Here is a 57,671-nt window from a genome sequence, read left to right as displayed (position 1 = left end):
GTAGTAGATCGTGGCGAGGAACGCGTGCAGCCTGGGGCCGCCGCGCGGCCGGCGCCACACCCACCCGAGCAATGCGGCTGCCTGCGTCGGATTGACGAGCGACCGTTTGTCGACGGCGAAGGACGTACGCGGCATCGCGCCTCTGCCCTTGGGCAGGGGGTTGGCCCGGAGTATCCGGCGCTTGACCGCGTACTCCATCGCCATGTTCAGAATTCTCCGGTTGCGTTTCGTGGTGGATGCGGCCGCGGCCGTGTCGTCCAGCTTCGTGGAGACGGCGTGCAGGACGTCCTCCACCCGCTGTGGGTCCTCCCATGCCGACATGGGCAGGGAGTTGCGCCGAACCCACTTGATGATTACGGCGAGCTCTGGCGGGGCCTCGCTGCGGCGCTTCGTGTTGAACGCCCACTCCCGCAGGGCCGTACGCACATCGACCGGGCGGAAGCCGTTCGGAGCCGAGCGCAGCATCGCAATCGTGGTCGGTGCGAGTGCCTTGGCGACGTTCTTTCGGTTGTTGCCGGAGGTGCGGCGCCACTGGGCGTCGCAGAACTGGACGGCGAAGTCGTACCACGTAATCGCGGCGGCACCGGAGGTCGGCGACACCGGACGTCCAGTTTCGAGGCTGAAGGCCTTGCCGTTACTCATCGCTGTGATCAGGTCCGACCGTTCAGCGTCCGCGAGCGCGGAAGTCGCATACGTCTCGTGGAACTCCTTGCCGGCCACGATCCAGCGGACGGAGTAGGTCGTGCGCCGCTTGCCGCGGTTCTCCTTGAGTTTCCAGACTCTGACGTCGTGTGAGGTCTCCATCAGTCCTGGTCCTCCCTGCCGTCCAGCCAGTTGTCGAGGTCCGTGCGCCGGATCCGGAGATCACCGTTCGGCAGCTTGATGCAGCGCGGAGCGCGGCCCTTTTGGCGCCAGTCGTAGAAGGTTGAGCGCGACACCTGGAGCTCAGCGCAGACCTCGGGGAGCGTGAGCATGGCTCGCTTCGGGGCGGCCGCAGTTGTCACTTCGTTGTCCTCCCGCTCTGCGGGGTCTCCGGTGTGCAGCAGGGGTGTACTTGGTCACCGTGGGTGATGAGAGCTGGGTCTACGGAAGTGCCGCAGACGGTGCACAGGGGTGCGGATTTAGAGATGTGCTGCATTCCAGCGCCCGGAGCACCCGCAGCACCCGGAGCGGTGTTCCGGTGCAGATCAGCCTGAGTGCTGTTTCCGGGTGCTGGCGTTGGCGCAGCGCCCGGTACAGCACCCGCAGCACCCGGGAATCCGGTGCTGCGGGTGCTGCCGGGTGCTGTGCGGGTGCTGGGGCTCGCGCCAGCACCCGGAGATTCGTACTGGTCAGGAGCTGGTTCGGGTGCTCCGGGTGCTCCGGGTGCTGGGATGCAGCTCCCCTCTACTCCGGTGAGCCGATACAGGCGGGAGCGATTGCCGTCGGGCTCACGCTGCGTGTCCTCGACATCGATGCCGATGGCGCGCAGCGCGGGGGCGAGACGCTTGAGGTGACCGCCGGCGCGGGTGGCGTCCTTCGGCCAACGGCGCGGCAGCTTCTCCGGAGTGGCGACCTTTCCAAGGATGTCGGCGGCGGTCATGCAGACCCCCGCGGGACCGGCGGCGCGCACCAAGTCGACGACGGCGCGGGCGAACGGCTCGCCTTCGAGGACGTCAGCGACGGCATCGGCGGCGGTGGCCTGATAGCTTCCCTGCGTGTCCCAGCCGGTGACGTCGTCGACGGCCGCCAGGACACGGGCGAAGTCGGCCATGCGCGGGTGCGCGGTCAACGTGACGTTGGGCAGCACACGCAGCACCTCGGAGAGAAGGTCGAACAGCGAAGCCAGGATGGCCGGGTGGGCGTCGCGGAAGGTCCGATCCAACTCCGCTTCTTCGCGTCGCTGGCGATCAGGAATGGTGTGCAGCTCGATGGTCAGCAGCCGTTCGGCGAGGTCGCCGGCGAGCGCTCCGGCATCAATGGTGGTCATCGAGAGAACTCGCCGGAATTCCAGAACCACCACGTCGTCATCGGTGTACAGGGCGCGGTCGACGATGCCGTCACCGGTCACCGCGCGGCAAAGCGCGTCGGAGAGCCAGTCGGGGATGTAGGAGACGTTGTCCAGGCACAGCGCCCAGGAGTTGAAGGCCTGGGTGGCCCAGGACTTCACATCCCGCGGCGCGGTGCGCTTCGGGGCGCCGGACGGGTCCACGATGCCGATGACCATCGACGCGCCCTTGGACTTACCGGTGCCCTGCTCGCCGCGGAAGGTGAGGATCGGGTGCGGCAGATCGGGGATGAACGCGGCGACCAGCCAGGCCGTAAGCAGCCGGAATCCGGCATCGCTGGTGTTCATCAGCGAGCGCAGCACGGCCAATCCATCACCGTCGCGGATGGGTTCCGGCAGGGCCTTCATGGCGCCGGAGCGGCGAAAGAGCACCGGGGAGCGCGGGCTGCGCGTCCAGCCGTCCGGGCCGATCTGCACACAGCGGCCGTCGGTGGTGGCGAGGTCGACGATGATGCGCTCGCCGTGCCGGGCGGCACGCAGCTGCGGGGTGCGAGGTTCGGCGATGGAGGCGATGCCCTCGAGGACGGTCATGGCGTCGGCCAACGCGGCCTGAGAGGGCACATTGCCGCCGCTGGTCTCGGTGTAAATGCGCGCCAGCTGCGAGCGCAGGCCGGCCTTTCCGCGCAACGGCAATGCGATGTTCGGCCCGCCCTTGGTGACCGCGTACGGGCGGCCGTCCTCGGACATGAAGACCTCGAAGCGCTCGCGGGCGAGGGCGACCAGCTGCGAGGCCTGCGATGGCCCTTTGCCGTCGCTCTCCACGCCGTGCTTGTCCAATAGCGCCTTCGCCTTGGCGCGCACGGCCGCGCGCTTGTCCTCCGGCTTGTCCGTCTCCTTGGCGCTCATCGCTGCCCTCCCGCGCGGCGAGCCGCGGAAGCGACGGTGGCGCGGGCCTCACGCTCCGACAGCCCCACGTGCAGCGCCGCGTCCAGCAGCGCCGCCGTCACAGCCGGCACCTGGTGACCGTTCTCATGCACCCGAAGCGCCGCCCAGTAGAGCCGGTTGTTGCGTTCTCCTGCTCCTGCCTCCAGTACGAAGCGAAGTAGCCCTTGGGCGCGACGGCCCAACGGCGCGCCCGGTGCCGACAGCGGGCGGGAAGGTTCGGCGGGAACCGGGCGCGCCGCGAGCAGCTGCGCGAGCCAGTCCGGCAACGGCGCGGCCGGAGCGTCGACTACTAACTCATACGGACGGCCCTCAACGACGCTGCCCGCCCCGAGTACGTAGCCGCCGCGGGCGCGGGTGTCGACCTTCCAGCCGTGCTTCTCGACCGTGTTCGGGATGCGTCGGCCTGGCGGAGCGGTGAAGTACAGGTGCATGCCACCAGCTCGCGTACGCACGGAGTACGTGGAGTCCGGGAACGGCTGCCCATGCCGCTCACACAGAGCCGCGAAGGTATCCATGCCGTCGCGTACGCCCCGCTGCCTCCACTCCTGGGGCGGCACGTCAGCAGGGTCCTTCGGTACGTCGAGGTCGACGACGACCAAACCGGAAGGGCCGGCCGCGATGCCGATGTTGTAGAGGCGGCTGTGCCAGGTCTCGTGAATGCGCTGCCGGTCGGTGGTGGCGTGAGCCTCCCACGCCGCGATCGCCGGGGGCTTGTCGCCAGCGGCCACGGGAAAGACGTGCCAGCCGCGTCGCGCGGCGTCAAGCGCCGCCCTGAGCTGCCGCTCGACTTCAGGATGGGGCATTCTGGGGTCTCCCTGTGTTCTGTGATGGGACCGGGAGCCGCGGGCGGGTGGTGATCCTTGGCCGGAGTCACCCGCCCGCGGGCGTCCCTACTTCCTGGTTGGAATCACGGGCCAGCGGCCGTCGACCTGCGCGGTCGGGTCGCTGCGGCGGAGGTAACGACGCAGGCCGTCGGCCTGCTCGTCCGCCCACCTGATCTGCAGTGCGTGCAGCTCCTGCAGCTCGCGGGCACCGATGTCGGGGTAGGTATGCGCGAGCCGCCAGGCGAGCCGGGCCGCGGCGAGGGCGTCAGCACTCGGTTCGTGCGCCTCACCCTGCTGCACCTGGTAGTGCCGGCACAGCGCCGCCAGGGTGCGCTTGCCCCTACGGAACGCGTCGACGTGCTTGTCCAGCACGGACGGATCGATGACCGGGTGCAGCCGCTGCGGGGGCTTGATCCCCTGCCGTGTGCACTCGCGCAGCAGCATCGTCAGCGTGTACGGGGCCTTGAACGTGACCAGGGCAGCGCCAGACTCCGTGAACTCATCGATCGCGTTGACGATGTCGCGCACCGCGGCATATGGGGTGCAGCCTTCGGCCTTGGCGCGCTCAGTGGTGATGCCGTGGATAGCCGCGGCCTCTGCGGGGATGTCGATGCCGGGGTCAACGGTCCAAGACCCGGCGACGGCCGGGTCTCCCCCGCCGACTGCGACGACGGCCGCGGCGACGATACGGGCCGTCTCCGGGTCGGTGCCGGTGCTCTCGAAGTCGACGGCCACCATGCGGTCGTCGGCCCACGTGTGGGCGGTCGGTGTCATCGGTTCGGTCTCCTTCACCAGGGTCGGGGGTTGGCGGGGTCATACGTGGGGGTGCAGGCGTTGACGCACTGGGCAGAGTGCGCACCGTCGGCGAGTACGAGGCTGAGCGCGTCGTCATCGGTGATGTCCAGGTGCTCGATGTAGTTGCCGCAGGCGCACGGCTGGATCAGCTCCATGACGTCGACGTAGCCGTCGAAGTAGCCGTCCGCGTGGCGGCTACGGCTGATGTAGCGCAGGAACAGCCCATCACCGAGGTAAGCCACCGCGCACTTGTCGGCCCGCTTCCCGTGCACGTCCACATGCAGTTGCGGATAGCCGACCCAGTCCTCGGCCGGAAGCACCCGCGCCAGCGTCTCGGGGAAGCAGTACTCGACGTACTCCGCTGCCCGCGCCGCGGCGCACTGCCGATCGGCGCTCTCCTGCGCGCGCTGGCTCCGCAGCTGCTCGCGCTCCTCCTCTTCCCGCTCCTTCTCCACGCGCGCGGTGTACGCGGCGGCCAGCTCTCGCAGCTGCGGCAGCCAGCCCTCTGTCGGGGCGGCAATCGGTACGGCCGATGTGGTGTCGAGATCAGTCATCGTGCGTTCTCCTTCGATCCGGTGGGTGTGCGGTGGTGTCCCGCCCGGCGCGGGCTCGATGACCGGCGCGTCGGGCGGGAGGACTTCAGCGCTGGGCGGCATGTTCGGCGATGAGATCGGCGAGCATGTCCCCGCGGTTGGCCTGTCCGACGTAGGAGCCGTCGGGTGCCCAGGCGTGCCACCAGAACCAGGTCCAGCCCTTCACGACCTCGCAGGTCAGCGCGATGGTGTAGCCCTCGTGGATGCCGACCTTGAGGGGGTGGCCCAGGGTGCGCATCAGGCCTCCCCGAGCAGCGCGGCGGCCATCGGGCCTGCGTCGCGGTTGACGCCGCGCGCAAGGGCAGCGACCGCGGCCTGTGCCTGAGCGGTCAGGCCGTCGCCGGTGGTGTGGGTCTGGTCCGGCAGCTGCCAGGTCTCGTCCACGGGGATGCGCAGGACTGCATGGGTGAGCAGGTTCGGGCGGCCGTCGAAGCGTGGCTCTTCGCGGTAGCGGTAGCGGTCGCCAGCAGCCGATTCGCCCTGCCAGTCCCGCCAGTTGTACGGGATGGCGGTGTCGGCCTTGAGCGCCTGCTGCGGCAGCGGCAGCTGCACATCGAGGTAGAGCCGGCCGTCGCCGAATCCGGGCCGAATGCCGAGCAGGTCGGGGCGGATGCGCACGTAGCCGGGAGACATGATCGGGCTTGTGGCGATGGTCCACGCGCCGGCGGCGAACTCCGCCGGGGGCAGTGGGGTTGCAGGCTGGCCAGGCTCGTGTAACTGGTAGCCGCGTACGCGCAGGTAGGCGCCGTAGCGGGAGCGGCCGTCGTCGGCAGCGTCGCGGTCGTGTTCGTGGTCGACCAGGGCCAGTGTGCGTGGGCCCCAGTCGCGGTCGGGGATGGTCATGGAGGTCACCTCGTGTCAGCCGTAGAACCGGTTGCTTTTGAAGATCGCCTTGCGGGCGTTGACCGTCGTCCCGCCGCCGCCGCCGAAGATCTGCAGAACGACGTACAGGCCGGCGACGACGGCAACGAGGATGATCAGGTTCATCACTAGGTTCGCGAGGGCGGTGATGAAGCTGGTGAGCAGGATCAGCCCGCCGCAGACGGCGGCGAAGCCGATGCCGGCCAGCGCGAGGTTTTTCGCTAGCGGGCTCACCGCCGCAGGCCGCGCGGGGCCGGTCGGCTGGGTGTGGGTGAGGGTGTAGCCGGTGACGATGCGGCCGTCGGGCAGCTGCACCTGGGTCACGTCGGGGATGCCGTCGGGGCGCGGGGCGAGCGGCGCGGCGTGCGGCTGCTCGGTGGTGAGGGGTATGGGGTGGTGGACCGTGGCTGGCGGGCGGCGGTCCGGGCTCAGGTGGGTCATCTTGGGTCTCCTGGAATCTAGTTGCCGATGTCGCGGACGGCGTTGGCGATCGAGGTGGTCAGTTCGCGGATGGTGGGGGCGGCGCCGGTGTCGGAGAGGTAGAAGCCGAAGAGCAGCACCACCACGGCGGCGCCGACGGCGACGGCCTTGAAGCGGATCAGCACGGCGACGGCGATGCCGAGCAGCAGTACGACGGAGACGGTGATGGTCATCGCGGACTCCTCTGCGCGGCGTTGCGGGCGGCGGTCTGGGCGGCGTCGGGGGTGCCGCGGCGGTGCAGGCGGCGGGCGAGGTTCCACCAGTGCCGGCCGCGGCGGATGCGGATGCCGTGGCCGTGGCAGCGGCGGCAGTCCTTGCCGCGCTTGAGCCGCTTCGTGATGCGGGTGGTCTTGGTCTTGAAGCCGAAGCCGCGGCACTTGCGGCAGTTGCGGTACGGGCTGACCGAGCACACAGCGGCGTAACCGAGCGTGACCAGCAGCGCGAGGGCGCTAGCGTTCAGGAAGAAGCTCATCGGGGGCCTCCGGGGCCTGTTTTGGGACGTGCGGGGCCACGGTCGCTAGTCGCTAGCGACCTGATCAGGTGTTCTTTTGGTTGCTAGCGAGGTTGCTAGCGCTAGCGAGGTCGATTGCTAGCGCTAGCAACCCGCGGGGGTCATCCGCCGGAGCGTTTCTTGTCACGCTCCGTTATTGCGGTGTGGATGTCGTCGCGGCGGATGCCGCGCTTGTTGACGGTCTTGCCGTCGATGCGGCGGCCGATCTGGACGGACTCGATGCCGTACGGCTTGAGCGCCGCGTTGAGCTGGTCGGCCTTGGCGCGGCCCTCCAGGTCCGCCCAGGCGCCGTAGGCCTCGGAGTTGGCGTTCGCGAGGCGGTCGACGATGGTCTCCGACCACAACTGCGTCTCGCGCTTGCCGGAGCCGAAGACGGATGCGACGTCGTCCAGGACCATCTCCCCTGCCGCCGGCGCCACGCTCTCCCCGGCGGCGTCGCCGGACAGCCAGCCCTCGTCCTCGCGCAGCTTGCGGGCGCGGGTCAGGATGGTGTTGGCGTCGCGGCCGTCGGCGAGGTAGGTGCGCACCAGGCCGGAGTCGTCGGACATGCCCTTGAGCAGGCCGACGCCCTTGTGGGACTTCAGCAGCCGGGAGGCGTCCAGGCCTTCGCCGTACGAGCCGGCGCCGAGCACGGCTTCGGAGACCTGGTAGGCGCCAACGCGCAGGCAGAAGCGGGCCTGGTGCTGGTCGCGGAACTCCGAGGGGCAGGCCTTGTCGTCCGGCTTCTGTGTCGAGGTCTCCACCGATACCCCGACCGCCGGGGCGACGCGGACCAGGAAGACCAGCAGTTCCAGGATCTCTTTGCCGTAGATCGGGTGGGAGATGTACTCCTGCACCTCATCGACGACGACCAGGGTCAGCGGCATGTTGTAGCGCTTGTCCCGGGCGATGTCCTCGGTGAGCTTGCCCTCCGGGCAGATGTGCGGCGGCAGCTCGGAGAGCCGGTGGTAGCGGTCCTCCACATCTGACTTGAGTTCCAGCAGCGAGGCGAGCAGGTGCGCTACCGGGTCGACGCCCTTCTTGGGCACCACGCCGAAGGCGATCCGGTGCGCGACCTTGGTGAACTTGCGCCAGTCCGGGGAGGCTTTGCCGTCGAAGATGTACAACCGCACGTGCGGATCCAGCGCCGCAGCGAGCGCGATGGTGCGGGCGGAGAACGTCTTGCCCTGCCGCGGCACCGCACCGACCAGCAGCGACGTCCACAGCATCGAGATCTCCACGAGGTTGCCGCGCTCGTCCACACCCCACGGGAAGGGCTCCCAGAAGTCCACCCTGGTGCGGCCCAGCAGCGGCGTCGGCCCGGCCGGCACCGCCAGCGGATCGCGGTCGGCGATCCACATCACTACGCGCCGCGCGGACGTCTCGTCCTTGTCCAAGAACAGCTGGGTGGGGGCGATGTCGATGCCCGACGCGATGCGCTTGTGGACCTTGACGGCGTCCTCGAAGGTCTTGCCGTACGGCAGGTCCACCACAACTCGCCAGCCCTCACCGTCCCGGCCGATCGGACGGGGGAAGGTGATGCCCTGGTCTGGCTTGGTCAGCCCGGCACCGGTGTAGGCCCGGGTGATGATGTCGGACGACAGCTTGCGCTTGCGGAAGGACACCTTGGCCGCGTCGATCAGCGGCCGGTCCTTCGGCGCTCCGGCGACGCCAGCCGCGGTGGTGGACGACGTCAGCAGCAGCGCGAGCAGCCAGGCCGGGGCCAGCACGTAGACCGCCAGCGCGGCCGGCAGGCCCACCACCGAGGCGAGAGCGGTGAGGATGCAGCGCAGCTTCACCCGGGCGTCGCGCTGCCGGGACAGCTTCAGGTAGTCGGCCGTCTCCTCCTGCGCCACGGCCGCGGCCCGCAGGGGGGCGCCTTCGGCGTCGAGCATCCAGCGACCCGCCGACCGCATCCAGCGCCAGGCGCCGCGCGGGGCATAGCCGAGGATCTTCGGGGTGTACACGATCGGCAGCCGCACCCCGTGATAGGTCGCGGTGGTGCCGTAGTGGCGCAGCGCCCAACGCCACACCATCTGCCGCTCCTTGGGCGTGCGCAACCAGGCGGGAAGGACCGGACGGCGCGCCTTGTCGTGCGCCTCCATCCACTCCTTCAGCGAGGTCGGGTAGGCCTCGCGCGGCGGGTCGACCGGGGCGCCCTCTGTGACACCGTCGGCGTCGTCGTCGGCCGCCTTCTCGTCCGGCAGGTCGGCGACCCACTCGCCCGGCCGGACCTCGCCGGGTGCCAAAGGGTCGGCTGACTGGGGCCCCGACCGGTCGGGGTGCGGGTCGGCTGCGGGGTCGGGCGACGCGTCGGGGAGGAGAAGAGGCGACTCAAGCGCCTCGGTCGTGTCGGCGGTCGGGGTCGGGTCGGGTGCCGTTTTGCGGAACGGCACCACGGTGGCCAGCTCCGCTTCCGGCGCGTCGGGCGCCTGCGGCTGGCGATGGATCGTCTTCTCGGACACGATGTCCACGCTCCTGAGATGAGGGAGTCGCCGGGGCCCGACCACTTGTCTTGGCGGGCAGGGTCGGGCCTGCAGGCGGAGTCAGAGGTGGTTGGGCTCCAGCGCGAAGTACAGGACCGAGAGCGGGTCGCCGTACTCCTCGCGGAGCTGGCTCATCAGATGGTGGAAGCAGTCCCGGCGGGTGTAGCCAGCGGGCACTGTGAGCAGTCCATCGCGGGTGTTCAGCACGCCCTTGCTGGTCTGCACGGTGGTGACGTAGTGGAATTCAGTCGTCGTCCCCGCTGCGGCCGGGGCCGTGTGCTTGCTCGTAGTGGTCATGGTCTGCGCTCCTTGAGTCGTTGGGTCAGCTGGCTTGGGCGTGTGGGGTGGCGCAGTCGTTGCAGGTGCCGCGGGCGGTTGGGATGCAGTACCAGCGCTCGATCCGGCAGCTGGGGCAGGTGCGGCGGGCGATCATTGCGGCGTCGAACGCGGCCCACTTCGCCAGCGTCATCGGCCGCACGGGCTTGGCCAGCTCGACCCGGTACAGGTAGGCGATCCGACGCTGTCCGGTGCGGCGGGTGAGCCGCATCAGCTGCCCGGCGATCGTCTGCCCGCCCGGCCGCAGGCCGGCGGCGCGCAACTGGCGGCGGGTGGCCAGGCCCTCCGGGGCCATGCGCCAGGGGTAGGTAGGAACGCCGTACCGGACGCCGGAAGGGTCGTAGCACTCCGCGTAGGCAGTGGTCATCAGCGGACACCGCTGACCAGGTGCAGCGGCGACTCCCCGCCGTCGCGTTCGCCGCGCAGCTGCTCGCGCAGGGTGCGGGCGTTGGCCTGCGAGCAGCCCACCGCGGTCCGGATCGCCGCCGCACTCAGCCGCTCGATCGGCCAATCGGCCGTCACGGTGCGGGCGTCGGCAAGCAGCTGCTCCGCGGTGCGTCGTAGCGCCTTGCCCGGAGCCGGTCGCGGTTGACGCTTGGGCGCCTTCCGGGGCGTCTCCGGCTCCGGCGGTGCCGGCGGTTCAGTGGTGTCGGCGGGGGCCAGCTCGCCCCATTTGAGCAGCACCCGCTCGCGGCGCGGGGTGTGCTTGCGCCAGCGCCGGCCGTGCTTCTGGCGCAGGTCCGCGCGGGCCAGTTGCCGCTGGCGTTCCAGCTCCAGGCCCTGGCGGTAGGAGGTGATCTCCCACAGGGTCATCCGCCGCCACAGCTTGAAGGTGGAGCCGAACGCCAGCAGCCAGCGCGAGGCCCGGATGGTCTCCATCCGTCGGCCGGTGGCCACTCCGGTACGGACCGCGTACACATGCCCGGCGATCTCCGAGAGCACCACCCACAGCAGCGGCATCACGCCGTGCGCGACCTTCGCCGACAGCGAATGCCCGGAGGCGACGTTCAGCCAGCAGGTCGCGCCGGTCAACAGCCACGGCACCAGCCGCACCCACGCCAGCGCCATGCCCAGGCGGATCAACAGCAGGTTGGCCGCGGTGAACACCGGGATCGCGATGTCGATACCGATCGGCAGCATCCACGGCGAGGCAAACCCCCACTGCGCGGCGGCGGCCGACACTGACTCGTACGACGACGCCAGCCCTAACGTCCCGATCCCAGCCGCCGCCGGCACCACCACCGCCAGCAACCACCGCTCCGTACGCCCTAGTCGGGGCAGTGCCGGGGGCGTGGTCTCCGAAAGCGTCGTCATCGCCGCTCACCCGCTTCCCGCTCACCGGCCGCACGGTCCGCACGGATCCGACGCAGCAGGAGGGCACTGCCTACGAACCCCAACAGCCCGATCACGACCCGAAGCAGCGACGGCATCGGCATCAGCCACGAAGCCACCAGCCCGGCCAGCAGCAGCCACCCGCCCCAACGCACCAGCCACGACGACACGGCTTCACAAGAGTTCGTCATGCCGCCGCCCCCTTCCTTGCACCTGACCGCCGCAGCTCGTCGCGCTCCTTCGGCGACAGCCCGCCGAAGATGCCGAAGTGCTCGTTGCGCTCAAGCGCGCCCGCCAGGCACAGGTCCTTGACGGGGCAGACAGCGCAGATGCCCTTGGCTAAGTGCGACGACCGCCAATCGCCGGGCTCCGGGAAGAACAGCTCCGGGTCGACCTCAGCGCACGCCGCGCCACTCAAGCCCGGATCCGGCGCCAGCAGCTGCCCCCGCCCGGACAGCGGACGCGCCACCAGATGCCCGTTACGAGCACCCACCACGACCGAGCGACCACGCATCCGAGGCATCAGGACACCTCCCCGGCGGTCTCGGGGCGGCGACCGCGCATCAGAGCGGCAGCGAAGCGGGCTGCCCGTGCAGACCACTCGTCTTCACGGCCTTGCTCACGCAGGTCCGCCAGCACGCCGCGAGCTGCGGCGAGGCGAGCACGCTTGTCCTGTCGGGTCTCGCCGACCGGGCCCGTGAACAGCTCGAAGTCGACGCCGTGCGCCAGTTCTGCGGCATCGCGGGTAGAGCAGGCCGCCAGGCCTGCCAGGCACGTATTCATGACCACTTCCTGTCGTGATGGGACCGGATTGCCTTGGGCGCGGCCGGGACCTCTTTGGCCGGAGTCGGCCGCGCATGAACTAGCTTGTACTGATGCGAACTAGATCGCAAGACTCTTGCAGCATCTCGCTCTAGTTCGCGCTGCTCGATACCCTCAGAGCCATGACCATCGATGCGGACGACCCGCGACTTAAGTCCGTGCAGATCGCCGACGCGATCCGGCAGGACATCGCAGGTGGCGTACTGAATCCGGGCAGCAGGCTGCCCAGCCACGCCAAGCTCGCGGAGAGGTTCGAGGTCGCCACGCAGACCATCCAGAACGCTCTGAAGCCGCTTCGCGACGAAGGACTTCTCCGCTCCGCCGGCAACCGCGGCACGTTCATCACGGACGACGCCCGCGAGCACCTGGCCGCCCAGCCGGACCGCCCCGCCGGCGCGTCCGAGACCGCGGAGCTGCGTCGCGAGGTCGCGGAGCTGCGCAAGCGCGTAGCGGCACTCGAAGCTGCGGTGGACCTGCCCTGAAGGGTCACTGACCCGCAGCTCTCTTGATCCCGCCGGTTGAAGAGTCATCGTCCGTACCTCCTGACGATGACTCTCGGATAGGCCAATATGACCAAACGAGGTCCTGCGCGGGCCCGTTGGCGGACATGAAGCGGACCGGAGGCGGACCGCTACCGGACCAGCCGACGACTCGCGCGCGTAGCCGAACGAGACTGAGGGCAGTAGGACACCGCGAACAGGGAGGCGCCGTGGCCGGCAACGCGAAGAGAAGCGACCGGGAACCGCGCACGGTCCTGGAGCACCTGCTGTGGCAGGAAGTCAGCACGTACGAAGAGGTGGTGAACAAGTTCAGCCGGGTGGCGCGCGAGCTCAACGAAGACGCGACCATAAGCCCCCGGCACCTGCGACGGCTCGCCAGCGGCGAGCGCGCCAGCACAACTCCTGCGACCCAACGTGTCCTACAGAGCATGTTCGGCAAGCCGCTGAACGAACTTCTCCAGCCGTGGGCAGCGATCGCTTCCTTACGAACGGAGACAGCGGCCTCCGGCCTGGTGGTGGCAAACAACCAGGCCGATATCGACAAGGAGCTGATCTCGTTGGCAGCACGGCGGGCGAAGAACTTCGCGCTCACGGCGAATCAAGGCAACCTCACGGCAGAGGCGATGGACCAAGTCCACGACGACGTACGTCAGCTGGCGACTGAGTACCCGCAGCGCCCTCTGTCAGCACTCCTGAGCGACCTGGTACAGATCCAGGAACTCCTCTATACACAGCTTGAGTTGCGGCAGAGCCCGACTCAGGCGCGCCAGCTCTACTTCCTGACAGGCGTCGTGAGCGGCATGCTCGCGAAGGCCAGCCATGACCTCGCGGACCCGAATGCGGCCATGGCACAGGCACGCACAGCCTTTTTGTGTGCGGAGAATGCCGATCACAACGGCCTGCGTGCCTGGCTTCGCGGCCTCCAGTCCCTGATTTCATATTGGGCAGGTCGACACCGCGACGCCGTGAGGTACGCCCAAGAAGGAACTGAGCTGGCCGGATTGGCCGGCAATTCGTCGACCGTATGGCTCCCCGTGAGTGAGGCCCGCGCCTGGGCCGCACTCGGCGACTCCGACCGAACCCACGCCGCGATCCGACGAGCAGAAGAGGCGTGGGACCGCGTACAGCCTGATGAAGTCGACGAACTGGGCGGACTCTGCACCTTCAACCGCCCTCGCCAGCTCTACTACGCGGCCGACGCCCTCGCCTGGCTACCGAGCCAGGCAGACGCCGCCGCGCACTACGGCGAGCAGGCCGTCGAGGCGTACTCCGACACGACCTCGCCGGACTGGGCATTCGGCGATCAGGCAGGCAGCCAGACCGACCTGGCGATTGCCCGAATCTCACTCGGTGAGCTGGAGGGGGCAGAGGAGGCCATCGCTCCTATGCTCGATCTCGATCCGGAGCACCGGATCAACGGCATCGTCAACAGCGCCATGCACGTACACCGCGCACTGAGCAGGTCCCCGCTGGCGGCTCCCGGCAGCGAGCTCCAGGAGCGCATCGAGATGTTCACGCGCTCGCCGCTCAAGGCTTTGGGACGCTGAACAACACCCGTCGATACAACCAGCGAAGGAGAGCCAGTGACCGCCCCGTCCTACCCCGTCCGACTCGAAGGCGAGCGGGTCGCTCTGAGGGACTTCACCATGGACGACGTCGACGACGCCCTGAAAATCGTCGGCGACGACCGGGTGACCTACTGGCTCTCCTTCGACAGCCGTGACCGCGACCAGACGGAGCAGATGCTCGCCGGCGCCATCGAGCGCGCCCAGCTGTCGCCGCGCACGGAGTACTACCTCGCCATCACGCCGCTCACGTCGAACAACGTCATCGGTTTCTGCCGCATCGGCCTGGCGGGCGTGAAGGCCGGCAAGCTCGGATACGCCCTCGCTCCTGCGGAGTGGAGCAAGGGGTACGCCTCGGATGCCGCCCGCCGAATGATCCGCTTCACCTTCGACGACCTCGGGCTGCACCGCCTCAGCGCTGCCGTCGGCCCGGAGAACGAGACCTCGCTGCGCATGGTCGAGCAGCTAGGCTTCACACGCGAGGGCGTGCTTCGGGACCACGTCTTCACGAACGGAGCATGGCGGAACAGCGTCCTTCTCTCACTACTCAGCACGGACGTCGCGAGTCAACCTCCACAGAAGTAAAACCCAGGACCTGACCAATCTGGATCCCAGCGAGCCCGGGGCCTCGCAATCAGCCGGTCATCCAACGGGTCAGCGCTCTTCATTACTACTCGATTCCATGAGGTGCGACCAAACACCTTTCACCCACTCGTCATGCGGGGCAATTTCAACCGCCCTATTCAAGTCGCTCATAGCTGCTTCCGCATCACCCAGAATCTCGAGAACACATCCTCTATTGGCGAGGACCTGGATATCATCGGGATCGCACTGCAGGGCCTGGTTCAAGTCATCCAGGGCAATGTCAGCATTCCCTAAAGCCAAATTTATCTCTGCGCGGAGCAGGCGAGCGGACACGCGATCTGGGGTCTGTTCAACAACCTCAGTTATGTCGAACATTGCCTCATCGATCCGGTCAGCGCGCAAGAGCGCCTCAACCCGTTCTTCTCTTGACGCAAAGTCATGCGGATTCTCGGCAATCGCCAACTCAAGCGCCTGCAGGTCGCGACCTGCCGAATGAGAGCCAGAGGTGCCGCTCAACTCGCCGACACCTGCCCTCCCTACTACTTGCATAGCGCGAGCGCCTTCGATCCGATCAGTAACGTCCAAGATGCTGCCCATCTGCACAAGTTTCTCTAGATCTCTGAGGGCCTCTGCAGGCCTCCCTGATGACAGCAGTAGCTCACTTCGATCGATGAGCGCAGGTTCAAAATTCGGATTGATCGAGAGTGACCGGTTCAGATCTTCAAGCGCTTCTTTAGTTCGCCCCAGGGACGCATAGATAGACGATCTAGCAACCACCACCAGTAGCGAGTCTGGGCTCATTTTGAGAAATGTGCTCAAATATCGAACGGCGTCGAACTGCCTTCCCATGGCCGACAGCACCTGCGCACGGGTTGCATGAGCCATGACTAGATGAGGATTCTTCTCCAATGCGAGATTTACATCATCGAGCGCCTGCCGCAAATCCCTCCCCAAGATGACGGCAGTGATGCTTCGAATCACTAGGGCGAGAGCCAACTCCTTGTCTCCCGATAGGGCCTTGTTGGCATCCTCCGCCGCCTTTTCGGCCTCCCCCATCGCAAGGAATATCCTCGCGCGCACACACAGGGCAATAGGATAAACTAGATCTGCTCCCAGCGCGACCTCAATCTCAGCCAAGGCGCCTGCGAAACGACCGTTTGCCATCAATGCCTCAGCCAGGCTTATGTGACCTCGAATATCGTCCGGCGAGATCTCTTGAGCAGCCTCTGCGTCTGCAAGGGCTTCGCGGCGGCGACCAAATTCAAGATGAAGAGCGCTACGGATTATGAGGCCTAGGGCAAGGTTTGGTGACGACTGCAGGAGTCCATCCACCTTAGAGAACGCATCGGCACTTCTCCCCATCGTTATCAGGATCCGGCAGTAGGAGATAATAGTGCCTGGTAGATTCGGGTTGAGCTCCATAGCGCGTTGGATATCTTCGAGTGCTTCAGGGACACGTCCCACAGCAGAGAGTATTTCGCTCCTCTGAGTGAGAAGAGGCGTGAAATCCGGCCAGATCTCCAGAGCCTCGTCGACGCAGCTTAGCGCTTCGTCATTTCGGCTGAGCATCGCTAGGGCCCGCGCCCGCTGCACCAAGGTAAGCGACGTCAATTCGTCCAGTTCTGCCGGCATGCGATCCAGCTCGGCCAGGGACTCTCTAGGCCGCCCCGAAGTGGCGAGATATTCTGCCCGGGCGAGGATATTCATGGGCGCATCAGAGTCCCAGGAAGCTGACTCCTCCTCGACAGAGCTGTAGGTCGGAAACGTTCCGCGAGCCGCCAGGGACGTGACGCGCGCTAATGGCATCAGCTCACCCGTCGGGTCAGCATCGATGACCCGATCAAGATCCAATAGCGCCGGCTGCACTTTCCCCAGAGAGAGCAAAATCAGAGCCCGTACCAATATAGCAGGAAGGAAATCTTCGGTTATTTCAACAGATTTATTCAGTTCATGCAGCGCCTCGTCGTACCTATTCTCTCTACAGAGGATTTGCCCACGCAGCCAGAGCGCTACGGATCGATCCGTATCTGACAGCTCTCGCATCTTGGACAGTGTCTCCAGGACGCTGAGGGAGATTTCTCCGTCAGCGGACGCTGCGCCCTCAAGTCGGCGACTCCAGTCTTGAAGCTGAGCGTCTCCCGAGTCTATTCCGGCTTGATGAAGCGTTTGGAGCCACTGATATATGGGGCCTTCACCATGAAGGCATGCAGCGAATCCCTCTTGCGGGACAACGGTTGCCAGACCCCGGGGGTTTTCGCAAAGCGAGTGATACAGATAACTGAGGTGCCAATCGCGCCATTCCGGGATTGCCCACGCGACGACATCGTCTAGCTCCCGATCCTGCTGCAATTGCTCTTGCCAAGAATTGAACATATCTGCAAGCTGCCGGTGTCTGCTACGCCACCGGGTTGGCGATTCTTGACGTTGAAGCCGTAGCATTGGAGAGCGAACGATTTCGTGATAACGCCGTCTGCCCGCCTGATCAGAGACGAAAGGAAGGCTGCATATCCAAGGGTAGACATCACCTCCGACATCAAGTCCAAGCCCCTGAAAGATATCCTCGTTGAGGTACAGGGGATAGGCGCAAGTCAGAACCGTCTCACGATTTACTTCGTCCATCTCGCTGCCTAGGAACCGTTCAACTGCGGTCTCAGCTGGATCCGGCAGCACTTCTGGATTAGTAACGGCGCTTTGCGCCAGCGTGCTAACTAGGACAGGTAGGCGGTCAGACAGGCGGAACACTTCTATGATCGTGGCCTCATCCGTCACGCCTCTTGCAGCCAGTAGTGAACGCGCTTCGCTTTCCGTGAAGACATCAAGCTCAACTTGACAAACCTGGTCTCGCCAGTCATTCCATTGCCCCGCATCGAGTTCTTGTTGCCCTCCCAGAGCAACTACGACGTTCAGGGGGAGTTCTTCGTAGCGCTCATTGAATAGTAGATCCTGGATCCATGATCCCAGGGATTTATGCGTAGTTTCGAATGAATCGAGAAACAATACTATCCATGGGTGACGCTCTGCTGCGGCGCAAAGATCCTTCGTGAATAGTTGAGTAAGCGTCGATATCGGCGAAGCGTCCAGCTCATTTGCCTTACTGAATCTGCCACTTACTGCACTGCGCATCCTGTCCGCCCCTAGGGCGACTTGTCCCGGGTCAACAGCGCCCACAATTGCGCCTACCCCTGGAACGGAACCCAGCCCCGTGAGCAATAGCTGAGATGCAACCAGGCTGGAAGGCGAGGCCTCGGTGGCGGTACTCGATGGAATCGTCGCGACGGCTTCGGCTTCCACCCTCCGCTGCTTATACTCGCGAAGCGCCTTCTCGAAGTTCTTGAGGGGGCAAGCCTGACGAGACAGCTGAGATGCAATTCCTTCCATCGTGTCTACAGCATCGTGGGCCTCATCCCCGACGAAGGCAGTTACCGCATTCACTTCGCGTGCAATTTTCTCCCACTCATGTAGCAGGGAAGTCTTACCGGAACCTGCTGCCCCAGCCACGTGGAAGAGGAGCTCAAAATTGTCGTTCCGTTCAGGCGGACGGCTGAGATTTTCCCGGAATAGCGCGAGCTCAGTTGCTCTTCCGACAAAACCTCCCTGCCGACGGCGCCTGATGAAGTCCTTGCGTGTCACGCGGTCCTGCGGCACTGCCATCACCCCCACACCATCCTTGCAGTGCTGAGTCACGCACGTGTGCAAGTCTCCGGATCTCACGGCTCAGTTGGGGTCATGAACTGCCCTCACACGCTGGCGACACGGCGAACCTCAAGCGCTGGAGCATGACAATCCTCACCGTCCTTGGCACCTTGCAGGGCGAGTCAATGCGGCCTCCCACGGAGAATGCGCGTAGAACCAACATGCTCACTGCGTCCAACGGCCGGGAAGCGCCAGGTCAGAAGCTGAACGGTGCTTGATCGCACGTACCCCTTCTAAGCACTTGGCCGCAGGTTCGAGTCCTGCCGTGGGCGCTCATCACTGACCGTGTTTTCCACTGGTCAGGCAGGCATTCCGACGCCCGGCGCGCCTTCCTATGGCGTCGGCGGCATACCATCGGCCTCCGCCGGGCTTGTGGACATGCCAGGGCGTCGGCGCAGGTAGGTGACTTGTCCACCCTGCGCAGGCGCCCTTGGAGGCGGCCGCAGGTTCGAGTCATGGGGGGGTAACTCCAGCAAGCACACCTCGCACTCCGTGACCGGTCACAGGTGAAAGCGGCTGCTGAAGTACGCCGGTCAACGCCCTCCAGGTCGGCTGGAGGCTCAGCCGCCGCACTCGGTGCGCAGATCCACCCCTCGTCCGCCTGCTGTCGCTTCGCGGCCCAGACCAGGACGTCGCGGATCGCCGCGGCTTGCCGCAGGGCCAACTCCCTGCCTTCCGGCCCGCCCACGTAGCGGATCTTGTACACGAAGGTCAGCCGACGCCGCTTCCGTACCGACTGCCCGGATCCCCCGCGTCGGCGGGGGACGCCGTAGCCGCGCCTCCTGAACCCGCTGGACACGCGGATCACCCCCGCGGACGCGGGGGTGATCCGACGTCGATCGCAACGCGGATCACCGTGTTCGTGTTCCTCCCGCCGACGCGGGGGCCCGCAGGCAGTGCATCGGCCTGGTCGACGAGAAGGGTGACACCCTGCCGTGACCGACTCCCCGACCGATGTAGCGGTCGAGCTGGCCCTACAGCCTCGCCGAGCGACCGGACCAGGAAGGTCAGATGGTTGCAGTTCTGGTTGTATTCACCGGCGTACAGCACGGTTCGGAACTCCCGTTTGTCCCGGAACTTCTCTGGCGTCTACCCGCTGGCGATCGTCTCAGCCGCGCTCGCCCTTGTAAGCGGCGACAAAACGTACGTGTCCGGCAAGTACCGTTGTTGCGGCTGTCAGGTCCGCCAGTCGGGCCGACAGCGTTGCCTCCGCCAGGCGTGGCGGCAGCGCGTCCCCGAACTTCAGCCCTCGCAGTGCCCGTTCGTCGACAGCGGGAAGGCAGAGCCGGTCCGGAGCCTCGCTCAGGGCTTTCTTCCACGCCGGTGGCGTGAGGTCTTCGCGTAGACGGATCCAGTGGTCGTTGATGCGCTGAGCCGGTACGGCGATCCCCTCCAGCGTGGCAGCGAGCGTCGCGTTCGCCCGGTGGCCTGCCCAGGTCCACCAGCGGAGTTGGCCTGATTCGTCGCGCACGATCAACGTGCCGCCCGGGTGGACCTTCTCCAGGAAGACCTCACGCGCCTCCTTGAGCGTCGTGGTGGCGCGTTGGGTCAGGGCAACGGGCGGATCCGTGCCGAGCAGCACCTCGCGCACAGCGCGGGTGACCTCGAAGGAGGTGCCCTGGCCAAAGCCTGTGCCGCTCCACTTGGCCTTTCCGCCTCTGTCCACCGGTTCGACGAAGCAGCGTTTGCGGCGCCAGTCGATGTAGGTGACCTGCCAGCTGCGGCCGGCCAGTAGGAGCCTGCGTGGGCCGGCTACCCGCTCGGTGAGCAGGGCGGGATCGGTGCGGCCGATCTCCGTGCGGCCTTGGAGGACGGTGAACTGCGGGGGTGCGGTGAAGACGGCGGTGAGGTTCATGAAATGGCGGTGACCGAAGCGCCGTTCGGCTTCTGGGCCGATGAACAGCATGCCGCCGTCCTGGTCCAGGTATCCCTCCTCCACCAGGTGGCGGATGATCGGCTCGGCCGACCCTCCGAACGGTCCCAGGCCGTTCCACCACTCCTGCCAGAGCCGGTCTCCGACGCGGTGTTCCTGGAGGCAGAGGGCGAGCAGCTGCTGGGCGACGATGTGCCGGGGCTCGGGCGGCGCGGTGACCGGTTCGACCCAGCCTCGTGACCACTGGAGCAGCAGTCCCGCGGCGGCCAGGAGCCCGCCTTGGTCGAGGGTGAGGAAGAGGCAGTTGCGGGTCGTGCCGGGGCGACGTCCAGTGCGGCCCAGGCGCTGCAGGAAGGAGGCGACCGAGGTGGGCGCGTCGATCTGGATGACGCGGTCCAGGTCACCGACGTCAATGCCCAGTTCCAGGGTGCTCGTAGCGATGATCACGCAGTCGCGCGCCTCGGCGAACGCGGTTTCCGCGCGTCTGCGTTCATCGAGGGAGAGGGAGGCGTGCGAGAGGAACGTGGTCACCCCCTTGGCCCGCAGTTTGGCGCCCAGTTCCTCGACCAGGCGCCGCGACTCGCAGAAGACGAGCCGCTTCTCCCCGCGGTGGAGAGCACTGATGATGGTGGCCGCGTTGTCGAGCGAGCCGACGTAGTCGAGCTGGATGTCGCCGGGTGGCACGGACGCCGGCCTGGGCTGTGCCTCGGACAGGTGAGGGGCGACCACGTGACCCGGGCGGCGTCCTGCCCCAGATCCCTGGAGCCAGGTGAGCAGGGCTTCGGGGTTGCCGACGGTCGCGGAGAGACCGACGCGCTGCAGGGAGCGGCCCATGACGCGCTGCAGGCGTTCCAGTACGGCGAGCAGGTGCCAGCCGCGGTCGTCTCCGGCGAAGGCGTGGACCTCGTCGACGACCACGGCCCGCAGGCCGGAGAAGAAGGACGCGTGATCGACGTTGACGCTGACCAGCATGGCTTCCAGCGACTCGGGAGTGGTGAGCAGCACGTCGGGCCGGGCGGCGAGGATGCGCCGCCGTGTCCCGGCCGCTGTGTCGCCGTGCCACAGCGCCACGGTCCGGCCGAGCCAGGCAGTGTAGGTCTCCACGCGCGGCAGCAGGTTGTTGAGCAGCGCCTTGAGGGGACACACGTAGAGCACCGATGTGCCGGACCAGCCCTGGGTGTGCATCCGGGATAGCAGCGGAAAGCAGGCGGCTTCGGTCTTGCCGCCCGCCGTCGGCGCCAGCAGCAGGGCGTCGTCTCCAGCTGTCAGCGGGGCGACGGCGGCCTTCTGAAGCGGACGTAGGTCTTTCCAGCCCAGGGTGTTGACGATGTGGTGGACCAGCACCGGTTCGAGGCCGTCGGGGGTGGTCACGGCAGGTTCAGCTCGATGTCGTCCGCCCGGTCGGCGGCTGCGTTGCGTTCGGTGTCCGTCAACTCGACTGCCGAAAGGGTGAGCTGGTAGTGCTTGCGCGGGTCGAAGCCCTCGAACTCGTCGACGCGGTCAAGGACGTCAGCGACGAGCTTGCGGAGGAAGACACGGGGTGCGATGCCGACGTTGCCGCCCATACCTCCGGCGACGGCGGTGGCGAGTTCGCCGACGTAGGCGTCGTCGACCCGGGCGGTGACCCGATCGGGGTGGCGGGCCGCGTCACGGTAGAGGTCCCGCACCTTCTTGCCGAGTTCTCCCAGGCTCGGCAGGTCGAAGCCGGGCAGGCGGAGCTGGACTGCACGGGGGGAGTCGAAGCGGGCGTCGGTCGTGAAGTCGGTGGCGAGCCGCTGGGCCAGGGGAGGCAGCCGCTGGACGCCCTGCTGGCCGTCGTAGAACGCGGGTGTTCCGGTGATGACGAGGAAAAGCCCGGGGAAGCGGCCAGCGTCGATCTCGTCGAGGAGCTGGCGCAGTGCGTTGAGGCCCTTCTCCCTAACGTCGCCGCGGACGCGTTGCAGGGTCTCCGTCTCGTCGAGGACGAGGAGCAGCCCCGGGTGGCCGCAGTCGCGCAGCACGGTCAGCAGGCCCTGGAGGAAGCCGAGCGCGGCGAAGTGGTCCAGGTCTCCGCGTACTCCTGCGGCCCGCCGGGCGGAGGCGGCCACGGACTTCTGGCCGCCGAGCCAGGCGATCAGGGCTTCCGCCGTGGCGCCGTCCCCGGCGGTGACGGCACGGCGGTAGCCGCGCAGGGCGGCGGAGAACGCGGGTGTGGTGCGGGCGACGTCGGCCAGCCGGCGTTCCATCAGCGTGTCCACGGCCTCGGCGAGGGCTTCCTCGTCGTCCTCGTCGATCTCGTCGGCCTCCGGGCCGTCGAGGACCTCCTCCTCCAGGGTGTAGAACCACGAGTCGACGACCGCACGCAGTGCGCTGGGCTGGTGGGTGGCGGTGGCCAGGCGCTCGGTGAGCCGGCGGTAGACGGTCTCCAGCCGGTGCAGCGGTGTCTCGGTCTCGGAGATCTGCACTTCGGCGGTGGCGAGTCCCGCGCGTTTGGCGCGTTCGGCCAGCCAGCGTGCGAAAAAGGTCTTGCCGGAGCCGTAGTCGCCGCGGACGGCGTGGAAGGCGGCACCGCCGCGGGTGACGGTGGCCAGGTCGTCGTCCAGAGCGGCTTCGAACCGATCCAGTCCGACCGCGAACAGGTCGAGGCCGGACTGCGGGACGGTGCCGCGCCGCAGGGCGTCGATGACCTCGCGGCGGCGGACCGCGCTCACGGAAGCGGGCTCGCTCACCCCTGCTCCTCCCCCCGCTGTCCGTCATCGGCCTCGTCCGTCTCCTGCGCGTTCCGCTTCGGCAGGAACTGCTCGCGCAGGAGCGGCACGTCGAGCTTCACCGCGTGCCCGCCGTCGATGAACCCGAGGACGGGATACCCCTCGACGTTCAGCAGCCGCTGCACCGTGGCGACGAAGCCCTCGATGTTACGGCGCACCCGCCCGGTCGCGGAGATGGCCGCGGCGAGAGCAGCCGGGGACATGGTCCCGCCCGCCGAGGCGAGTGCGTCGATGACCGCGGCCACTACCTTCGCCTCGGGCGCTTTGCGGATGTACTCCTTCTGGGCCGCGTACACCTCGCTGCTCACCACCGTGGAGCCCAGTGACTCGGCCACCGGCGGTGCGGGTTCCGTCCGGCCGGCCGGCCGGGCGTCGGCGGTCGGCGCGCTTCCGGAGGGGGCCGTGGGCCTCGCGGGCGAGGACACCGCCGACTGATCAGCCGGCGCGGCGGCGGGCGGGGGAACGTCACGGGTGACGTGCGTCCGCCACCAGCCCGGCGTGGACAGTTCCCGCGGCAGGGGCACCCAGTCCTTCGGGGCTTCCTCCCCGGCCGGCAACAGAACGAGCACCGGGACGGTGACTTCCGCCAGGGAGGCTCCGCCGTGGTATCCGGCGCGCCGCCCGGTGTAACGGATGTCCTCGCGCCACGGAAGGATCACCGCTCCCCCGCCCTCGCGCACCCTCGGGCCGTGGACGGCGATCTCCCCTTCCTCCACGGCATCACCGGTGCGCCAGCGGGCAGACTCCGCGCCGTCGGCGGCGACAGCCGGGCCGTCTGTACGGCTGCCGCGCTCCAGGACGTGTCCGTGGTCGGCGACGAGGACGACCGGGCGGCCGTAGCTGCGGGCGGCGGCGAGCAGTTCACGCAGGTGCGTGACGTCGCCCAGAGACCAGGTGGTGCCGCGGCCGTGCCGACCGTTGTCCAGTGCCTCGTCGATGGTGTTCAGGACCACGCCCACCAAGGCGTCGGAGGCGAGGGCGGTCATGAGGTCGTGGGAGAGCGCGAGGCCCGCCTCGCCGCCGATGGCGGCCTTGTGGAAGAGGGCCGCCGTCTTGCGCCGCCGTTTCCAGAAGGCAGTGAAGCCGCTCGTCTCGGCCGACTGGCCGCCGTCGGCTGCCTCGCCCGCCAGCAGGGAGGCACGGCTGACGCGGGTGACGGAGGGCAGCATCGAGACGGCGGCGAGCCGTGAGGGGGACTGTCCGGGATCCGGGCGGGGCACGATCTCGCCCCAGCCGTCGCGTTCGGCTTCCTCGCCGAGCTGGGCGGCGACCCCGCTGCTCATGCCGTCGAGGACGAGGAGGAGCGGCGACGCTTGGCCGGCCAGCGGGCGTACGACGGTGTCCAGCACGTTTTCAACGACGAGGCAGCCGTCGGGGTGCTGGGCGGTGGCGTGCGCGGCCCAGGATGCGAGCCTCTGGGAGAACTCCTGATCAAGACGCTGCCTGCGCTCACGTGCCTGCTCGTAGAGGGCACGGAGGTCCCGTCCGGTCTCCAGATCGCCTTCGGGGTCGCCCGCCCACAGCACGGTGAGCGCTCGGTCGACCCAGCCCCAGTCGGAGGCGTGTGCCCGCACGGCGGCAGACACGCTGGTGACGGAGGGCTCGGGGCCGCTGAGCCAGCGCGCCACCCGTACGGCCGTCTCGGCGGCTTGGACCTGCTCCGTGCGGAGGCCGGCGAGGGCGTGGCCGAGCAGGTCGGCCAGAGCAGCCTCACCGGCGGCCGGGGAGTGGCGGGCATCCGCGGCGGTCCGGCGCAGTTGCGTGGTGAAGCTGGAAGGGAGGAACCGGCTCGTGGTGAGCCCGGGGGTGAGACCTGCCTTTTCGGCCAGCTCGTCGGCCTGGTTCAGTACGGCGAGGACGCGCAGGCGGGCGTCGTGGCTGGTGCGGGCGTCAGCGATCCAGCGAGTGAGGGTTCCCTCCACGGCGTCGGTGAACACCGCGAGTTCCGACCGCCGGGGCATGACCTGCCCGAACAGTCCGCCGAGGGCGAGCACCGTGTCGGGCTGGGCGGCGGGGTCCCGCAGTGCGGCGCCGAGCAGTCCGAGCGGCAGGGCGTCGTGGCCGAGTCCGGCCTCGGCGAGGGACAGCAGGACGGGGACGGCCGGTCCGGCGACTTCCGCGAGCCACTTCTTCAGTTCCGCACGCTCGGTGGCGCCCAGTTCGGCGAACCGCCGGGGGCCGGCGGGTGTGCGCGACCAGGCGAGCAGCGTGTCGGCGTCGAGAGTGATCTGCCCGTCCTGGCCGGACGAGCGGTGCACCGCACGCAGACCGAACCGTTCGGCGGTCAGGGCGCGCAGCGCCGCATCCCGGGTCAGCACACCGCCGACGCGCGGCCAGCCGTCTTCGGCCGGCTCCGCTTCGACCAGGGCTTCCAGCAGCCACCGCTCGCGGTACATTCGCGGGTCCAGGCCGGTGGCGCCGAAGCGCTGGAGGGCGACCTCGGCGTTCTCGACGGTGAGGGTCTTGCGCCGTACGGCTCTGCCGCGCACGTCCCAGCCGAGCTGCTCGTCGTCGACGCCCGTGGTCACCACGAGCACATCGGAGGAAGAGGCTGCGTCCCGGTGGTCCCGGTGCTCGTGCAAGGCGGCGACGACGCCGATGACAGAGGCTTCGTCCCGTACGTGGACGCGCCGCGTCTCGCCGTCCAGGGTGACGGTGAACCGGGGCGGGGCACCGGGCGCGTACTGGCCATGAACGAGCACGAGGCTGAGCTCGCCCAGATCCTTGACGTTCGCGGCGAGCAGGGCCTCGACGGTACGGCGGCCCACCCGGGGCAGGGCCGGGGCCATCAGCCGGCGGTCCCTTCGCCGTCCGGCTCCGCCTCGGTTCCGGCGGATGCGCCGGTACCGGACCCGGTGTCAGTGACCGGCTGCCAGGTGACCTGGATGCGGGTGCCGGGGTGGTCGGTGAGGTAGGCGCGGATCTCCGCGTCGATCTCGGCGACCGTGGCGGCCAGGGACACCTCCAGCTGGGTGGGTTCGACGAGGTGGGTGGCGCGCCGGCGACCAGCTTGTACCGAGACCACGGTTTGTGCGTCGGCCCCGCCGCGGGAGGCGTCGTCCGGCCTGGAGGGCTGTTCCTGGGTGGGCGTCGAGGGGACGGAGGGCTTGCCGTGGTCGGTGAGGCGGACGTCCTCGGCGGTCGGCTCCGGCGTGACCGGCGCCGCGGGCTCAGTGGACGGCTGGGCGGGCTGGGCGAGGCGGGTGGCCTCGCGCATCAGGGCCATGACGGTGTCCGGGAGCCGGTCCAGGACCGGCACGAGCGAAACGGTGTGCTCGTGCTCGCGGGCGGTGCGGTGCACCTCGTCTAGGAACCGAGCCGCCCGCTCGCCGAGGCCGTCCTGGCGTACGGCGAGGTCACGGCGCACATCTTCCAGCAGGGACCACTGAGTGCCGCGCAGCGCGGTGGCGACCTCGGGGGCGTGCCGCAGGGCGCCTGCGATCTCCTCGTCGGTCACGTCGTACGCGGCGGCGGCCAGCTCCCGCACGCATGCGGCCGGTTCAGTGGTGCGCAGCAGTCGAGCGACGAGGTCGGCGGCTGCCTTGGTGGACTTCAAGCGGGGCGCGTCGACGCCGGTCAGTCCCAAGTGGTGGGCGTGCTCCGTCAGCAGGGTGCGTGCCTCGCCGAGGGCCACGCGGTGTTCCTCCGCGACCGCGCGCACGCCTTCGGCGAGCCGGGCAACGTTGCGGGCGAACAGGACGCGCGAGACGGTCCTGCCGAAGATCTTCCCGGCGCGGCCGAGCGCTGTGTGGAACTCGTCCTCGGTGGGCAGCTCCACGGCCCTCAGCCCGTATCCGGGACCAATCCGCTCCAGCTCCGGGGCCTTGGGCAGCGGCGAGGTCTGGTAGACCCAGGTGCGGTCGTCGAGCAGGGCGTACGTGGCGATGATCAGGTTGCTGACGTGGCGGTCCAGGCCGGTGTAGCCGAGCTCCACGATCCAGTCGCGGATGTCCTCCACGGACAGGTCCGGGCCGGCGTCGGGGGTCTCGGCGGCCTTCTTGTTGATACGCAGGCGCCAGTCGGTGGTGACATTCAGCGGCCCGTCGTGGACCTCTCCGAGCTGGAGGGCGTGCACGATCCGGCGGACGACGGGCAGCTGGTGGCTGTCGACCACGACACGCCGGGAGCCGTCCTCCATCGCCTTCGTGATCCATTCCAGGGCGGTCTTCAGCTCGCGGGTGGTAACGGCCTTGCGGGTGAGCCGCGGGTCGAAGTCGGGGTGCTTGGGGTGGCGGGTGCTGAGCAGCCCGTCGGCGAGCAGGAAGAGGTTCTCCTCGAAGCCGACCGCCGGTTCGGGCCGGGTGCGAGTGAAGCCCGGCTGGAGCGACATGAGGTGGTGGCCCTCGTGGACCTCGGCTCCCGCGGTGCCCGGCTCGGCCTTGTTGATGCCGTACAGCTGCAGCAGCGCGTCGGTGAGCTGGGTGGTCAGGCTGTCACGGGATGCCTTGAGCTGGTTGCGGATCTGGATGCGTTCCTCGGCGGGGCGGGTCGCTGTGTGATCGTCGAGCCGGTCGCGCTCCAGAAGATAGTTGATCTTCAGTAGACGCCCGAGGCCGCGGGCCTTCTGCTCGGACAGGAAGTGCGGCAGCCAGACGATCGTCGGTGCGGTCTTCCCGGCACGCTTCAGCCGCTCCACCCGCTGCGCGTCGTCCATCGGCGAGTGGTCGTGGCCGTCGAAGGGGTAGTCGAAGACGCAGCGGATGTTGCCCTCAGTCTGCGGCGCGAACTCGGCGTCGGGCAGGTGCGGGTCGCGGACGTTACCGAAGACGAACTCGACAGTGCGCTTGGTGCCGCGCCAGACGACGGTCCGTTCACACACGAACGCCTGGGTGTCTGGGATGCCCAGCGCCGCCCACAGCTGGTCCTTGATCCACTGGCGGCGGTAGCCGTCCTGGTCGGCGACGCCCTGCACCTCCTCCAGCAGCGGCTCTACGTCCAGGTCGGACAGATGCAGGTGGAAGACGGGGTCGGCGGAGTCGCCCTCGCTGCGCAGCTCGCCGTCGAAGCCCTCGGCCTGGAGTTCCTGCAGCCGCTTGACGGCGACGGCGCCCGCGTCGCCCACCCGGGTCCTGATCGTGCCGTGGTTGAGCGCAGCGAGCCGGCCGCCGGTGAGCCGGGTCAGGGCGGGCACGTTGGGGGCGAGGGAGGCCAGCAGCAGCGTCTTGACGAGCCGGTCGTCGGTCCGGAACCGCTTGTCGTCCTCGGAGCCATACTTGGTCAGCAGGTGCTCGCGGACGCGGGCGTGGAAGCGGTGCGCGATCTCCGACTCCTTGCGGAGCTTGGCGGTGAACGCCTCACCGGTCCGGGCGGCGATCACGTCCCACAGGTCGCCGATGGGGATGAGCTGGCCGAGCCGCAGCTCGTCGCGGTGGCGCCGCAGCAGCTCCTGCACCAGCTTCAGACCGGTCCGCTCGCGCTGGAGCGCGCCGGAGAGGTCGACCAGTACGTTGAGCAGCGCCGGGGACAGCGGGTACAGGGTGCGGAAGTCGTCCCAGCTAGCCTCGGTGCGTCCCTGAGCGTCGAGGAGCACCTGCCGCACCTCGTCCCGCGACGACTCGACGACCTTGAACGCGTCGTCGCGCGCCTGCTCCATGCCTCGGCGGGGGGCCAGCACCCGATGTCTGATGATCTCGACGAGGTTGCTGTCCTCCAGCTCCACCACGTCGATCCGGCCGGCGAGGTAGTCGACCTGCTGTTCCAGGTTCTGCACGTCGGCGCCGGCTACGTCGGAGCCGATGAGCTGGGACAGGTCACGCTGACGGGAGATGAACGACACGATCGGAACGGGCCGGCCGCTGTCGGCGGACTCGATCAGCTTGACCAGCCGCTGCACCTGATCGCGGACGAAGTCCTGGTCGCCCATGTGTGCCTGCAGCCACAGAATCAGCTCGTCAAGGAAGAGGACGACGCCGTCGTAGCCCAGCGACTGGGCGTGGCGGGAGATGACCTTCAGGCCGTTCTCCAGCGGGATGAAGGACTGCGCGTCGCCGCGGGCGGCCTGCGTATACGCGGCCATGGGCCCGGACAGCAGCGCCGACACCAGCCGCTCCCGCTCCTCGCTGCCGGGCGGCGCGGCGAAGGCCCGGTCCAGCTCGGCGGTGCTCCAGCCGCCCGTGGCCGGCAGGCCGGCTCCGCCGTCGATGCCCGGCAGGTCGTCCTCGTCGTCCACGCCGGACATCCCGTCCCCGCCCGGGGCGGCGGCCGCCGCCCCGGCGACGAGCCACTGTCGGAACTTGTCGTCGTCGCCGAGGAACGTCCGCTGCCGGTCCGCGTCGGCGAGGAGCGCGTCAGAACGGTAGACGGCGGGAGTCGCCGCCTCCGGGCGCAGCTCCCGCACGGCGTGGACGTACCCGCCAAGCAGCGCCGAATCGAGGTCGGTCGACCCGACCAGGTGGTAGGGGATCATCAGAAACCGGCTGCCGCCCAGCCAGTCCCGGTGCTCGGCGACGACCTCTTTCAGCCCCCGCTTGTCCACAGCCCCCTCGTGGCCGTTGAGCACGGCGTGCAGCACGGTCAGAAAGTGGCTCTTACCGGCGCCGAACGAGCCGTGCAGATAGGCGGCGTGCGAGTCCCCCGTACGGACGGCCTTGGCAACGACGCCGAGCGCCCTGCGGAACGCTTTCTGCAGCTGATCGGTGACGACGTACTCCGCCACCCGCTCATCGGCCTCGTGGAAGCCCTGAGAAAGGTCGACCTTGAAATCGCCCGCATGGACGTCCTCCTTGATGTCGATGACATCGCGGAGGAACAGCTCTGTGGTCGGCATCAGGCGATCATTCCCTCACTGTGCTGGCGGCCGGCCCGGACAGCGCCCCCCTCTGGCGTTGGCGCAACGTCCATCTTGCCAGGTGAGTCGACAGGGGGAGGGGAGACCGTGACGCCTGCGGGAGGTCGTATCACGGTGGGTGATCACCGGGGGCGGGCGAAGGGCCGGGTGCGCTCACGCGAGGTGTCCGGCGCGGGTTCCCGCCGCGAGGTCCAGCTTCGCCTGGACCGACTTTGCCCGGCCCAGTGCGCCGGTGACACCCCAGCGGGGGCCAGGGCGTCGACCGGGAGCAGACCCGGCCCCAGCCGCCGTCGGCGGACGCTGGGGACGGCCGGACGGGCAGCGCCCCGCGCTACGCGTCGTCCAGTTTGGTCTGCTCGATCGTCTCCCGGCGTTGTACGGCCTTCCGCCGACGCGTCTTCCGTACCGGACGCCAGTCCTTCATCTGCGCCTCGCTCACACCGTGCGTGCGCAGCAGTTTCTGATACTCCGCTTCCAGGTCTTCGGCCGGCGAGCCCTCCCACTCGTCGTCCTCAGCGCTGTGCCACTGGTGCACCGAGGGCATGACCTCGCGCAATCCTGCGAGCAGAGGAACGAGCCGGTCGGCGCCCCATGCATCGCTCTTCACACGCTTGTCGATCAGGTCGGTGAGCGCCAGCGCTTGGTCCTTGTGGTCCCAGCCGGCCCAGCCGAGCATCAGCGTGGAGTCACTGTCCGGGCCCGCCTCCGGGTAGGAGATGAACCGTTCCTTGGGGACGTCGAGCTTGCCGCGGTGGGTCCAGTAGGACTGCTTGAGGAAGTCGGAGGACTTGTACTTGGTCGGCGAGTCGATGTCGAGCCGCGTGCCCTTACGGTCCTCCTCGCGCTGCTTCTCCCAGACTTTCTCCCACTCTCCGCGGGTACGCAGGCCGGAGTCCTTGTAGCGCATCGCGGCGAGGTAGGGCACGTGCTCATCAGCGATGATCTCGTTGAGGATCTGCGCGAGCGGGAGGTCCGGCTTCTTGATGTGGTCGGTGGCGTAGAGCGCGGCGACGGACGTGAAGTCGGGGTCGGTACGGAGCCGGTCGGCAAGGTTGTTGACGGTCAGCGGCCGGGGGTAGCGCATCCCCTCACGCACCTCGAACCACAGGTCCTCGTCCTCGCAACGGTCCAGCAGCCAGTTCCGCAGCGCGACGCGCTCCTTCTTCTCCCACGGGTCGGTCGCCCAGCGGCGCTTGCACTCCGGGCGCTCGATGAGGGCGATGTCCTTGCGGCTGGTGATCAGGGCGATACGGGCCTGGACGATCTCGCGGTACCAGTCCGGCCAGTGGGCGGGGATCTCAGTGACGTGTGTGGATTCGTGGCGCCGAAACCACTCGCTCACCGCCTCGTCCTCCTCGGCGCGAGGCGCGATAGCGATCTCGAACCCCCTCGCACCGAGCTTGATTTCGGGGAGTTCGGCAATTCGGTCGGAGGGTGTCACGGTCTGGGCGGCCTCGGCGTCACTGAGCAGCCCGTAGAGACCGTAAACCTGCCAGTCCAGCTCCTCTTGCAGAGCGATCATGCGCCGCCAATTCTTGGAGTGCTGGGCTTTGGCGTCATCGAGCGCGTGCCGCGTGGGCACGCTGGTCGCTGCCGCGGCCGACGGTTCCAACGTTGCCAGCTTCTGCGCCTGGGCGTCGAGGACGCGGCCTAGGTGGAGCGGGAGCTTGGCTGGTAGGGGGAATTCTTGCAGCTTGGTGCCGGTGAACTCGTAAAAGCTCTCCCAGGCGTATCGCCCGGTCGAGCGCTCGCCTCCCCGGTTGCCCTTGTCCTGGCTGACCTGCTTCAGCCAGAAACAAGCCGCCGAAGAGTTGAGCACCCCCAACAACTCCAGGTGCTCATCCTCCCCGGCCCTCTCGGGCAGCTTGATCACGGGAGCGCTTCGAATGAAAATTTCGTCAGCCCGACGCAAGGAGAAGTGGTTATGAGTAGAGACGAACGCGAAGGTAATCAGCAGATCCGCCCAGTAGCGCTGTGGTGAGAAACTGGAGTACTCGAACCATTCTAGCCCCTGCTCTTCCTGCGTGCCGGAAAGTGCACGTCGAAGCTTCAGCAGAGTCCTGAACTTCCAAAGGACCCTCTCCGCGGCCGTGTCAATCGCAGCCACTTTTCGCAGGGAGGAGTACGGGAAGATGGATTCGACACCTCCACCGAGTCCCCATTCCCGCACTTCCGCCCCACCGAGAAGGGGACGGACATGTTGATCACTTATGCGATTACGTCGCCCAAACCCGTGACCGACCATATACGCGTCGTCTTCTCTGGTGACAGCACAGAAACCGATACTCTCCACGAGAGTAGCCAGACGTCGACTGCTTCCTCGCGTCAGAGCCTGAACCACATCACCGGCCCCGCCACCGCTCAACGACCATGGAAATTCGGCGAGTCGCTTCCGTGGCAAATCCTCTACCGTGACCCACTCAGATCCGCTGCCCGGGCGATGCACCAGGCTAACGATCGACTGCCAGACCTTCCCCTCTGCCGCAACCTTAGGCTCAGAAGGTTCCCCTCTCACCCCGAGGACCGCCCGCACCTTCCTGGCATCACTCGGCGTTCGATTACGCCCCACGAGAATCACTGTCGGGGTGCCATGGCCAGGGATAAACGCACCGGAGGTATCGATCACGTGCGATAGCTCAACCCGCTGGTGGAAGAAGTTCCGGATCAACGTCTTGCCGAACTCTCGCTTCATGAACGAGTTCGCAGTGATCTGGCCGACGAATCCCCCACCGCCTGTGGCTCCGCCAACCCCCTTGACGGCCAGCTCAAAGAGCCGCTGCGCGAAGGGCACAGAGAGCGCGTACTGCCCTACGCATGCGTCGTAACTCTTCTTGTAGTTCTCCTTCTCCTGCTTGTCCTTCACCGTGATGTACGGCGGGTTCCCCACCACCACGTGATACGACCCCCGCCCCAGCAGGTCCACCCGCTTCGCGTACTCCCACACGTCCTCCGTGGCGTACGCGTATGTCTCCCCCTCCTCGTGCCCCACGACCGCCTCCGCGAACAGCGTGTCCAGGTCGGTCTGGATGCCCGCCGCGTCCCGCCCGTGCAGCAGCGAGTCGCCCACGGCCACGTTGATGGGGAACGGAGGCGCGTCCGCCAGCCTTCGCGTGCCCGCCGCGCGCATTGCGGCGACCAGAAGCCGGAAGCGGGCGATGCTCGCGGCGAAGGGGTTTTTGTCGCAGCCATGGACGGACTCCAGGACCCGGCGGACCAGCGTCCAGTCGTCAGTACCGGGCTCCGCCTGGCGCCACTTGTCCAGCAGGCGGTGGAAGATGCCGAGGAGGAAGTGGCCGGAGCCGCACGCGGGGTCGATGGTGCGCAGGCCGCGGCGTTCCCTGCCGTCGGGGCCGGTCCACACGGGATTCAGGCCGAAGCCCTGCCCGTCGTCAGCGACCGCCGGCTCCAAGGTGAGGTCGAGGATGAACTCCTCGACGAACTCGGGGGTTTGCAGCAGCGCGTATGTCTTGCGGGCGTGCTCGCTCAGGTCCTGATACAGGTCACCGAGAAAGCGGGTGTCCCGCTCGGGGTCGGTGAAGTCGTAGCGGATCTCACCGTCCGCGTCCCAGCGGCGCCAGAACATCAGCAGTTCCGTCGCCGTCTCGTAGCCGGGGGTCAGTCCCCACAGGGGGTTGTGCCGCTCGTCAAAGAGACCGGCAGCCGTCTCGTTGGTGCTCGCCAGGTGGTGGAACGCCGCGATGAGCCAGTCGCGGTTGTTTTGGTGCGGGTAGGTGCGGAAGTGGGCCTCGTGCCGGGCCTCCGCCTCGGCGAGGCGTTCACCGGGGCCGGCGAGATACGGCTCGTCGATCAGGCCGTTGTCCTCGCAGAAGCGGACGAAGACGCAGCCCAGCACCCACGCCACCGCTGCCTGTGTGACGCGCTCGTCACGCCAGGCCGGGTAGGACAGGGCGGTACGCCGGGCCTCCTTCGCCTCTCGCCACTCGCGATCCAGGCGGGTGCGGAACTTCTCCTCGGACGCGCTGCGGGACCGCAGATCGTCCTCCACTGCGACGACCAGCTTCTTCAGGTCCTTGAGCAGGGCCACTTTGTCCGTGCCCGTAGTCGTCACCGTCACTCTTCGCTTCCTTCTCCCTGCACCACGTCAGCGCCCCACCGCGTCAGCCGCGGACCGGACTCCCATCCTGCCGCACCCGCGCCCCCGTCCTACGGCGCAGGGTCGTCGCGATCCGGGAAATCCACCGCAGCCGCCTTGACCACGTCGTTAAAGTGATCGCCGTGACGGCCTCGACACCCTCCGCGACACAGCCACCCGCGTTCGCAGTGGCCAGCAGGAACCACTATCACGCGGCCAGGCTTGCCGCTGAGGAGGACCTGCGGATATCCGCTGATCATCTCGCCGGCCTGGCGGCGGAGTGCGCTGTGAAGGCAATTCTCATCGACTTCCTGGGGTCCCGACTCAACGTGCGGAACATGCCGGAGAACCCGGAAGTAGAGGCTCTGTACCGTCTTGGCAACACGATGAAGTGGAAGAAGCAGCACGGTCACCTCCCCGAGCTGTGGGAACACCTCACCGCCGTCGCCCACCGCCGCCGGGGAGGCGGGTCGGGAGCGCTTTTCACGCAACTCATCTGGGAGAACCCGTTCGCCGGCTGGGACGTCGCGGACCGCTACTGCGACGGCACCGCCATCACCGAGGCGGGTGTCGACCGGCACCTGAAGGCCGCGTACGCCCTCATCGCCGCCCATGAACAGGCTGGCATCCTGGGAACGAGGACCCGCGCATGAGCCGTTCTTGCACACGGTTCGACACCGCCTGGCAGGCCGCCCTCGACCATGCCCGGCAGGCCGCCGCACAGTTCGGCATGGACGTCGTCGTCACCCGGGATGTGCTCGGCAGGGCCTGCCTGCTCATCGACGACCGAGGACGCTCCCTCGCGCACGACGACGCAAACGTCGTGGCCCTCCGTGACTCGTTCAAGGCCGCCACCCGCCCCTTCACCGGGCTCGAACCCCTCCTCTTCGGCGACAAGCTCTTCGCGCCCGCGCTGTACTTCAACGCCGACGACCGCGTGGAGGTCAGCCCCCGGCCGGCCACCAGCACCGGGGCTGGCAGTGTCCACGCCCTGGAGCGCACCGTCATCGGCACCGACTGGGCCCGGAGCACCCCCGCGCCCTCCCCCGGAGCCTCCCGCCGCCGCGACCGGCGGGTGGCGCTGTACGGCTTCAAGGGCGGGGTGGGGCGCACCACCGCCACCGCCGTCCTCGCCCGGTACCTGGCCGGAACGGGCCGCTGCGTACTCGTGGTAGACCTCGACCTGGAATCCCCGGGCGTCTCCAACCTCCTGGAGGACCCCGCCGGTATCCCCCGCCACGGCATCGTCGACCACCTGATCGAAGGCGGTGTCGGCAACACCGACGGTCTGGAGCTGGTGGCGCGCAGCTCCGCGCTGCCGTTCAAGGGCAACGGGGAGGTGTGGCTGGCGCCGGCGGGCGGCTCGCCGCTGGAGGGGGAGCCGTACGACTACCTCGCCAAGCTGAACCGCATCTACAGCGACCTCGCCGGGCTCAACCCCGGGGATGGCGAGCGACCGTTCGCCGCGCGGCTGGAGGAGGCGATCGCCGCCTGCGAGGACCAGGTCGCCGAGCTATCCCGGCCACCGGACGTCGTCCTGCTGGACAGCAGGGCCGGGATGCACGACATCGCTGCGGTCACGCTGACCCATCTCAGCGGGCTCGCGCTGCTGTTCGCGGTGGACAATCCCTCCACGTGGGAGGGCTACAAGATGCTGTTCGAGCAGTGGCAGCAGCGCCCGGCCCTGGCCCGGGAGCTGAGGGAGCGGCTGCGGATCGTGGCGGCCATGTTCCACTCCGCCGGGGACGCGAAGCGGCTGCCCGCCCTGCGGGACCGCGCGCAGGAGTTGTTCGCTGACACACTCTACGACCAGCTCGACACGGACGAGGACGGCGCGGACGACGAGGGAGAGGAGCTGTACCACCCTCCCCTGGAAGACGACGAAGCGCCGCACGCCCCCATCCCCATCCTCTTCGGCAACGACCTGGTGGGCCTTGACCCCCTGCGCAGCCGGGACTGGCCCGAGCTGCCGTTTGTCGAGGCCGCGTACCGGACCTTCACGACTACGGTGGAGCGTCTTCTGCCGAAACCGCATCCCGCCCCGGAGTCCTCATGACCGCCGCACCGACCACCGACGAGTACCGCACCCTGATCACCAGGGCCCTCGGTGTCGCGCTCGACGCGGACACGGACGGCCCCGACCTGCGGCGGCTGTTCACGCCGTCCAGCCACCGTCTCGCGCTCGACCCGGACGTGACCGTGGTCAGGGGAGCCCGAGGCACCGGCAAGACCTACTGGGCCAAGGCACTGATCGACCCCGAGCTGCGGGCGGTGGCCGAGAGGTCGTACATGATGCCGCGGCTGCGGCGGGTCAGGGTGACCACCGGGTTCACCACAGGGGGTGGCAGCGACACTCCGTATCCGAGCAAACGCAAGATCGCCAGGCTGCTGCGCGAAGTGTCCGGCCCCGAGGTCTTCGAGTTCTTCTGGTACTCGGTCGTGATGATGGCGCTCGGCGTGCCGGAGATCGCGAGCATCCCCGACTGGGCCGATCGCATCCGGTGGGCCGAGGAGCACGAGGACGCCTACGAGGACGCACTGCGCAAGGCCGACCGAGAGGCCCGGGACAGCGGGGAGACGCGCGTGCTGCTCTTCGACGCCCTGGACCATCTCCACGCGGACCGGGCGACGGCCGACCGGCTGGTGTCGGCGCTCTTCCAGGTGGCTCTGGAGCTGCGGCTGACCACAGGGGCGCTGCGCGCCAAGATCTTCGTACGCCCGGACATGTACGACAGCGCGCCCAAGAGGTTCCCGGACGCCTCCAAGCTCGGGGCGAACGCGGCCGACCTGGAATGGAGCCGGGAGAACCTCTACGGGCTTCTCTTCCACCGGCTGGGGAACGATCCGAGCATCGAGGCGAAGAAGTTCCGGGCCCAGTACGGCGAGTGGCGGGTGGAGGGCGAGGGGCGGTTCATTGCGCCGGTCGACGTGATCGCCGACGAGACGTGCCAGGAGAAGGTCTTCGTCTCGCTGGCCGGGCCGTACATGGGCACTGACCGGCGCAAGGGCCACACCTTCACCTGGGTCCCGAACCACCTCCAGGACGGCAAAGGACGGGTGAGCCCGAGGACCTGGCTGCTCGCCCTGCGCTCGGCCGCGGCCCTGACGACGGAGCGGTACGCCACGCAGCCGTATCCGCTGCACTACGAGGCACTCCGGGAAAGTCTGCACGAGGCGTCGCGGGTGCGAGTGGAGGAGCTGAAGGAGGACATCGGCTGGGCTGCCGCCGCCATAGAGCAGTTGGACGGCGGGCAGGTGCCCATGGAGCCGTCCCACGTCCGTCAGTACTGGGTGCATGGTGGACTGACGGAGATCCTGCGCCGCATGCGGGAGGACGATGACGAGAACAGCGGCCCCCGTGACGCCGACGATCTCTTCGCGCTCATAGAGGAACTGGTGGAACTCGGCGTCCTGACCAAACGCACCAGTGGCGCACTCGACCTCCCCGACGTGTACCGGCTGGCGTTCAACATCGGCCGCAAGGGCGGAGTGCCCCGCAAGTCCTGACCTGCCGACTTTGACAGACACATCGACCGGAGCCCTCCGCTGACACTCAGCCCGTCCCGGCCGGAACCCGCAGCGAGTCCAGGAACTCCGCGTCCAGGTGCGCCCGTTCGCCGTCGCCGCCGATCACCTCCACCGTCCGGCCATCCAGCTTCGGCTCCTGCGCGCGTGTCTCGACCGCGCACAGCAGCCACAGGCCGTGCGGCGTGTCGGCAGGGCGGCGGGCTGCGTTCTGGAGCCGGACCAGGAAGGCGTGGCCGCCCTCCTCCCAGTAGCGGGCGACCAGGCCGACGTCGTGGAGGAACAGCACGATACGCGGCGCGTCGGCGCGGGCGAGGACCGCCTCCTCCACGCGTTGCCAGACCACCCGGACGAAGGACGCCAGCCCTGGCTTGATGCTGCCGGGCGTGGAGAGGCTGTCGGCGCGCAGGACCTTCCGCCAGTCCTGGCCCTTCTCCTCGGCCAAGGCGCGGAAGGCTGTGAGGAACACGTCCGACAGATCGACCGCCTCGACCGGGAAGGCGGCTGCCACGGTCTCCGCCGCTCCCGCGAACGCGTTCGGCTTCACCGTGAGGGCGAGGAAGCCGCCCCGGTCCGCCACGGTGGTGAGCCGTTCCCGCAGCGGGCCGTGCGGGTCCTCCCGGTCGGCCCGGGTGACCGGGGTGGGCGGCTGGTAGCTAGTGAAGGCGCCGTTGGAACTCCAGGTGCCCGTCGACTCCGGTGCCCGGGGGAAGAACTTCTCGGCCTCGTCGTCGTACACGAGGTCGAAGCGCGCCCCTTCGAGAGCGTCCAGGAGTTCCACATGAGTGGGTTCCCGGGAGCCCGACACCAGATCCAGTCCCGGGAACCGGGCGCGCAGCCGCGCCACCAGCTCGGCGACCGTGACACCCCTGTCCCGGCGCACGCCGGCACCCGCCTGGGAGATGCGCAGCGCCCGTCCCAGGCTCAGGTCGCGCGGGTACAGCTCCAGCCGGGGCGTGGCCGCGACGCCGGGAGCCGCCGCGGCGGCCAGGGACACCAGGCGGGTGTCGGCGAGCGGGGCGAGCCCGTCAGGGGCGGGCACGGCTCGCAGAACGCGCAGGACCTCGCCGTGGCCCGGCAGCGGGTCCTGTCGTGCCAGCCGTTCGGCGGCCTGGGCGAGGAGCGCCGCGTAGTCCGCCAGCTCCCGCGGGCTGGGGTCGTCCGTGCCCGGCAGGGACTCGGCGGCGAGCAGGACCGTCTCGCCGCGCCGGTGCACGGCGAAGCGAGGCTCGTGCTGCCCGGCGGGGCCCTCGTCGGGGCGTTCCGTGGTTTCCGCGTCGGCGGCGGCGCGGACCACGGCGAGAGACCTGGCCAGCGTTCGCTCGGGTGTGTCCGAGCCGGCACCGTGGCGAGCCCGGAGTTCAGCCGCGGCCTCGTCGTCGGTCATCACCCGGCCGACGGACTGGAGGATCTCGGCCAGCTCGGTGCGGACCGGGTCCAGCCAGTCGGCCTCCGCCCACCTGCGGATCTCGCCCCGGTGATGCCGGGAGACGGAGGTCTGCTTGATGCCCAGGTGGTCGGCGATCCGGGCCTGCACGGGCCAGGCGCCGAGCGGGGAGAGCCCGCCGGTGTCCGGCGGCAGCCCCAGAGTGAGGCGTACGACGTCGGCACGGTGGGAACCTCTGCGGCCCGTCTCGGGGGCGAGGAGCGCTGCCATGTCGTCTATCGACAGGATGCTGGGCTCGCCGACGCCGACGCCGGGGGTGGGCTGCGGGGCAGCGCCGTCGGTGCCGTCCTGCGTCGGGCGGCGGGGTGCGTACGGCGCCGCCGGGCGCAGCGCCGACCACTGTTTGCGGCGCCGGTTGAGTTCCTTACGGACGAGGGCGCCCGCGCCGCGTGCCTTGGAGATGGCGTACGGCTGGATGTCCAGCAGCTCCCCGACCGTCGTCGCCCCCAGTTGGCCGGCCACCGACACGGCACGCGGGGACAGGCCGGCGGCGTCCAGCGGCGTCTTCACGTCGGCCGCCGCGGCGGCCCAGTCGCGGGCCTTCTCCGGGTCGTCGGACGAGGTGCCCACAGTGGAGGGGGTCGTGGCCGGCGCGGTCGCGTCGGCCACGCGGAACACCGCCCGCCAGGCGTCCCACATCTGCCGCAGCGTGTCGAAGCGCTGCTCGGTGTCGCGGTGCAGCGCGCAGTGGAAGAAGGCGGTGAGCCCCTCACGCAGCGCGGGCTCGAACAGCTCGGTGGCGACGTGGAGTTCGGCCGAATCGTTGGTCAGCGGGTCGAGCTGCCCCTCACCCCACAGCGGGCGCTCGCCGCTCGCCATCTCGTGGAGGGTGACGGCGGCTGCGTATCGCTCCGCGTGGTCGTCGTAATGGGCGCGACGCATCGAGCCGAGGAACGGGTCGAGGTAGCCGCGCGTTCCCGCCTTCACGTCCCGGTCGGAGGCGTCCGTCAGGGAGAAGTCGAACAGCTTGAGCTGCCAGGTACGGTCTTTGCGGCGCTGGATGCCGAAGTTGTCCGGTTTGATGTCGCGGTGGCGCACGCCTTGCCCGGCGAGCTGGTCCAAGGCGTGGAACAGGTCGTCCGCGAAACGCTCCAACTCGTGATAAGTGAGCCGCCCCTTGCCGCGCAGTCGCTCGCCGAGCGACTGCGCACCGGAGTACTCCAGCTCCAGCACGGTCCGCCCGCCGAGCTCCCGCAGCCCGTCTCCGCGCAGCCGGACGACGGAACCGCCGCCGATCTTGCGCAGTGCCCGTTCCTCGGCGCGCAGCCGCCCCGCCTTCTCCTCGTCGAGGGCGACCTTGAAGACGTGCTCATCGATCTGGGTGCGGCCGTCCTCGTCCTCGGTGGCCCGCTCCACGAGCAGAGCGCGCGCCGTGGCACCGGTACCGAGGACACGGCGTACCGTCCACTCGGCGTCGAGCGACTGGCCGGGTGCCGCTTCGAGCGGGTCGACGCAGGCCGCCGCCGGTGAATCCGGGAGGATGCTGGCGCGTTCCGCCTCGTCCAGCAGGTCCAAGAACGCCTCGGCCGAGCCGAGCCGCTCGTTGACGTCGGCGCGGGTCGCCCGGAAGACCAGGTCGTCGAGTGTGTCGGGCAGGCCGTCGGTCACCGCGAAAAGGCGCAGGCCGCCGTCACTGCGGAGCCGTTCGGCCAGGTCGCTGCGCTGAGTGGCCGGTGGGCGGCCGGTGAGGATCAGGTAGGCGACCGCGCCGAGGCCGAAGATGTCCAGGTCGGCGGGGTCGGCGTACGGCTGCTCCGACTCGGGGGCGAGGTAGACGCGGGCCGCGTCCTCGATCAGGGCGGCGTCGAGGGCGGAGCCGCCGATGGAGCGGAAGAAGGTGGCATTGCTGTCGAAGTCCCGTGCCGCGGTCTGCCAGTCGGTGATCCGCAGCTCGGGAGCCGCCCCTTCGGCCCGGAACGACACGTAGACGGACCGGGCAGCGAGCGCCCGGTGGTAAAGGGAGCGGTTGTGCGCATAGCGGGCCGCCTCGGCGAGCTGCCGGACCAGGTCCATGCGGACCTCGGGCGTGAGCCTGCCGCCGTAGGTGTCCAGGTACTGGTCGAGGCGGAGATCGCCGTGCCGGTGGCGGAAGAGGATCGCCGGCCCGCCCTGGTGCTCGCGGAAATCGAGCGCGTCGACGATGCCGCGGTGGGTGATGCCCTGCAACACCTGGTACTCGCGGCGCGCGGCGCGATCGGTGGCTCGGCGGGCCGCCTCCGTCGCCTTCTGGCTCACCAGGTAGATACGGACCCGGCCTTCCTCCTGGACAAGGCCGTCGTCCCGGACGGCCAAGCGGTCCTCCCAGGAGGGTCCGGCGTCAAGCGGATGCGGCTCCATCTTCCAGGCGTCGCCGAAGCGGAGGTGGGCCGTGGACTGGCGGATCCCGATCGTCCTGAGCAGCTCCGGCAGGGTGTGCCGCGAGAACTCCGGCGTGATACGCCGGTCGGGACGGTCGGGAGGCAGCCCGAGGAAGTCCTGCCAGATCCGCTTCAGGCCGCTGCCGCCGTCGTCCCGGCCGTAGACCTTGATCTGCTGGACCTCGTCCAGACGGCTTTCCAGGTCGGGCGATGACAGGAACACGGCGGGCTCGACGCGCGGAACCATCCGCTCGGACAGGCCCAGCTTGCGAGCCGCCCACAGGAGCTGGCTCTTCAGCTCCTTCGACTTCAGGTCGGTCAGGTGCAGCGGGTTGTTGATCGTCCGCATGCGGTCGGGCCCCTGGAAGTTCCAGGTCGACCCGGTGTTACGGAGCTGCCCTGGATGACCCTTGAGCTCGATGAGGAAGAGGCCGGCGGGAACGGCGACCAGCAGATCGCACTCGTTGACGCGACCGGACATCGCGGTGAAGGAGAACGTGGCCCAGGCACGGAACGGCTCGGCCTGCGGCATGAGCTCCCGCACATGGTCCAGCGCGTCCTGCTCCCATGGGTACGGCGAGGGACGCTCCTGGAACCACTGCCGGGCCGGGCGGGGCGGGCCCGGCTTGGGCACACCCGGCCTCGGTGCCGACGACCCTGACTGAGCTGTCACCGTCCGGCCTCCCCAGGCTCTCATCACGGACCACGATGCAAAAGTGCCTGGTCGAGCCTATCGCGACAGGGAGCGGCCGGAACCGGTTTGTGGACGGGAGCAGAGCCCGGCCGAGCAGGGGCCCGGGGGCATTTTCAGTCACCCACCGGTGGCGGGCGAACGCGCCACGTAATCTCGCATGCGTGGAGGCACCCGCACCCTGCGCAGCGCAAGACGCCGCAACGCAGGGCGCCGACGACGACGGGCTGGACGCGTACCCCTACCTCAGCACCGGCGAGCGGCTAGAGCGCCTCGCGATCATGTGGATCTTCTGCGGGACCCTGCTGGCGGACCAGCAGGCCGTACCGGACGTCCTGCCGAAGCTGCGCCGGGCCGCGGGCCCTGCCGCCGGAGCGAGTTCGAATCCCGTTGGGGATCCGAACCAGTGCTGCAGTCAGGTCGGTGGTCGCCCCTTGCCGTTCCAATGATCGTTGTCATGAGCTCGCACCCGGGCCACGAGGTGCCTGGACCTGGCCGCACCAATGCGCAAATCCTTGCGCAGTCGTTCCGCCGAGATCGGACGGTCGTGGGCCTCACGGTGCCGCGCATCCTCCCGCACCGCACGTTCCAGCAACGGATCATCCGCAAATTCCCCGCCGGCGGACTCAGCCTGCAAGAGGCCCCGCGCCCCACGCCGGTGGAGCAGCAACTCGACAGACAGAAGGAGTGCCACCGGCGGCCACTCCGCCACCAGCACAGGGCGCCAGGCCAGCACGGGAGCAGCCGCAATATTCGCGGCCAAAGACACCACAATGCCCAGCAGAAACGCCACCCAGACCACGCACCGCTCCCGCCGCCCGGCAGCACCATCCAGCCGGAGCAGCCCGACGGTCGGCCAGGACGAGCAGGCCGTCAACGGACGAGGCACCCGGAGACATCACCCCCATCGCCCAGCCCTCATCGGTTCGAAAGCCCCGCTGATCACCAGCCGGCCAAAGCCCTGCCCCTGCTCAACCCCGGCATCCTTCTGCGAAGCGCCCTGCCGTGGGCGCTCTCCCAAGGGCTGGTCAGCGGCTTGATCGCTGCCAGCCGTCTCGGCGGCTCGGCGGGCGATGGCCGCCAGATCGTCCAGCACCGCGGCGCGGATGGTGGCCTGGATCTCTACGCCGCGGTTGCGGCAGTCGTAGCGGACGCGGAGCTGGAAGGCGTCGTAGATCTGGCGCTGGATCGAGGTCGGCAGGTCTCGATAGCGGAGCGACAGCTGCGGGAGCGCATCGAGCAGGGCGGCATCGCCGGCGGCCCCCTGGCCTCCACCAGGCGCCGGCTGCAGCTCGTCCAGGCGGGCAAGAGCGTCGCGGCGCTGGGTTTCCAGCGCGTCGTACCGGCGGCGGATGCCACGGCGGAATTCGGCGGCGGTGGCGGGGTCGCCATCTGCGTCGTCCTCGGTGACGAGCTGGTCGAGCAGGCGTTCCTTGGCGCAGGTCAGTCTCTCGGCCTCGGCGCGCAGGGCCTCGGCTTCTCGGTGCGGGACGGCAGTGGGCTGCCGGTCGGCCTGGAGCTCCTGTTGGAGAGCAGCATGACGGTCGGGGCCGAAGATTCGCTGGACGAAGAAGGCGTGCACCGCTTCCACCACCACGCGCTCGCCGATCCACACGTCTTTGGGGTGGGCGGCGTACCAGTCGGCACTCTCGTGGTGATCCCGCTTGGGTTGGCAGGCGTAGTACGCCCGGCCCTTGCTCTGCTTGCCGTACATCCGGTGACCGCACAGGGCGCAGACGAGATAGCTCCGCAGCAGATAGGAGCGGTCAGCGGAGCGGCCTTCGCGGCCCACCTGGGCGGGACGGGCAGGACGAGCGCCGGGATGGGTGGCCCGGCCGCCCCATGCGGCGTCGAACATCCCCTTGGTGATCAGCGGCTCGTGGGTGGGACGAGTGGACCACACCCACTCGCTGATCGGATTGGCCTTGTTGCCCTTGGTCTTGCGTGCTTTGCGATTCCAGACCTGATAGCCGGTGTACTTAGGGTTCTCCAGGATCGAGCGCACCCCGGCAGCCGTCCATCGCCCGGAGGCGGTGTCCCGCCGGTTCGGGAGCGGCGGCGGGAACGACTGCGGGTCGGTGTTGAGTCGATCGGCGATGCGCCGGTAGGACAGCTGCTCCACTACCCGCAGCCGGAAGATCTCGGCGACCACCGGGCCGCGTGCGGGGTCCGGTTTCAGACGGTGTTTGCTGGCGCCCTGCTCCCGCTTCGCCGGCACGGGGTGCGGAACTCGGTCAGCGAGGTAACCGTACGGCGGCTTCCCGATGTTCCAGCCCTGCTCGGTGTGCTCGACCCAGCCGTCCCAGGCCAGCTCCAGCATCTGCGTCACGTACCACTCGGAGACCGCCTGCTTCACCCGACGGGTGAGGATCGGCGTGGCCCGCTTCGCACGCTTCTCGGTCAGGATCGGCTCGTCCGCAGCGCACAGCCGCACGCCATGCCGCTCAAGGTCGTACTCGACCTTCGTTCCGAAATAGGTACGGCGCGCAACCCGCTCGATCGACTCACAGATCACCGCATCAAACCGGCGCTCCGACTGCTTGGCCTCCGCCAGCAGGTCCGCGATGCCGCCGTCGCGCGGGATGGGGATATTGAACTGCTCGTGGGCCGTACCGTGCCCCCGGGCCTCCAGGTCCTTTCGGCCGGACTCGACATCGTAAAAGTGCGCGACGATCGTCCAGTTCGCTGGCAATGCGGCCCGCGAGTTGCGCAGCTGCCGCGGCAGCGACAACGTCGGATCCTGCGCGTCCTCGGTCGAGGTCCTACCGAGCCAGGCCACGGTCACCGGGGGCGGAGCCGAAGCCGTATCCTCCGCCGGCCGGCCCCATGGCATCCCTGCCGAGGCATCGCTCCAAGTCTCCCGCTGTGTCATCGCCCGCCTTCCTCCCGCACGCCCGCTCTTCGGGCGCGATCAGTTACTGACCGTCGCCCTGGACCGGGTGCGCCCGCAGCCAAGCCAACGCACCCAGCATGGCGGCGTGATCATCTGTCACCTATGCGTGCAGCAGACCCTGCTGTGCACAGCGCATGCAGAAGTCTGCGCGCACGGTTGCCGCACGCCGAACACACCCGTAAAGGCGCGCTGCGAGCCGCGGGGTGAAGGTCCGAGAGTGAAACAGTCTCGGGGACGGCAACAGGGTCAGTCGGTGGTCTGTGGTGTGTCGCGGGTGGTCCGGTCAGCAGCCGTATCACGACGTCTCCGCGATCGCGCCCGGTGTACTGCAGACGGTGTCCTTCCGGCACCGCGTGGCAGGCCTTCACCGCATGAATGGTTCGTCGCAGGCGAGCCCGTTCGGCAGGGCTCGGATCTGTGATCCTCAACGCTCCCCCCGCATTCTGCACGTCAGCAATCAGCCGGCGAGCTTGCTCATGCGCTGCGGGCCGGGCCGCTGCAGCGCTGGGTGGCTCCTCCTGGGCCAGGTACTGCATGCCGGCCGCGGTTGCGCTAGCGGTCCACATCCCGTTGGCCCGGGTGGTGGCGACCAGCCCACGGTTGCGGAGGGCGTAAACGGTGGTGGCGAGCGACGAGTCTTTCGATGTGACGGGAGCCGAACCGTCGCAGATCCGGCGAAGCACGGTCCGTTGGTGGTCGTTCAAGCGGATCGGACGTGGCATGAGGTTGTCCCACCCCATTCGACAAGCGGTGGCATGCGGCTTCTTATGCTCCGGTGTCGTCGGTGGACGCGTGCTGCAGCAGCTCCATCGGCACGCCGAGCCGACGCTCGAACCCTTCGGCGATCCGGTCATGCCCAGCCGTCCGCAGGGCCTGGATCGCTTCCTCCATGAGCTTTCCGATACGGACCACTTCCGTGCGTAATTCCTTGAGCTCCTCGAACGCCTCCACGGCTTCCGTCCCGCACCACTTTCGCACCAGATCGCGTCCCGGCTTGAACTCCTTGTCCACCTCAGCGCAAATCTCGGGCTCGATGTGGTGCCCCGGAGATCTACCGCGGCCGCGGTAATACTCGCCGTACACCGCCCGGTGTCGCGCCTTCTCCTCCTCCTTGGCCAGTTCAGCGACGAACGCGTCGGCGTGCACTCGCGCAAGCAGCCGCGCAACTTCCAGGCACGTCGGCCACGGTGCCGTCATTGCCGCGAAAGGCGCGCGGATCTCTTGCAAAGAACTCGTCGGAGACATCGATCATTGCGGCCAGGGCGGGGAGATCGGCGACGTAGAGGACACCCCGCTCCCGGTAGTTCCAGCCCATCGACGCCACCCCCTCCAGGGAGGTGCACTGGTCGAAGACCCACGACGCCGCTTCGAACTCCGCGTCCCCGTGGACCGGCCCGTCACTGGTGAGCTCGTCCCACCTGCGCTGGCCTGCCAGCCACGCATCGTGCTGCCCCCACGGCACGCGGAGCGAGGCCGGCGGCACCCAGGCTTCCTCCCCTTCGGCCTCCTCCGCTGCGAAACGCACCTTGATGCGACGTGGCCGCTGCGTGCCGATCTTGAGGATCTCCACCTCACTGACCGGGCCGCTGTAGGGAGACTTCCGGTGTGCCCATCTCTCCCCGGGCTCCATAACGAATCACCCCCTCGACGACCCCAACCCCACAGCCATGCTGCCCAAAGCGGACCACTGGGCGCCACTACTTCTGAGGGACGGGAGTATCGCACCGTCGTTTCGCGCCCAGGTCGCACTCGAAGCCGAGATCACTGGCCGGATGCACGCGTCTTCGGTAGATGCCCGCACATCTTCACGACCAACACATCACCCCTGGTCACCGCCCCACCACCACGACCAGCCCTCCCCCAGCGACTCCCGCTGAAGGCAGACCCTGGACATCGCAATCGAGGTCACACCACCCCGCGCCCCTTCCACGCACTGAGTAGGCGGCCGACCCGCCTCCACCGCGTCGCCGCACTCACTTCGAGGCGATCTTCTCCAGCCAGTCGGGACTCGTAGGTGGCACAAAAAAGTAGCCGCCGCCGGTGGTCAGCAGGTATTTGGCCATGGCCTCATGCTCCAAGCGCTTTTGCACAGCCTCGAATCCTGTACGCAGGTCCCGCTGGAAGCAGGAAAAGATCAGTCCGGTGTCACCGTTGCCGCGGTCGTAGCTGTAACTGCGGCGCACGATCGGCGGTGGCCTGCGTCGGTTGGGAGCGGCCAGGCGGACATGACTGTCCAGTGGCGTCATGCGACCCTTGGGGTCAGTGGCGAAGTCCGGCCGCTCGTCGGCCGGAGTTCCGTCCAGCCACCGCCCGTCCCGCCGCCTTCCAATGAGTTGTTCCTGTTCCTTCACGGAATCCGCGTCCCACAACTCGGTGGCCAACTGGACGATGCGTACGACCTGGAAGCTCCCGCCGACCGACCACTCGGGTAGCCCTTGATCAGCACGTATAAGCACGCGCTGTCGTGTCTCACGTTCGGAGTCGGGGTTACCGAAGCCCTCGCTGAAGTGAAACGGGTTACGTGCCAACCCGCGGCCACCCTCCGCGCGGTTGTCAGGCCGGAAGCCGTCAAGCTGCCACCGCACCCGCCATCCGCTGCCCATGGCACCTCGCAGCGATTCTGCCGCCTCGGCAATAGGGGACTGTCGTGAACTTGCAAACTGCACCAGCACATCCCCATGCGTGTGCCGCGGATCCGGCACGTCCCCGGCGAATCCAGGCATAGCTGCCAGTTTCAGGGAACGGGCGCGCCCTTCGGTAAACCAGGAGGCGCCAATACCGACGCCAACGGCCACAGAAGTCGGCAGGCGCTCAATGCTGCGCAGCAGGTGCCGGAGCGCAGCAACCGGCTCCGGCTCACGACGAGTGCTGTCCAGGACCAGGATGCGCACCTGGGCGGGTGGCACTGGGTCTCGCAACTGTCCAGGCATCGCCGTGTCCCGTTCCGACGTGCTACGAGCGATCGTGGAGCAGCTAGCCACAACCACTCCACTACCCATCAACGCAGCGGCCGTGGACTTCAGCGCCACACGTCGCCTCATCCAGATCCATCCTTATACGGCAGAGCCGAGAATAAATGACACGAAGGATATACACATGCACCGAATCATGCCCTTACCCCGGCGAATCGAGGGCTTCCCGGTCGAACCAAATGTCCTCATAGCCCGGCGCGATCAAGAAGCGCCACCCCGGCGGCAAACCGAGATAGGGCACCACGACCAAACGCGCCTCAAAGATGTGTTTCGCATGTATTGGTGCGAAGAAATCTGGATCGTTCGGATCATGATCGCCGGTCCAGAGGTACCATCCGGATGTCCCGCCCTCAGGCATCAGACGGAGCCCGTGGAGTGGCCATTGCCTCCCCTCCGAGACACCGCTCGAAGCCCCCAGCAGATCAGATCCGCCAACTGCGTGCACCGCTGCACCTACACGAACACAAAGGGAACGTTGTTGAGCTGCGAACCTTCGCTCAGGTTCCCCAGGGAATCGTCTCACCAGCGACCAGGAGAATCCAATATTGACTATCTCACGTTCCGAAGAGACGCGTGAGCTTAATCTCCACAAAACCCGCCCCTTCGAGCCCATCCTGCGGAAGGGCCTGACAGTCGTTCGAATCAATCGACTCTTCCCGGCAGATCACAAGAGATTCGTCGTCGTAAGTTACGCGAACACTCCCATCCCTACAGAATTCAGGAACTCCCCACTGGGTGGGCTCCCACGGCTCTACCCGCCCCACGATCTCCCATTTCCCCCGAATCAGCCCAAGATCGCCAAACCTTGCAATCTTAACCGCTGCGCTCGGCTCAAATTTGCGTGCCGCCAGCGATTCTTCGAGTGCCTCCATGGGCGGACCGAAGAAATAACCCAACACGATACCCTTGCCGTTTGCCCTGGCTACCACACCAAGGACATATCCATGATCGCGAAGGGGAACGACAAATATATCCCCTGGGCTGTACGGCAACTTTCGAGCCATTTCTAACCACCTTGCCCTGGATACCACTTGGCGAAGAACTGTCCAGCAGCATCCATATACCTGTTGTAGTTCGGATTCCGAACATTAACGCCGGCTGTTCTTCTCACGCCGGGCAGCGTTGGGCGACCGCCAAGTATCCAGACTATTTGCTCCAACCCACGCTGCTCCCTGTATACATCCGTGCGGTATTCGACCTGGAATCTATAGTCAGCGGTGCTGTCCCCGCGGGCGTGTTCACCTTCTCTTCGTTGCAGGTCATTAGTCCGCCCGGTCCTAACAACATTGTCGTCCACATCCCGGAGGGTGTAGATCCCGCCTCGGGCATTCGGGTCGCCTCCACAGTTGTGCACCAGGACCGGCGCAGTCCCAGCCAGCACATAGTACGTGTGGAGGTCGTTGACGGTGAGGTTGTGGACTGTCGCTTGCCGCGTGCGGGCTTGTACGGCGGTGATCTGAACCCAGGTGCCAGCGCTGGCCTGGAGCCATTGACCAGCTTTGAGTTCGTCGGCGGTCAGCCAGCGCTGAAGGCTGGGAACCCAGAAGGGGTGGCCATCGGTTGCGGTAATCGTGGCAGTCTTGTCACCACGGCTCCCATCGATGTCGATAGTGACGTCGACCAGGTGTTTCTCGCCCTTGCCAGCAATGTGGGCAGTCACAGTGCGGGTGCCGGTCTCCCCGGTTTCCGGATCTGTGGCTTTGACCTTGTCGCCGGGCTGGACGTCCTTGATGGGTTTGCGCGTGCCGTCGGCCATCAGGACCGGGGTGTCGGCCGTGAAGCTGTTGCGCACCGGGCAGGTGGAGAAACTGCTGACGCGCTTGCCCTTGGCGATGGTGCCGAGGCCGGGGCCGAGCATGCCGGTCAGGCAGCCGAGGGCGGCGGCGGTGCCGACTTGGCCCCAGTTGACCTTGCGGCCGGACAGGCGCTGGGTGAGCCAGTCCGCTCCGCCGTCAATCAATCCGCCTGCGACGCAGCCGGCGAGCATCGGACTGTTGCCGGTGGGGTCGGTGTAGGTGGTGGGGGACGATAGGGCGTACTGGTAAAGGTTAGTTCCGCCGGCGTGGCCGATGGGGTCTTGGGAGATGAAGCGGCCGGTTTGAGGATCGTAGTAGCGGTTGCGGTAGTACAGCAGACCCGTGCCGTCATCCTCACGGCCAGTAAAGGTGTACGGGTTCGATGTCGCCGAACCGGAGGCGGTCGCTGCGCCGTTGGGGTCGTAGGTGTAGGTGGTAGAGACCTCGCCATCAGCGTTGGCCAGACCGATGACACTACCGAGGGCGTCGGTGAGATAGGTCTGGGTGGCACCGTTTTCGGTGCGAGTGAGGAACTGATCCAGGCCGGAGGTGGTGACCGTTGCCTTCGTCTCACCGTCCCCGTTGAGCTCTGCCACTGGGTTGGTGGCATCGGTCAAGTACTTCGTTTTCGCCCCGCCCGCCGTCTTGCCGATCCGCCCACCGGTGGCCCCGTAGGTGAACGAGTTGTTCTGTCCGGACTTAGTCAGTGCGGCGAGTTGGCCGCGGGCGTTGTAGGTGTAGTCGCGGATGCCATCGCCCTTGAGCCGGCCGTCCTTGTCGTAGGTGAAGGTGCGCCCGGCGTAGCTGGAGATCCGGTTGTCCTTGCCGAACGTGGTGCCGGACTCGACGGGGGGTAGGGCGACTTTAGCCAGGGTTCCGGTCAGGCGGGTCTGCTGGCCGCGGGCATCGCGGGTGTAGGCGAGTTCGCCGACCTTGGTGTTGTCCGTGCCGTGGGTGTAGGCCAGGGAAATGATGGTGCCGGTCTTGTCGTAACCGGTGGTGCGGGTGATGCCGCCGGGCATCGATGCGGTCTTCTCCCGGCCAACCTCATCAAGGCCGAAGCTCACTTCCTGGCTGCCGGAGGTAACCGACTTGAGGATGCTGGACTTGTCGTAGCCGTAGGTGGTCGTCTCCCCGGCCGCGCTCATCTCCTTGCGGCGGTCGGCGTCGTCGTAGCCGTAGGCGACGGTGCCCGTCGGTCCGGTAACCGACTTCGTGCGATCGAGCTTGTCGTAGGTGAGGCTTTGGGTGCCCGCCTCCGTGTCGGTGAGCTGCTCGAGCAGGTCGACGGCGTTGTAAGTGTGGGTGACTTCGGATTCGGCTGTGCCAGCTGCGGTCACGCCGTAGCGGGTCTTCTTTGTTCGGCCGAGCAGGTCGTACTCGGCGGTGGCGATCTGCCCACCCCGGCTGGTGACCGTCTCCAGACGGCCCGCGGTGTCGTAGCCGAAGGTGGCCTGGGCACCGAGCGGGTCGGTGGCCGACTTCGGGCGGTCGGCCTGGTCGTAGTCCCAGGTGGTGGTGTTGTTGCGGGCGTCGGTCAGGCCGGTGAGGTTGCCGTTGTCGTCGTAGCCGAAGTCTGTGGTGTGTCCCAGCGGGTCGGTGAGCTTCTTTGGCTGGTTCAGCCTGTCGTAGGTGATGGTGGTGGTTGCGCCGACCTCGTCAGCCAGCTGCGTCGGGCGGCCGGCCGCGTCGGTGAAGCGCGAGCTCACACCGCCATCGGCGTCCTTGACGGTCACCAGGTCGCCGTTGCGGTAGCCGTACTCGGTCACCGCGCCCGCGTTGTCCGTGACGGTTTTGACCTGCCCGTCGGTGGTGTAGGTGAGGTCGGTCTTCCGGCCTTCGGGATCGGTGACCTTGTTCAGGTTGCCGTCGGCGTCGTAACCGAACAGGGTGGCGTTGCCCAGCGCGTCGGTGGACTTTGTCGGCTGGTCGTACGGGCCGTCGAAGACGGTGGTGCCGCTCGAGCGGGCGTCCGCCGTGCCGGCCAGTTCGGTCGCCGACGTGACGTGGCCGTTGGCGTCGTAGGACAGCTCGGTGCGCCGACCGTACGGATCGATCACCGCGTCGATGCGGTGGTTCGTGCCGCGCTGGTAGGTGGTCTTGCGCTCGAGGGAGGAGCCGTAGGCGGCGGTGTCGGACGTGCCGTAGCCACCGGTGTCGAACTCCACCTTGCGGACCGCGCCGCCGGGCTGGGTGACCTCCGTCGCGGTGATCTTGCCGTCGCCGGTGGTGGTGTAGGCGAAGCTGTACTTCGCGCCCTCGGTCAGCGTCTGTTCCTTGACCCGCCCGTTCGTATCGAACGTGTTGGTCATGTAGGTGATGCCGCGGGCATCCTTGGCGGTGGCGATGCGATTGGAGTCGCCGTCGTAGGTGTAGGAGCTGACCTTCCCGGCCGGGTCAGTGACCGTCTCCAGCCGGCCCTTGGCGTCGTAGCCGTACGAGACGGTGCGGCCAGTGTTGTCCTTCGCCGCCGTGACGCGCTTGCTGGTGTCGTAGGTGAGGGAGATCCAGCGGCCACCCGGCGAGCTGATCCGGGTGATCTCGCCCTTGGCGCTGCCCGCCCGGGTCAGCTTGATCGCGTTGCCGTGCCGGTCGCGGATCTCCTTGAGCGGCGCGTACTGCGGGAACACCCACACGGTGCCGTCGCGGAACTTCAGGTCCCAGCCAGAGCGGCCGTTCCAGACAAGCTTGGTGCCTTTGAACTCGGATGGAGTGCCCGCGGGTTCGAAGACGGCGTCGCTGTAGCCCGTGCCCGGTGAGGTGCGAACGTAATGCACCGACTGCCCACCGGGCAGGTACAGGTCGACCTCTTTGTACTGCTCCTTGGAGTGGAGAAAGACGTTGTAGGACAGGTCTCGGCCGATGCCGAAGGCGCGTGGGCGGGTGTCGCCCTGCCAGTAGGTGCGGGTGACCTCGGCCGCACCTAGCGGGTCGTCCACGCCCAGGTCGGTGCGGGCGTCGGTGAGCTGTCCGGTCTGCAGGTCGACCGGGTCGCCGGAGAGCCAGTCCAGGACGTCGTCGAGGATGGACAGGTCCCAGGGCAGCCATTCGTCGACGTTGAACATCGCCCCGTTAAAGGCCCACACCCGGGTCTTCTTGTCGGGGATGACCTGGCGGCCGTCCTTGCTGACCTTGCCGTGGCCGTAGACGTGCCAGCCCTTCTTCTTCGGGTCGTAGTCCAGGAACTCCACCCGCGTGCCGGGAGCTTCGCGGGTGTAGTTGGGGTAGATGATCTGGGCGCCCTTGGGGAAGACGGTGGTGCCGCCGGGCTGCACGGTGAAGTAGACGGGCACGACGCTGTTCTTCGGCAGCGGGAACGGCGGCCGGTCGATGGGGATCGCGGTGATGCCCAGCTCGCGGATCGGCTTGCCGTGCTCGTCGCGGACCACCGAGCCCTTGGGGATGCGCACCTCGAGCCCGGGGATCTTCGGGGTCTTCAGGACGACTTCCTTCTTCGCCGGGGCGGAGAAGCGCACGGTGTGCTTGGTGTCCAGCGGTGTCATCCACACCGGGAAACCGAGGTCGACGGCCTGGCCCTGTTTGGGGTGGATGCGGATGTCGTAACGGCCGTACTGGCGCTTGCCGATGTTTGCGCTGGAGCCGTCCACGACCAGCGTGGTCGCGTCCGCGCTGATGCCGGCGAGTAGGAAGCGGCCCTTGGCGTCCGTCTTGGCGGTCTTCTTACCGACCCGGACGGTCGCCTTCGCCAGCGGCTTGCTGTTCAGCTTCAGTAGATGGCCGGTCAGGGCGGTCTTGCCGGGCGGTGCGCGCAGACGGGCCGGGCCCTTCGGGGCGTCGCCGCGGCGCGTCACCCAGTCGTGGCCGGACAGGTTCGCTTTGCCGGGCTGCCAGGCGTCGGCGCCGGTCGGGACTACGCCGGCCGGCTTGGCATCCTGGTCCTTTGCTTCAGGGGCGGCGGAAGGATCACTTGTGTCCGCACGTGGCGTCGGGCCGCGCTCGTTGCCCGTTGCTCTGGCTGCGGTGGTGGTCAGGCCGACCGTGTATGTGCCGGTCCGCAGGGCGGTGGGATCGATCGTCAGGGTATAGGTGCCGTCCGCAGGCAGCGCGGGCAGCGCTTTGGTGAGGTCACTGGCGCTGAGGCTTATCTCGTCCATCAACCAGGTGCCGCTGGGATTACGCACCGACAGATAGGAGGCACCCGGCGGCGCATCCTGGTTGAGGGTGAGCTTTTGTCCCTTGACTCCGGTGAACGTGTATTGGGCGTTTTGGCCCTTGGCGGTCAGAGCGGCGGCGCGCTTTGCACCACCCACCGTCAAGGCCCCGCCATCGATATCGGGGGTGAGCGTGGCCTTCGTCTTACCGCTCGTGGGCTCGCTGGGCCGAACCAGCAGGCGATGAGCGCCGGCCTTCAGCGGCGCCCGCAGATCCGCCTCCGAGGCCGAGCTCGAGAGCGAGCCCACCCGCTCCGTCTCGGTGGCGCCCGGAGCCAGGTGGTTCAGCGAGGAAGAAACCGTCAGCGTTGTTTCCTCGAAGGTGACCGCAGTACCGTCGCCGTCCTTGGCGTCGAACGTGTACTCCAGCTGCTGCCCGGGACGCGTGATTTCCGCCGTCTTGGTGGGCTCGCCCGCCGACAGGGAGATCGGCCCCACCGGCTTGGACAACCACAGCTTCATTGAGCCGGTGGCCGCCTCCTCGGGGGTGATCAGCACCGTGTACCTTGCGCCCGCGGTCAGGCCACTCAGGTAGAACGCATCGGCGGACTGCGCGGAGAGGCTTCCCAGCGATGTGCCGGTCCCGCCGTCGGGGCCGATCAACCGTACGCCAGCGGCCTCAGTCACCGTGTTGTCGGTCGCCCCGAGGCCGAGCGTTCCGCCTTCGGTCGCGGTGAACTCGGCCCTGATGCGCTGTCCGGGCCGGCCGGCGGTCGCTGTCTTCGCCTCCTGGTCGGCCGTCAAGTCCGCTCTGTCATCGGCCGACAGGGTCAGCTGCACGCCGCCGGTGGCCCCCTCGTACGGGTCCAGCACCACCCGGTATTCGCCAGTCTCCGTCAGCGTCGGCAGCGCCAGGACGTCGGAGTAGCCCGCCGATACCGACAGCGCTTTGACCTTGGCGCCGGACGGCGCGTAGACGGTGGCGTCGAAGAATTGGGCCATGGTGTTGGCTGTGAACCCGAGCGATAGCTGGTCGCCGGCAGAGGCTTTGAACGTTGACTCGGCGTTCTGGCCAGTTCGCGTGATGTCTGCCTTGACCCCCGCGCCGGTGGTCGTCAGCTCAGCTGTGGCCGCCGGCCGCGACAGCGTCACGGTGAGTTTTCCGGTGCCGTTGTCACTGGGGTTCATCCAGACCGTGTACGTGCCGGTAGCGGGCAGGGCCGGGCTGTCCCACTGGTCGATGGAGTCTCTGGAGACGATGAAGTCGCCGACCTGCTTGCCATCCGGCCCGCGCACGGTGATGTTGGTGTACGAATCGAAGGTGGAGGAAGCCTTCACCCCCAGCGACAGGCGCTTGCCCGCCTCACCGGACAACGTCGCGACGGCGTTCTGGCCCGGCCGGGAGATGTCTATCTCCGTCGGTGCAGCTGTCGGGTCCAACTGACCGGCATCCTTGGCATGCGAAGCAGTCAGCTTCGCCGTCCCGGTGCCGCCGTCGGAGGGATCAAGCCGCAGCGTGTAGCGGCCCGCCTGCGGCAGCGAGTCGACCTCCAGCTCACCGTTGGACTGCCCGGAGACGTAGACCTCCTCCACCTCGCGTGCGTCCGGGCCGTAGAGATACAGCGTGGAGGCACTCTTCAGCCCCGCCGTGTCGATGGCTGCACTCAGCGACTCTCCCTTGTCAGCCTCGAAGGTCCACAGTCCCTCCTGGCCCGGGCGGGTCAGCGCCACATCGGCAGTCGGCGCGGTGAAGTCCAGCGTGCCCCCGACCGGCGACGAGACGGTCACCGTGACCGAGCCGGTATTGCTCGTGCCAGGGTCGAGGACCAGAGAGTAGGTTCCCGACAGGGGCAGATCACGAGCGTCCCAGTCGCCACCGCCCGAACCCACATATCCGTCGTCGGCAACCACCCGGCCCTGCGGATCAATTAGCTCCACGGACACGCCACTGGTGAAGGAAAATGCTGTAAAGCCGAAATTGACGTCGTCACCGCGCTCGGCGTCGAAGAGCACTCGAGCCCGCTTACCTGACTGAGTCACCGGCACCGACGGCGGATTGGCGTCCGACACCGACGTGCGCACCGTCGTCTCGAAGTCTGCCTCGTCCTGCCCCGGTGGAACGGTGAAGTCCGCGCCCGTCGTTGCCCTGCCATCCGACGTCTCGACGGAGATTCGGCCCGTCGTGGCACCCACCGGCACCCGCACCGTCAACGACGACCCGGTGACGCTCACCGACTCGGCCAGCACGCCGCCGTTGAACCGCACCACGTTGTCGGCCTCGGCGGCAGCGAAGTGCGCACCGGTCAGCGTCACCTGGGTGCCGGGCCCACCCGAAGCAGGTTCGATCTTGGACAGCGTCGGACCCGCCGCGAGTGTGAACTCCTCGGCCGACTCGGCGGTTGAAAGACCTGCAGCCACCGAAATCTTGCCGGTCCCGGCCCCGGCCGGGACCTCGACCACCAGCTTCGTCGCCGACGCTGACGTCACCGTGGCGGTCTTGCCGCCGCCGAAGGAGACGGTGTTGTCGCCCGCCGCGGCGGCGAAGCCGCTGCCCGACAGCGTCACCTTCGACCCGGCCGCAGCCCGCGTCGGCACCATGGACAGTACCGAAAGCTTCGACGAGGCGAACCGGTCCACCCCCAGCCGATTGCCGGCCTCGTCATACCGGTAGCGGGCCGTCTCCCCCTGCAGGTCCGTCACCCCGACCAGCCGCCCCGCCGCGTCGTAGGCGTAGACGGCGTCATCGGTGACGGGCTCCGCCGCCGCGGCCTTCTTCGCCGCCCGCTTCGACTGCTCCGGCTCCGGCTCTGCCTGCGGCACGGCCGCAGACTGCGGCGCCGACGACTTCGACGACCCGGCGGAGGGCGCTTTAGAAGGCAGATCGCCGGCCTGCGCCTGCCCGGGCAGGATCCCGACCAGCAAGCCGACCACCAAGAGCCCCACCAGCGGCACCCATCGGCGATCCATCCGCAAAACGGCAGCACTCATCCCGCGCATACGCACGTGCCCTCCCCAGAGCAACACACAGGCCACACAAGCCTGTAAACCCCCACGCTCCCCACGCGGAGGCGTCACAACATACACACACTCAGTCACATGTGTGAAGCATCAGAAGAAGCAATCTCAAAATTCAGACAGCCGTGACAGAAATCCAGAAATCTCCGCTCCACGACACACGGCATCACACCCGGAGCCACCTCAGCGCCTGCAAGGCACGCACGCGAACAAGCACTGCGCCGACCACCGCACGCTCAGATGGGCCCACCACTTCAGCCAGCCCACGCCATCGACAGAGAGCAAGCATGCGTGGCCTCCGGTGCACCAGGGCAACGAACCATGACATTGGGAATCAGCCACAGGGAGGCGGATTCAGCAGCACATGCGCCTTCTGCGCTTCTTCAGCCACGGAAACGGCGCACGGTCGTCGATCAACCGCGCTGCCGGTGACCTGAGCTGGTCACGATCGTCGTTGTGCAATGTGGCGGCCAACCGCAGGGAGCGTAGCGTCACTTCCAGGAGGAGTTGAGGCCCACCTCTGACATTCCGTCGACCTTGGGATTGACCACGATGGAGCCGCCCTCGTCCTCAGGATAATGCGCCTCCACACCTCCGGTGGTGATCAAGTTACCGTCGTGATCACGTGACTCTCCGTGTGTCCGGAGCCAGTCTTGGAGATTCAGTGGACTGTCCGACTGGTCGGCCCACCAGATCTCGACCTCGTCGGTAGGCATCCAAAAACGCCATTGCACGGACCACCTGCCGCTGCGGCACTCTACGTCCCTGGCGCTGTCTGGCAGCGCGACGACGAACTTCGAGGCACATTCGGGAGCGCGGTCAAGTTGGGCTACAGACCACCAGGTCACCAGCCCAAATAATGCTAGGAGCAGGACCACAATCCCTTTTCGGGAGTGTATGCCTGGGCGGGGTGTGTCCTCCGTCGCCAGGTTCACCTCGCGATCGTAGCGGCTGGACGTCACCTTGGCAGGGGGCGGAGCCCGCTTACGGGTTCATGCCCGTTCCCAATCGGCTCATGGTCCAACGCCGCGTCCACTTGGCTGGCGCGATTTCCGGTTGCGCGGCCCGC

General features: G+C 67.9%; 40 protein-coding genes (1 of these 40 running past the window's edge). 6 read left to right on the top strand and 34 right to left on the bottom strand.

Annotation, left to right across the window (positions count from 1 at the left end; all coding sequences use genetic code 11):
• The 18 genes from G5C51_RS08205 to G5C51_RS08120 all read right to left on the bottom strand — a co-directional run.
• A protein-coding gene (locus G5C51_RS08205; protein WP_165234119.1) for a tyrosine-type recombinase/integrase crosses the window boundary here: on the bottom strand, positions 1–804 show its 5' portion. Its footprint begins 585 nt before the window's first position; 804 of the gene's 1,389 nt are visible here — the first part of the coding sequence; the start codon lies at positions 802–804; its stop codon lies off the left edge, out of view.
• Positions 804–974: a helix-turn-helix transcriptional regulator gene (locus tag G5C51_RS08200; protein WP_165234137.1), complete on the bottom strand. Its 171-nt coding sequence runs from the start codon at positions 972–974 to the stop codon at positions 804–806. The genes G5C51_RS08205 and G5C51_RS08200 overlap by 1 nt, the downstream gene beginning before the upstream one ends.
• Before the next feature lie 26 nt (positions 975–1,000).
• Positions 1,001–2,893 (bottom strand): ATP-binding protein, encoded by a 1,893-nt coding sequence (locus G5C51_RS08195; protein ID WP_206313587.1) that lies wholly within the window; start codon positions 2,891–2,893, stop codon positions 1,001–1,003.
• Complete coding sequence (locus G5C51_RS08190; RefSeq protein WP_165234102.1) at positions 2,890–3,735, bottom strand: bifunctional DNA primase/polymerase; 846 nt, start codon at positions 3,733–3,735, stop codon at positions 2,890–2,892. Before G5C51_RS08190 ends, G5C51_RS08195 begins: the two co-directional genes overlap by 4 nt.
• Before the next feature lie 87 nt (positions 3,736–3,822).
• A complete protein-coding gene (locus G5C51_RS08185; protein ID WP_165234099.1) occupies positions 3,823–4,530 on the bottom strand; it encodes an exonuclease domain-containing protein in 708 nt (235 codons plus the stop codon).
• 14 nt (positions 4,531–4,544) lie between these two features.
• The gene (locus tag G5C51_RS08180) at positions 4,545–5,105 is read right to left on the bottom strand and encodes a hypothetical protein (protein ID WP_165234096.1); all 561 of its coding nucleotides are present in this window, start codon (positions 5,103–5,105) and stop codon (positions 4,545–4,547) included.
• Between the two features lie 85 nt (positions 5,106–5,190).
• On the bottom strand, positions 5,191–5,382 hold the full coding sequence (locus G5C51_RS08175; RefSeq protein WP_165234093.1) for a hypothetical protein: 192 nt from the start codon (positions 5,380–5,382) through the stop codon (positions 5,191–5,193).
• Positions 5,382–5,987 carry a hypothetical protein gene (locus G5C51_RS08170; RefSeq protein ID WP_165234090.1) on the bottom strand — a complete coding sequence of 202 codons (606 nt, stop codon included), beginning with the start codon at positions 5,985–5,987 and terminating at the stop codon, positions 5,382–5,384. The genes G5C51_RS08175 and G5C51_RS08170 overlap by 1 nt, the downstream gene beginning before the upstream one ends.
• Positions 5,988–6,002: 15 nt before the next feature.
• The gene (locus G5C51_RS08165; protein ID WP_165234087.1) at positions 6,003–6,446 is read right to left on the bottom strand and encodes a hypothetical protein; all 444 of its coding nucleotides are present in this window, start codon (positions 6,444–6,446) and stop codon (positions 6,003–6,005) included.
• A gap of 17 nt (positions 6,447–6,463) precedes the next feature.
• Positions 6,464–6,658, bottom strand: coding sequence for a hypothetical protein (locus G5C51_RS08160; protein ID WP_165234084.1), 195 nt, complete (start codon positions 6,656–6,658; stop codon positions 6,464–6,466).
• Positions 6,655–6,957 (bottom strand): hypothetical protein, encoded by a 303-nt coding sequence (locus G5C51_RS08155; protein WP_165234081.1) that lies wholly within the window; start codon positions 6,955–6,957, stop codon positions 6,655–6,657. The genes G5C51_RS08160 and G5C51_RS08155 overlap by 4 nt, the downstream gene beginning before the upstream one ends.
• A gap of 140 nt (positions 6,958–7,097) precedes the next feature.
• Positions 7,098–9,440: a cell division protein FtsK gene (locus G5C51_RS08150; RefSeq protein ID WP_165234079.1), complete on the bottom strand. Its 2,343-nt coding sequence runs from the start codon at positions 9,438–9,440 to the stop codon at positions 7,098–7,100.
• 81 nt (positions 9,441–9,521) lie between these two features.
• Complete coding sequence (locus tag G5C51_RS08145) at positions 9,522–9,758, bottom strand: hypothetical protein (RefSeq protein WP_165234076.1); 237 nt, start codon at positions 9,756–9,758, stop codon at positions 9,522–9,524.
• A 25-nt stretch (positions 9,759–9,783) separates the two neighbouring features.
• Positions 9,784–10,164, bottom strand: a complete 381-nt coding sequence (locus tag G5C51_RS08140) for an RRQRL motif-containing zinc-binding protein (protein ID WP_165234073.1) — start codon at positions 10,162–10,164, stop codon at positions 9,784–9,786.
• The gene (locus G5C51_RS08135) at positions 10,164–11,111 is read right to left on the bottom strand and encodes a DUF2637 domain-containing protein (RefSeq protein ID WP_165234070.1); all 948 of its coding nucleotides are present in this window, start codon (positions 11,109–11,111) and stop codon (positions 10,164–10,166) included. The genes G5C51_RS08140 and G5C51_RS08135 overlap by 1 nt, the downstream gene beginning before the upstream one ends.
• Positions 11,108–11,320, bottom strand: coding sequence for a hypothetical protein (locus G5C51_RS08130; protein WP_165234067.1), 213 nt, complete (start codon positions 11,318–11,320; stop codon positions 11,108–11,110). The genes G5C51_RS08135 and G5C51_RS08130 overlap by 4 nt, the downstream gene beginning before the upstream one ends.
• Positions 11,317–11,652: a WhiB family transcriptional regulator gene (locus G5C51_RS08125; RefSeq protein WP_240929471.1), complete on the bottom strand. Its 336-nt coding sequence runs from the start codon at positions 11,650–11,652 to the stop codon at positions 11,317–11,319. Before G5C51_RS08125 ends, G5C51_RS08130 begins: the two co-directional genes overlap by 4 nt.
• Positions 11,652–11,912, bottom strand: a complete 261-nt coding sequence (locus tag G5C51_RS08120) for a hypothetical protein (RefSeq protein WP_165234064.1) — start codon at positions 11,910–11,912, stop codon at positions 11,652–11,654. The genes G5C51_RS08125 and G5C51_RS08120 overlap by 1 nt, the downstream gene beginning before the upstream one ends.
• Positions 11,913–12,073: 161 nt before the next feature.
• On the opposite strand from G5C51_RS08120, the gene G5C51_RS08115 reads away from it, so the two are divergent.
• The 3 genes from G5C51_RS08115 to G5C51_RS08105 all read left to right on the top strand — a co-directional run bounded on the left by G5C51_RS08115 (position 12,074) and on the right by G5C51_RS08105 (position 14,601).
• A complete protein-coding gene (locus G5C51_RS08115; protein WP_165234061.1) occupies positions 12,074–12,433 on the top strand; it encodes a GntR family transcriptional regulator in 360 nt (119 codons plus the stop codon).
• Between the two features lie 227 nt (positions 12,434–12,660).
• Positions 12,661–13,998 carry an NsdA family TPR-like regulatory protein gene (locus G5C51_RS08110; RefSeq protein ID WP_206313586.1) on the top strand — a complete coding sequence of 446 codons (1,338 nt, stop codon included), beginning with the start codon at positions 12,661–12,663 and terminating at the stop codon, positions 13,996–13,998.
• 36 nt (positions 13,999–14,034) lie between these two features.
• Positions 14,035–14,601: a GNAT family N-acetyltransferase gene (locus tag G5C51_RS08105; protein ID WP_206313585.1), complete on the top strand. Its 567-nt coding sequence runs from the start codon at positions 14,035–14,037 to the stop codon at positions 14,599–14,601.
• A 69-nt stretch (positions 14,602–14,670) separates the two neighbouring features.
• On the opposite strand, the gene G5C51_RS08100 is transcribed toward G5C51_RS08105, so the two are convergent.
• From G5C51_RS08100 to pglX, 6 genes are all read right to left on the bottom strand, one after another.
• Positions 14,671–18,252, bottom strand: coding sequence for a tetratricopeptide repeat protein (locus tag G5C51_RS08100; RefSeq protein WP_165234058.1), 3,582 nt, complete (start codon positions 18,250–18,252; stop codon positions 14,671–14,673).
• A 1,150-nt stretch (positions 18,253–19,402) separates the two neighbouring features.
• Positions 19,403–21,538 (bottom strand): DEAD/DEAH box helicase, encoded by a 2,136-nt coding sequence (locus G5C51_RS08095; protein ID WP_165234055.1) that lies wholly within the window; start codon positions 21,536–21,538, stop codon positions 19,403–19,405.
• Positions 21,535–22,875: a BREX system ATP-binding protein BrxD gene (gene brxD, locus G5C51_RS08090; RefSeq protein WP_165234052.1), complete on the bottom strand. Its 1,341-nt coding sequence runs from the start codon at positions 22,873–22,875 to the stop codon at positions 21,535–21,537. Before brxD ends, G5C51_RS08095 begins: the two co-directional genes overlap by 4 nt.
• Entirely contained in the window at positions 22,872–25,703 is a 2,832-nt protein-coding gene (gene pglZ / locus G5C51_RS08085) for a BREX-2 system phosphatase PglZ (protein ID WP_165234050.1), read from the bottom strand. Before pglZ ends, brxD begins: the two co-directional genes overlap by 4 nt.
• Positions 25,703–29,680, bottom strand: a complete 3,978-nt coding sequence (locus G5C51_RS08080; protein ID WP_165234047.1) for a BREX-2 system ATPase PglY family protein — start codon at positions 29,678–29,680, stop codon at positions 25,703–25,705. Before G5C51_RS08080 ends, pglZ begins: the two co-directional genes overlap by 1 nt.
• Before the next feature lie 352 nt (positions 29,681–30,032).
• The gene (gene pglX / locus G5C51_RS08075; RefSeq protein WP_165234044.1) at positions 30,033–33,776 is read right to left on the bottom strand and encodes a BREX-2 system adenine-specific DNA-methyltransferase PglX; all 3,744 of its coding nucleotides are present in this window, start codon (positions 33,774–33,776) and stop codon (positions 30,033–30,035) included.
• Positions 33,777–33,937: 161 nt separating this feature from the next.
• On the opposite strand from pglX, the gene G5C51_RS08070 reads away from it, so the two are divergent.
• The 3 genes from G5C51_RS08070 to G5C51_RS08060 are packed head-to-tail and all read left to right on the top strand — an operon-like array spanning position 33,938 to position 37,301.
• Complete coding sequence (locus G5C51_RS08070; RefSeq protein ID WP_338118056.1) at positions 33,938–34,447, top strand: hypothetical protein; 510 nt, start codon at positions 33,938–33,940, stop codon at positions 34,445–34,447.
• Positions 34,444–35,850 carry a KGGVGR-motif variant AAA ATPase gene (locus G5C51_RS08065; RefSeq protein WP_165234041.1) on the top strand — a complete coding sequence of 469 codons (1,407 nt, stop codon included), beginning with the start codon at positions 34,444–34,446 and terminating at the stop codon, positions 35,848–35,850. Before G5C51_RS08070 ends, G5C51_RS08065 begins: the two co-directional genes overlap by 4 nt.
• On the top strand, positions 35,847–37,301 hold the full coding sequence (locus tag G5C51_RS08060; RefSeq protein ID WP_165234038.1) for a hypothetical protein: 1,455 nt from the start codon (positions 35,847–35,849) through the stop codon (positions 37,299–37,301). Before G5C51_RS08065 ends, G5C51_RS08060 begins: the two co-directional genes overlap by 4 nt.
• A gap of 46 nt (positions 37,302–37,347) precedes the next feature.
• On the opposite strand, the gene pglW is transcribed toward G5C51_RS08060, so the two are convergent.
• From pglW to G5C51_RS08015, 10 genes are all read right to left on the bottom strand, one after another.
• On the bottom strand, positions 37,348–41,757 hold the full coding sequence (pglW, locus tag G5C51_RS08055) for a BREX system serine/threonine kinase PglW (RefSeq protein WP_338118055.1): 4,410 nt from the start codon (positions 41,755–41,757) through the stop codon (positions 37,348–37,350).
• A 472-nt stretch (positions 41,758–42,229) separates the two neighbouring features.
• Complete coding sequence (locus G5C51_RS42485; protein WP_206313584.1) at positions 42,230–42,616, bottom strand: hypothetical protein; 387 nt, start codon at positions 42,614–42,616, stop codon at positions 42,230–42,232.
• Positions 42,617–42,712: 96 nt separating this feature from the next.
• A complete protein-coding gene (locus G5C51_RS08045; RefSeq protein ID WP_338118054.1) occupies positions 42,713–44,599 on the bottom strand; it encodes a recombinase family protein in 1,887 nt (628 codons plus the stop codon).
• 873 nt (positions 44,600–45,472) lie between these two features.
• Positions 45,473–45,853 carry a hypothetical protein gene (locus G5C51_RS08040; protein WP_165234032.1) on the bottom strand — a complete coding sequence of 127 codons (381 nt, stop codon included), beginning with the start codon at positions 45,851–45,853 and terminating at the stop codon, positions 45,473–45,475.
• Positions 45,828–46,277, bottom strand: a complete 450-nt coding sequence (locus G5C51_RS08035; RefSeq protein ID WP_165234030.1) for a hypothetical protein — start codon at positions 46,275–46,277, stop codon at positions 45,828–45,830. Before G5C51_RS08035 ends, G5C51_RS08040 begins: the two co-directional genes overlap by 26 nt.
• A 403-nt stretch (positions 46,278–46,680) precedes the next feature.
• The gene (locus G5C51_RS08030) at positions 46,681–47,598 is read right to left on the bottom strand and encodes a Dyp-type peroxidase (RefSeq protein ID WP_338118053.1); all 918 of its coding nucleotides are present in this window, start codon (positions 47,596–47,598) and stop codon (positions 46,681–46,683) included.
• A 223-nt stretch (positions 47,599–47,821) separates the two neighbouring features.
• On the bottom strand, positions 47,822–48,292 hold the full coding sequence (locus G5C51_RS44250; RefSeq protein ID WP_420824788.1) for an immunity protein Imm33 domain-containing protein: 471 nt from the start codon (positions 48,290–48,292) through the stop codon (positions 47,822–47,824).
• Entirely contained in the window at positions 48,234–48,683 is a 450-nt protein-coding gene (locus tag G5C51_RS08025; RefSeq protein WP_165234027.1) for an Imm26 family immunity protein, read from the bottom strand. Before G5C51_RS08025 ends, G5C51_RS44250 begins: the two co-directional genes overlap by 59 nt.
• A gap of 2 nt (positions 48,684–48,685) precedes the next feature.
• Positions 48,686–56,584, bottom strand: coding sequence for an RHS repeat-associated core domain-containing protein (locus G5C51_RS08020; protein WP_165234024.1), 7,899 nt, complete (start codon positions 56,582–56,584; stop codon positions 48,686–48,688).
• Positions 56,585–57,093: 509 nt separating this feature from the next.
• Complete coding sequence (locus G5C51_RS08015) at positions 57,094–57,318, bottom strand: hypothetical protein (protein ID WP_165234015.1); 225 nt, start codon at positions 57,316–57,318, stop codon at positions 57,094–57,096.
• Between the last annotated feature and the right edge of the window lie 353 nt (positions 57,319–57,671).

Origin of the sequence: Streptomyces coryli (assembly GCF_011044975.1) — a bacterium.
Classification (GTDB): Bacteria; Actinomycetota; Actinomycetes; order Streptomycetales; family Streptomycetaceae; genus Streptomyces; species Streptomyces coryli.
The sequence above is the reverse complement of the archived record's forward strand: the minus strand, read 5'-3'. Positions and strand labels throughout refer to the sequence as shown.

Coding starts and splice junctions, on each gene's coding strand:
- G5C51_RS08200 (WP_165234137.1), bottom strand. CDS start 974: ATGCTCACGCTCCCCGAGGTCTGCGCTGAGCTCCAGGTGTCGCGCTCA.
- G5C51_RS08195 (WP_206313587.1), bottom strand. CDS start 2,893: ATGAGCGCCAAGGAGACGGACAAGCCGGAGGACAAGCGCGCGGCCGTG.
- G5C51_RS08190 (WP_165234102.1), bottom strand. CDS start 3,735: ATGCCCCATCCTGAAGTCGAGCGGCAGCTCAGGGCGGCGCTTGACGCC.
- G5C51_RS08185 (WP_165234099.1), bottom strand. CDS start 4,530: ATGACACCGACCGCCCACACGTGGGCCGACGACCGCATGGTGGCCGTC.
- G5C51_RS08180 (WP_165234096.1), bottom strand. CDS start 5,105: ATGACTGATCTCGACACCACATCGGCCGTACCGATTGCCGCCCCGACA.
- G5C51_RS08175 (WP_165234093.1), bottom strand. CDS start 5,382: ATGCGCACCCTGGGCCACCCCCTCAAGGTCGGCATCCACGAGGGCTAC.
- G5C51_RS08170 (WP_165234090.1), bottom strand. CDS start 5,987: ATGACCATCCCCGACCGCGACTGGGGCCCACGCACACTGGCCCTGGTC.
- G5C51_RS08165 (WP_165234087.1), bottom strand. CDS start 6,446: ATGACCCACCTGAGCCCGGACCGCCGCCCGCCAGCCACGGTCCACCAC.
- G5C51_RS08160 (WP_165234084.1), bottom strand. CDS start 6,658: ATGACCATCACCGTCTCCGTCGTACTGCTGCTCGGCATCGCCGTCGCC.
- G5C51_RS08155 (WP_165234081.1), bottom strand. CDS start 6,957: ATGAGCTTCTTCCTGAACGCTAGCGCCCTCGCGCTGCTGGTCACGCTC.
- G5C51_RS08145 (WP_165234076.1), bottom strand. CDS start 9,758: ATGACCACTACGAGCAAGCACACGGCCCCGGCCGCAGCGGGGACGACG.
- G5C51_RS08140 (WP_165234073.1), bottom strand. CDS start 10,164: ATGACCACTGCCTACGCGGAGTGCTACGACCCTTCCGGCGTCCGGTAC.
- G5C51_RS08135 (WP_165234070.1), bottom strand. CDS start 11,111: ATGACGACGCTTTCGGAGACCACGCCCCCGGCACTGCCCCGACTAGGG.
- G5C51_RS08130 (WP_165234067.1), bottom strand. CDS start 11,320: ATGACGAACTCTTGTGAAGCCGTGTCGTCGTGGCTGGTGCGTTGGGGC.
- G5C51_RS08125 (WP_240929471.1), bottom strand. CDS start 11,652: ATGCCTCGGATGCGTGGTCGCTCGGTCGTGGTGGGTGCTCGTAACGGG.
- G5C51_RS08120 (WP_165234064.1), bottom strand. CDS start 11,912: ATGAATACGTGCCTGGCAGGCCTGGCGGCCTGCTCTACCCGCGATGCC.
- G5C51_RS08115 (WP_165234061.1), top strand. CDS start 12,074: ATGACCATCGATGCGGACGACCCGCGACTTAAGTCCGTGCAGATCGCC.
- G5C51_RS08100 (WP_165234058.1), bottom strand. CDS start 18,252: ATGGCAGTGCCGCAGGACCGCGTGACACGCAAGGACTTCATCAGGCGC.
- pglZ (WP_165234050.1), bottom strand. CDS start 25,703: ATGGCCCCGGCCCTGCCCCGGGTGGGCCGCCGTACCGTCGAGGCCCTG.
- G5C51_RS08080 (WP_165234047.1), bottom strand. CDS start 29,680: ATGCCGACCACAGAGCTGTTCCTCCGCGATGTCATCGACATCAAGGAG.
- G5C51_RS08065 (WP_165234041.1), top strand. CDS start 34,444: ATGAGCCGTTCTTGCACACGGTTCGACACCGCCTGGCAGGCCGCCCTC.
- G5C51_RS08060 (WP_165234038.1), top strand. CDS start 35,847: ATGACCGCCGCACCGACCACCGACGAGTACCGCACCCTGATCACCAGG.
- G5C51_RS44250 (WP_420824788.1), bottom strand. CDS start 48,292: ATGGGCTCGAAGGGGCGGGTTTTGTGGAGATTAAGCTCACGCGTCTCT.
- G5C51_RS08025 (WP_165234027.1), bottom strand. CDS start 48,683: ATGGCTCGAAAGTTGCCGTACAGCCCAGGGGATATATTTGTCGTTCCC.
- G5C51_RS08020 (WP_165234024.1), bottom strand. CDS start 56,584: ATGCGCGGGATGAGTGCTGCCGTTTTGCGGATGGATCGCCGATGGGTG.
- G5C51_RS08015 (WP_165234015.1), bottom strand. CDS start 57,318: ATGCCTACCGACGAGGTCGAGATCTGGTGGGCCGACCAGTCGGACAGT.